This window comes from Nocardia sp. NPDC055002 (assembly GCF_053608825.1).
The window spans coordinates 57,672-114,481 of record NZ_JBSGWE010000002.1 but is presented as its reverse complement, the minus strand read 5'-3'; the positions used below and the strand labels follow the sequence as shown (position 1 = coordinate 114,481).

The window sequence follows — 56,810 nt, the reverse complement described above, 5'->3', positions numbered from 1 at the left end:
GCCTCCTTCGCCCAGCGTCGCCACCCCTGGGGCGCGTCTCCTGGACGCCCGACGATGCCCTGTGCCACAAGGAATCGGACGCCGTCGCGCTGCTGTTCGCTGAGACCGTCCGCACCGTCGGGTCCCAGCTCCCATTCGCGGTCCGATCCGTCCGCGCCGCTGCCGCAGTCGAGCCACGCCATGTCTTCGGTCAGCCGCCCGAGGCGGAACTGACCCAGGTAGTCCTCCATGAGTTGCCCAGGGTCCAGCCCCAATGTGCTGGGCAGCACGGCGCCCTCGGGCCAGACCAGCCCGTCACCGAACGCGTCATCGTTGATCTCGGCGTCCGCGGCGATGTTCATCCGCAGCCGCTCCCCCGGACCGGTCAGGTCGTGGGCGTGCGCGTAGCGGTCGCTGCGCGCGTGATGGTCTCGCAGCAGGTGCGAAACCTCGTGCACCAGGATCGAAGCCAGGTCTTCCACCGGTGTGCAGTCGACGAACCGTGGCGAGACGTAGCACCGCCAGTGTTTGTCCACGCCCATCGTCGGCACCCTTGGCGACTCGACGATGTGCAGCGCGTACAGCGCGGTCGCCAGATAAGGACGGGCCGAAACAGCGTGCAGCCGTGCGGCATACAGCTTGCCGAGATCCAGTCCGTTGGTATCCGCTGTCATCGGCCCGCCTTGACGGCAACGCGGGCCGCGGCGCGATCGGCACTCTGCGACACCGACACCACCCCGGCGAGTTGTTCGATCGCCGCGGGCACCTCCCAGTTCTCGCGGCGCAGCGTGGCCAGCGTTGTCGCGGGAACAACCACCAGGTCGGGTGCTCCGGTTTCCACGGCTTTCACCAGCAGCGACCAAGCCGCGTCCCATCGAGCCCGCTCCGGTCGTTTGCGCACCGCCGCCACCACACCGTCGAGAACGGCCTGGCGCAGGTCGCCCCGAGTCGGCAGTTCAGCGGCGACAGGATCGGCCAGCAGTGCTTCCGGATCGGGCAGATCCATCCGATCGATGCTGGTGAGCAGTTCGAAACCGGGCCCGTCACCGACGGTGCCGCGGATCAACTGCGACAGCACGTCACGGCTCGCGTCGGCCGCGGTGGCGAAGGCGATCAGCCGCACGGTCATCTCCCAACTCCGTGGTGACGCCCAGGCACCGCCCCGCCGGGTTTCGGTGGTGGGCATCTGGTGCACGAGCTTGGGCCGAGCCGCGAGCAAGGTGCATACCGCGCGACGGGCGAAGGCGACCGCCTCCGGCAGGCTTTCGGGAGCGAGCCGAGGCAAGGTCGCGTGTGGCCAGGTTCCGCCGAGGCCGCGGACGACGACGTCGTGCTCGTGAGTCCACTGCAGGTGCACGAATCGGTTCGCCAGCGGCGGGCTCAGCTCCCAGCCGTCGGCCGCCGACGAGCGTGGGTTGGCGGCCGCGACGATGCGCACACCCGGCGGCAGTTCCAGTGCGCCGACCCGCCGTTCGAGAACAACGCGCAGCAGCGCGGCCTGCACGGCGGGCGGTGCGGTGGACAGTTCGTCGAGGAACAGCAGACCGCGCCCGGCCCGTACGAGTCGAACCGCCCAGTCCGGCGGCGCCATCGGTACGCCCTGGGTCGCGGGGTCGTCGCCGATGATCGGCAGGCCGGAGAAGTCCGACGGCTCGTGCACACTCGCGATCACCGTGGTCAGCGGCAGGTCAAGGGACTGCGCGAGCTGGGTCAGGGCAGCGGTCTTGCCGATGCCCGGCTCACCCCACAGCAGCACCGGCAGATCGGCGGCCACGGCCAAGGTGAGCGCTTCCAGTTGCGTGTTGGTGCGCGGCTCCGTTTTCACCGTACCCAGCAGGGCGAGGAGTTCGCCCGCGACGTCGAGCTGGGAGTCGGTGGCGCGAATCGGGAGCGACGGGCAGAGGGTATGAACAGACATGTGTGAATCACCTTTGGGTTCAGAAGAATTCGATGGACGAGAGCAGGTGGAGCGAGCTCGACCGCAGGGTCGGACGAGACAGCACGAAGGTCAGCAGCGCGACAAGACGCGCCCTGATGGCCCGGACGGCAACTCAGTGCAAGGTCAGGTGCCTCGGGCGGGGGCGACGACCCTTGCGGTCGTACCGATCGGGAGGGATGTGGCCGCGACCGGGTGCGGGTAGGCCGGCCCGGAACAGGCCATAGGTGATCCGTTGCCGCACAGCAGCTTCGAGTGCGTCGCGAAGCGGTCCGTCGCGCAGCACCGCGTCGGCGCCGAGCTTGCCTTCGACGATGGTGAGGGCGCCGTCGATATCGCCATGGTCCAGGCGATCGCAGACGCCGGCGAGCCAATCCGGTTGGCGCAGTGATCGGTCGATGGCCTGAAGGCAGGCCATCGGTGTTCCGGTCAGGGCCGCCAGCAGTTCTTCACGCCGGATTTCGGCGGGGTCGTGATCCAGGGCGGCGAGCACGCCGTTCACCAACCCGATCCGGTGGCGTTCACCCCGGCACTCCACGATCCGATGACCGGCGGCGGTAGTCCCGGATGTCTCGGTCGGCGCGCCGTCACAGCCGAGCGCCGAGGCGACCAGCGGATGCAGTCGATCGGCGCCGATCACGCCCGCTCGCAGCAACTCCAGATCGGGGAGCACCCAGGTCGCCGCGTCGGGTAGCACCGGAAGGGCGGAGATTCCGCCGCGCGGGTGTTCTCGCGAAATCCGCACGGCGAGTGGGTCGTCCGCACGCACGTCCAGAACGACACGCTTCCGCGCACCACACCGCACCAGCACCAACCCGGATCGACGCTCACCGGCCCGCAACAGAATCCCCGCTTCCTCCGCCCACCGGTCGACGGCGCAACCCGGCGGCACCGTTGCGGGCACAGCATCCCCGAGATCGCCGTCGTCGCCTGTCGCGAGCCTCTGTGCGGCGAATTGTGCTGCCCCAGAACGGTGTCGCAACTCCCCTGCCCTGCGCGAATCCCACAGGTGCCGGTGCAGGTCGAGTCGGTAGCGACTGTTGGGTCGGGGATGTGGGTGCATGCGCGCGCTGGTCGTGGGGCACGTCATGTCCCACAGCGCGAGGCTGATCCGCTGTCCGGCAGCCGCCCAGGCCGGTGGCGTACGGACCACCAGATACACGGAATCCGCACCGTCACACTGCGTTACGTCACCGGCCGCGCTGTCGAGACCGGTGACGCTCCCGGATTCGTAGCGAGCCAGCACCATCGTCAACCCGGGTCGCAACAGACCGTCCGGCGCGATTCTGGGAAGATGCCAGCGCAACAGGTCCGGTGCCAGATACCGCAGGTCGGCCCGTACCCGAGCGGCGAGTCCTCGCCCGTGGGTCCGCGCCAGCGCCCGCAGATCCACATCGAGATCGACATGCGCAGCGGCGCAGGCCCCCGACCAGTCGCCGACGAGCCGCCGTGCGGTGGCGGCCTCGATCATGGCGGACGGCACAGCGAGTTCGCGCACACGCAGCCAGAGGTCGAGGCGCGCATCGTCATAGGACGTACGGGAAGACTGCGGATTTTCGGTGAATTCCCCGCGTTCACGCGGGAGAGAAGCCGGTTCGATGACCGGCGTGGGGCTCAACGGCCCGGGCGCAGAACGCCCTTTCGACTCGATGTCATGTCGCCAGTATGCACAACAACGCGCGACCCGACAAGCGGTGGTGGTCGCCTCGCATGCGCTGCCACCGAGTCGACGAGGCAGGCGGGCCCCGGTCACAGACCAGATGCCCGCCTTGCCGGAGGGTCGCTACCGCGCGTCGGTGAGCTCGCGCGTGTCGGACTGCGCACCCAGCTGCGGGTAGGTCGGGTATTCGATGCCCGAGATGTACTGCACGGTCCGCACCACCTGGCACGAGTAGCCGAATTCGTTGTCGTACCAGACGTAGAGGATGGCGGTGTCACCCTCGACGATGGTGGCGTTGGCGTCGATGATCGAGGCCGCGCGCGAGCCGATGAAGTCGCTCGAAACCGCGTCGGTGGCGGCGGTGTAGTCGAGGTTGCGGCTCAACGGGCCCGCCAGGGATACCTGACGCAGGTACGCGAGCACGTCTTCCTTGGTCGTGTCCTGCTTCAGCTGCAGGTTCAGGATCGCGACGGAGACGTCCGGGGTGGGCACGCGGATCGAGTTGCCGGTGATCTTGGCCTTGAAGTCCGGCATCGCCTTGGCCACCGCGGAGGCGGCGCCGGTCTCGGTGAGTACCAGGTTGAACGGCGCGGAGCGACCGCGACGATCGGCCTTGTGGTAGTTGTCCAGCAGGTTCTGGTCGTTGGTGAACGAGTGCACCGTCTCCACGTGCCCGCGCACGATGCCGAACTCGTCGTCCATGGCCTTGAGCGGCGGCACGATCGCGTTGGTCGTGCAGGAGGCGCAGGAGAAGATCTGCTGCGACAGGTCCAGGTCGCGGTGGTTGACGCCGTGCACGATGTTGGGCACGTCACCCTTGCCGGGCGCGGTGAGCACGACCTTCGCGATGCCGGGGCGCAGGTGCTGCTCCAGGCCGTCGCGGTCACGCCAGCGACCGGTGTTGTCGATCAGGATCGCGTTGTCGATGCCGTAGGCGGTGTAATCGATGGTCGTCGGGTCATCGCTGTAGATGAACTTGATGACGTTGCCGTTCGCGGTGATCGTGTCGTTGTCGGTGTCGACCTTGATCGTGCCGTTGAAGTGCCCGTGCACCGAGTCGCGACGCAGCAGCGACGCTCGCTTGGCCAGGTCGTCGTCACCGCCCTTGCGCACGACCACCGCGCGCAGGCTCAGACCGTTGCCCGACCCGGCCTTCTCGATCAGCAGCCGGGTGACCAGCCGCCCGATCCGCCCGAACCCGTAGAGCACCACATCACGCGGTCCCTGTGACACGGCCTTGTTGCCGTCGCTCACCTCGGCCAGCACCGAGGTGGTGAACTCCTCGACCGACAGGCCCCGCTCGTCGGCGTGAAATGCCATCACCAGCTGTCCCAGGTCGATCTTGCACGGTCCCAGATCCAGCCGGCTGATCACCTCGAGGAACGGCAGGGTCTCGTCCACCGACAGCTCTTCGCCGCCGATCTGCCGCGCGAACCGATGCGTCCGCAGGATGCTGATCACCGACTTGTTCACCAGCGACCGGCTGTGCAGCAGAATCGTCACACCCTTGCTGCGGTACAACGTCCCGATGATGGGAATCATCGCCTCCGCCGCAGCTTCCTGAGCGTTCCAGCGATCAAGTTGTTCGGTAGTCAACACACGTCCTCTGGGTTCATCGATATTTCCGCTGCATCGATGCTAGTGAGCGCGGAATTTTCACCGTGGGCCACTCCCCACCGGTGAGATCGTGCGCACTGTGCCGAGAGGAATGCCCGGGATCGGGCGACTGTGACCCGTGACACCGAACACGGTTCAGAACTTGCCGGTGTGGTGCTCGACGCGGTGGCCGAGTCGGGCGGTGAACTCGGCAATGAATTCGTCGGTCAGCGGTGGCCAGCCCCAGAAGTCGAAGGCAAGGGCGCCGAGGGCGAAGCCCCCCGGCCATTGCCAGTCGATGATCGCGCTGGTGGTACCGCACGCGGTGCATGCCACCGCACCGGTGCCCGTCTGTTCCCACGCTTCGATCGCGTCCGAAAACGGTTGCCACACTGCGGGATCAGGTTCCCAGGCCTGTGGGTAGTCGATGATCACCGTGGTTGCCCGGCAGCTCGGGCACGTGGCGTCGGCCGGTGCGATCTCGCCCTGACCGCCGTAGTGGGCGTGGCGGCCGACGACGACCGCTACCGGTGCGGGAATCCACTCGGCGCCCCAATCCTGGGCGATCGTCGCCCAGGCGGGCCCTGCCACATACCCTTCGTCGGCGTGGAGGCTGTACATCGCGTCCGCCGAGGTCTCCCGCAGCAGCCACCCCCGCGACACCATCCAGTCGATCGTCGCCCCGGCCGACGCCTCGGCATCCGCCACGGCCACATCGAGATCGACGATCCGTTCGAAGTAGTCACCCACCCTTCGCATCCTGCCACCGTGGTCCGACATCGTGCGGCGCCGGTCAGCGCCGCGGGTCGATGCCGTGGTCAGGTCGCGGCAGCCCAGCGGATCGTCGCGGGTTCCACCCTCGCGCACAACGGGTTTCCGGTCGCGTCCGTGAGGCCGAGACGAGCCTCGAGCACGCCCGATTCGACCGCGGCCGCCAGCGTCTCGGCGGGGACGTCGGCGAGCATCAGCTTGGCGCGCCGGAACATCGTGAGCGTTCCGGCATCATCGGCGCTGACCCAGCTGAGGTAGAGGAACCGCTCCCCCGGTCGGCCCTGGATGTGGGTACCTCGGACGTCGGTCTCGTGGACGGTGCCCTCCACCGTCCACGAGACCGATTCCGCGTCACCACGCTGTAGGTCGAGCAGCTCCTGCGGCCGATTCCTGCGCTGCACGCCGACATGAATGTTCGAGTACGCCGTCTCGATCCCGGGCGGTCGACAGGACGACCCCGGCAGCTGTGTCCCCACGATTCGGATGCGCATTCCGCGATTCTCCCGCATGCCATGCCACGTTCCGAACAACGTTCGGCGAGGCAGCGGAGTCCGTCGATTTCGCCCGCGGAGCTCAGTTCACCGCCACTGTCTCGGTCGACGCAGACTGCGCCGCTTCGGCTTTCGCGAGCGCTCCCGGCCACCACACCTTGTCGCCCAGCAGCGCGAACAGCGCGGGGACAACCAAGGTGCGCACCACGAACGTATCCAGCAGGATGCCGATCCCGACCACGATGCCCAACTGGGTCAGGGTGATCAACGGCAGCACACCGAGCACACAGAACACCGCTGCCAGCACCACGCCGGCGCTGGTGATCACGGCCCCGGTCGAGGCGACCGCGCGCACCATGCCCTGGGTGGTGCCGTGCGCGCCCGCTTCCTCGCGGGCCCTGGTGACCAGGAAGATCGTGTAGTCCACACCCAGCGCGACCAGGAACAGGAAACCGAACAGCGGCACGTTCGTGTCCAGTGCGGGGAAGCCGAAGATCGCGCCGCTGATCCAGCTGCCCGCACCGAGCGCCGCGAGCGCGCTGAGCACCGTGACGCCGACGAGCAGCACGGCGGCGGGCACCGCGCGCAGCAGTGCCAGCAACACCAGCAGCACGACGGCGAGGATCAGCGGAATGACCAGCGCCTGGTCACGGCGGGCGGCGTCGCGGATGTCGAGCGCTTCGGCGTCCGTACCGCCGACGAGGGCCTCGGCGCCGGGAACCGTGCCGACCGCCGTCCTGATCGCCTCGATGGTGGTGAACGCCTCCGCCGAGCCGGGCGGCGCGTCCAGCACGACCGACCACCGTGTCGCACCGTCGGCGGAGGTACCGGTAGCGGTGGCGCGCGAAATGCCCCGCACGCCATCGAGGGCCGACTGGATCGGGGTGGTGGTTTCGCTGCGCGCGATCACCACGGCGGGATCCGACGAACCGGACGGGAAGTGGTCGGCCATCGTTTCCAGCCCGTCGACGGACTCGGCCTCGACGCGGAACTGCTCGGTCTGCGAGAGCCCGATATCGGTGGTCACGAGCCCGGTCGCGAAGACGATCAGCACCGCCGACGCCGCCCCGGCCACGACGGCAGGGCGTCGCACCACCCGCTTCGCGACGGCCGCCCAGACGCCCTGCTCGGCCGCGTCGCGACCGTCGGCCTTCGGCACGAACGGCCAGAAGACCCGCCGGCCGCACAGTGCCAGCGCCGGCGGCAACGCGGCGAGCACGAAGATCAGCGCCACCACGAGTCCCGCGGCGGCGAACGCGCCGAGGCTGCGGGTGTTGGGGAGCAGCGCGAGTAACAGCGTGAGCAGAGCCAGGACAACGGTGACATTGCTGGCCACGATGGCGGGCGCGGCATGACGCACCGCGGCGCGCAACGCTGCTCGATGGTCGGTGTGGCGATGCAGTTCGTCGCGATACCGCGATACCAACAGCAGCGCGTAGTTCGTTCCCGCCCCGAAGACCAGCACGCTGGTGATGCCCGACGTCGAACCGTCGAAAGCGAGTCCGGTGAGCTCGGCCAGGAGCGTGCCGACACTGGTGGCGACGCGGTCGGCGAGCCCGACCACCGTCAGCGGCACCAGCCACAACACCGGCGAGCGATAGGTGACGATGAGCAGGGCCATCACCACGATCGCGGTGACGATCAGCAGCAGCGAGTTCGCACCGGAGAAGGAGTCGGCGATGTCGGCGCCGAAAGCCGGTCCGCCGGTGATCTGCACGCGCAGCGTATCGGGCAGATCGGTGGTGACGGCGGCGCGGAGTTCGCCGATCCGGTCGGTGAGCGCGAAGCCGTTGAGCTGTGCGGACACCGGAATCTGGGCGAGCGCGGCCCGCTCGTCGGGAGCGAGAATCACCCGGGGACCGTCGGTCGGCGGGCCACCCGCGCGGGTGAGCGCCGCGTCCAGTGCCGTGAGATCGGCCGGTGTCAGCGCTCCGCCGTCGACGCGGGTCGCCACCATGATCGCGGCGGCGGTTCCGGCATCGGGAAACCGTGCCGCCGCTTCGGCGGCCAGGGAAGATTCCGCCGATCGTGGCAACGACACCGGGGCCTGGCCCGCGCTGTCGTTGCTCCCTGCCAGCGCCATCACCGCCATCGCGGCCGCGACGACAGCGAGCAGTACCGCCCACGATCGCCGACCGGTGACCAGCCCGGCGAACCGGTCCCACCCGTTTCCGTCGCTCACTCGCATCACGCCGAAACTATTTCAGAAACTTAACTAATTGGCAATGCCGGTGGCTCCGACGGCTAAGCTCCCTGTCGGACAGAGAGGAGGCCGCGCGTGGATGACGACACCGCCGACACGAACCCGGCCGCCGACCGGGCAGAGCTGGAAACCGGTATCGCCCGGGATCTGCGTGCGCTGACCGCGATCTCCGAACAGATCGGTCACGTCTTCGCGCGATCGAACGACCTGCGCCCGAACGATTTCCGCGCCCTGATGCACGTGGCCACGGCTGACGCCGAGGGCGCACCCGTGAGCGCGGGCCAGTTGAGCAAGTTGATGGGCGTCTCCGCGCCCGCCGTCACCTACCTGGTCGAGCGCATGATCGAATCCGGGCACCTCGACCGCGTGCCCGACCCGGCGGACCGACGGCGGGTCAACCTGACCTATACCGACCACGGCATGTCGGTCGCCGCCGGATTCTTCGGACCGCTCGGTTCCCGCACCCGCGAGGCACTGTCCGCCCTGCCCGACAGCGACCTGACGGCCGCCCACCGCGTGCTCGTCAGCGTCACGGCCGCGCTGCGCGAGTTCTACGCCGAGCTGCCGGAGCCAGGGCAGACCGCCGCCGAATAGGCACGTCCGGAACCGGCCATTCGCAGCCACTCAGCGCGCCACGACGCCACGTCTATAGGGCCGCTCGATCTGCGCTCGGATACGCGTGTCGTCCCCTCTTCCGGTAGCCCTCTCGGAATAGCCTGTGCTGGTCAGCAGCATGTCCGGCCCTTGTCGCCGCCGAATCGGTGTCCACGGTCGGCCGAGTTCTTCTCCGCCTCGAACACCACAAGCGAGGGAGTTGGCTGTGTCGGATTTCGTTCTCACCGCAGGCACCGTGATCACCATGGACGAGGACCGCCCTCGCGCTGACGCCGTCGCGGTCTCGGGTTCGCGCATCGTCGCGGTCGGGTCGCTGGCCGAGTGCGTGTCGGCGGTGGCCCCGGATGCCGAGGTCATCGATACCGGCGCCCGAGCGTTGCTGCCGGGGTTCGTCGAACCGCACGGGCATCCGTTCCTGGGCGGGGTCCTCACCCAACCACCCATCGCGCAGATCACCCCGTGGGTAGCCCCGACCTGGGACGATGTGGTGGCCGTGTTCACAGCAGCCATCGCCGCGACCGATCCGTCGACGCCGCTGGTGTTCAACGGGTTCGACGCACTGCTCCAGGAACACGCGGCACCGACAGCATCGGACCTGGACGCGATCTTCGGTGATCGGGTGGCCGTGGTCCTGGACAACTCCGCGCACGGCATCTACTTCGACACCGCGCTCATCGAGCGGTACGGCTGGTCCGGCAACCCGCCACCGGACCCCGACGGCGGTCACTACGGTCGCAATCCGGACGGCTCGCTCGACGGTCAGGGATTCGAAGTGCCGGTGCTCACCGCGGTCATGACTCCGTTGATCGCCGAGATGCCCAGCCCGCTGCTCAGCGGCGCCGGGTTCTTCGCGGCGATGTCGCGCGCCGGGTACACCACGACCTCGGACATGGCCTACGACCCGCAGACCAAACACGACTACGAGACACTGGCCGCCACCACATCGTGCCCGCTGCGGGTCAACCTGTGGGAGATGTCGACCACCGATACCTACACCGAGCCCGAGACCTTCGCCGCCGGCGACGAGATGCTGCGCAAAGCCGGCGTCAAGCTCTGGACCGACGGTGCGGTCTGGGTGGGCAGTGCGGCGACGTCGTTTCCCTACCTCGATACCGAGGCGACTCGGCGCGCCGGTATCGACCCGGCGACCGCGGGCGGCACCGGTTCGCTGAACTACACCCGATCGCAGCTGGACGAGATTCTGGACGACGCCGCGCCCGCCGGCTGGCAGATGTCGTTCCATTCCAACGGCGATCTCGCCGTCGAGCTGGCCTTGGACGCCTACGAGGCGGCGTTGCAGCGCCACGGCCTGACCGGCACCGATCACCGGTGGCGGATCGAACACCTGGGCGGAGCGACGCGCGCGCAGATGGATCGTGCGGCCAGGCTGGGCGTGCACGTGTCGATGTCACCGTTCCAGTACTACTTCTGGGGCGATCTGCTCGACGGCGCGATCTTCGACCACGAACACGGCAGCCGGTGGCAGCCCACCGCCGACGCGCTGGCCTCGGGGGCGTGTGTGTCCGTGCACAACGACGGGCCGGTCTCGCCGCCGTCGCCGCTGGTCAACATCCAGACCGTCGCCTCCCGACGCACCCGCGCCGGCACCGTCCGCGGCGCCGATCAGGCGATTCCGCTCGACGACGCGATCCGCGCGCAGACGATCAACGCCGCCCGCACCCTGCGCCGCGATCACCTGATCGGGTCCATCACGGTCGGCAAGCTGGCCGACTTCGTCGAGTTGTCCGGTGACCCCTACGAGGTCGACCCGGCCACGTTGGGCGAGACCGTCCGGGTCAACGGCACGTGGGTGGGTGGGCGCCGGGTCGACCTCGACGCGTTCCTGGCCGCAGTGCCGAACAGCGACGCGACCCCGCGCCCGAGCGCGCACCTCGGACCGTGCTGCTGAGCCTGCGCCCCCTCGACCGAGGGGAATCCCTGAGCTGAAGCTCCGGGTCGGGACCTGATGTGCCCGGCCCGTCCCGACGGGAGCATCGAAGGATGGAAACCGTTGGCAATCAGGATATTTCAGGAACCGTTCGACGGCGTCGCGGTGTAGCCGCGCTGGCATCGGCTGTCACGGTAGCGGGCCTGCTCGGGCTCTCGACGGGAACCGCGTCCGCGGACACCGCCGTCAGCTGTTTGTGGGCGGGCACCCCGTACTCACAGGGAGCCACCGTCGTCGCCGGTGGCTGGACCTTTACCTGCGACCGATCGCGGACCGGGGACGCACGCTGGGATCGCGGAGCATCGACGCATCGGACGAGCACGGTCGTCAATCCGGGCGCCGCCGCCGAGCCCACCGGCCGCTTCAGCGCGGGGGCGGTCCAGCCGGGCACCGGATACCACGACTATTGCGTGGGTGAGCAGCTGGTCAGCGGTCGGGAAGCTGTCTACGAAGCCGTGCCGGACGGGCGCGGCCTGCGCTGGCGGCCGGCGGGCCCGATCGCACAGTGGCGGTTCGATCAGGGCGACGGCACCGCCCCGACGGGCCGGTCCGCGAGCGAGTGCCGGGTGGATCCTGCGTTCTGAGCCCGTCCATGGCGACCGGAGCGATATCGACGGCGATGGTGTGATCCGGCGTCGGCGCGGACACGCTTCGACAACGCCGAGGACACGACCCTGGTTCTGCGGGCGAAGGGGAGAAATGATCGAACATAACCGGCACTCCCCGGCCATCGGCACAACGTGGAGGTTCGAGCGATGTGGAACGCGATTGTTCAGATCTGTGGATTCTTGATCATCGGCGCCGTGGTCGGCGTGCTCGCCAGAGTGCTCAAGCCGGGTAAAGAGAACATGAGCATGGGCATGACCCTGGTGCTCGGCATGGCTGCGGCGCTGATCGCGGGCGTGATCGCCAGCCTCATCGGCGTCGGCTCCATCACCGAGCTCAACTTCTGGGGCTTCGTCCTCGCGGTCATCGCGGCGGTGGTGCTGCTGTTCGCGGCCGAGTCGATGGGCGCCCGCAAACACCCGCCGGTGGCCTGAGCCGAACGAACGGTGCCGCTGCTCGGCGGGCCCCGGCCGAACAGTGCCGAGGTCCCGCCGTAGCGCGGTCAGGTGATCTGCTCCGCGACCTCTCGATCGGCGTCGCGTGCTCCGGTGGTCGCGGCTACCTTCGCGAACGACTCGGCTGGATCGCTGCCGACGATCTCGTGCTCGAACTCGCTGACGGTTCCTGGCCAGGCATTGGTGATCGTGCCGTCCGCGCGCTTCCACCATGCCGTCGCCGCACCATCACACCAGATCGTCTGGGCGAGAGCATGATCCAGACGGTCGAGGTAGCGCGCCATTGCCCGCTCGGTCACCTCCACCGGTGCACCCCGGTCCGCGCTGAGGGCCAGACAGCGCGTGATGTAGCGGGCCTGGTGTTGCTTGACCGAGGGGTTGCTGTTCGACGGAGTGAACGAGTGCGGCCCGGCGATCATGTAGAGATTCGGAAAGCCGGGCACCGCGAGTCCGTAGAAGGCGGTCGGTCGTCCTCGGCGCCGCCACCGGTCGTGCAGGTCCACTCCGCCACGGCCACGGATTCGCACCCCGGCGAGGAAGTCCGGCGCACGGAATCCGGTAGCCCACACGATGACATCGGCGCGGCGCTCGGTGCCGTCGACAGTGCGTATCCCGTCCGGGCCGAGCCGGTCGATGCGGTCGGTGACCAGTTCGACGTGTGGCTGGGTCAGCGCCGGATAATATCCGCTGTCGAGCAGGATCCGTTTCTCCCCGATCCGGTAGTTCGGTGTGAGCTTCGCGCGCAGTTCACGATCGCGCACCTGCCACCGAAGGTGGGCCCGCGCAACGAGTTCGGCCGGTCCTGCCGACCACCCCGCGCGCATGATCGGCGCGAGAACCAGATCAGCGGCGTAGTAGATCCCGGCCCGATACAGGTCGTGCAGACCGGGCACATGCGTCAGCGCCCACCGCGACAGCGGACCGAACGACGCGGCGGGCTTGGGCAGCACCCAGGACGGGGAACGCTGATACACGGTGACACCGGCCGCGACGCGGGCCAGCTCGGGAATCATCTGCGCCGCCGAGGAACCGGTGCCGACGACGGCGATCTGCCCGCGCAGATCCGCGGTGTGATCCCACCGTGCGGAGTGGAACGCACGGCCACCGAAGGTGCGCGCTCCCCGCAACCGAGGAATCGCGGGTCGATGCAGTTGGCCGAGCGCCCACACGACCGCGTCGGTGCGGATCCGCTCCCCGGTGGTCGTGGTCAGGGTCCAGGTGCGGTCGGAGTCGCTGTAGTCGGCGGCCGTCACGGCGGTATCGCAGCGCAGATGCGCACGCAAACCGTTGCGGTCGGTGACCTCCCGCATGTAGGTCAAGATCGCCTGCTGATCCGGGTAGCGCACGCGAACGTCTCGATAAGGGTCGAAGGCGAAGCAGTACAGGTGCGCGGGCACATCGCAGGAACAGCCCGGATAGGTGTTCTCCCGCCACACCCCGCCGACCTCGGGTCCTTCTTCGAGGATCAGGAAGTCGCGCACCCCGGCCTGCCGCAGCTGCGCGGCCATGGTGAGCCCACCGAAGCCCGCCCCGACGACAACTACTTCGTGGGTGATCGTGGGCCCGGTCATCGGCGGGCGCCATAGGGGCGCGCGAGAATGACGAGTACATCTAGTGTGGTCATCGCAGAGTTCTCCAAGTGTCTGCATCTGCTCTGTGGGCGGTGGCGACCGCCGTGCAGAGCTGTTTTCGGGTGTCTCCCCGTGCTCGCGGGGAGGCACCCGATCCGGTATCCGAGGAAGATGCGCGCTGAATGCGGCGACGCGACCCCGGGTGAATTCGCGAGCAGAGCGGTCGACAACGACCCTTTCTGCCTTCACCACCGCGGCGGTCCACGTCCGAGTCCCGGGTGCGCCGAAGACGACGCTGTTGTCCGCGGAATCACCACCCGGACAATCGAATTGGGACAGGTCATACCGTGAACTCCTCCAATGCTCGGGAAACGGCCGCACATGATTCGCTTGCTTCCGGGCTCGGGAGTTCTCTCCGACCGGCGCGCACGCGACTTGTCCCCGCCCCACCAGCAACGGCAATCATCCGGCAATCGAGCCGTTCGGCAGGCGGTCTCGGTCGAGCCGGGGTGTCGTCGCGCTTCGGGCCGACATGAGCCGCCGATCCGGCGGCCCACCGCGCCCACGAGTGGCCACCACGCCGTTCAGCCGGGGTTCGCGAAAGGCCGCGAGCGCGGATTGCGAACCTGAAACATCGCCGCATCGAGAGGAGAGTCTCCGGTAAACTCGCTGCGTGTCGAGCTAGACGGATCGTGGGCGATCGAACTCCGATCGCGAGCACCACCCTTCAGTCGGCGCTGCGCACAGGCGTGCCGCGCAATCCGCCGTCCCTACCGAAGTACGCGATTGCCTGTCATTGCGACCTGCAGGAGTCCCGGAGATCTGCGATGGCGGAATTTCGCCGCAGTAAGGGGCTTGTCATGACCGAGCGCAATCCTTCCGCAAATCGTCCCGTTCCCGAAGAAGAGCCTTTCGCGCGGCAAGCCGCCGCCGAGGGAATCTCCGTACTGGCGGCGATCATGCTGTTCATCGCCGCGGCGGCCTCCATCCTCGAGGGCATCTCCGCGATCGCCGAGGACGAGTTCTATGTCGCCGGCTTCAGCTACGTCTACGAATTCGACGCGACCACCTGGGGCTGGGTCCATGTCGTCCTCGGTGTGATCGCCATCGTCTGCTCGATCGGCTTGATGTCGGGCACCGCGTGGGCGCGATACGCGGCGGTGGGCATCGCGGCACTGGTGATCATCGCGAACTTCTTGTCCCTGCCCTACTATCCCGCGTGGTCCATCGTGATCATCGCGATCAGCGTGGTGGTCATCTGGGCCGTCACCGCGTGGCAGCCCGCTCGCCACGACCGGGCATGATGCCGAAAACGCGAAGCGCCGAAACCGCGCGCCGGGTTCGACCACGACACCGTGCGGCCCCCGGCATCTAATCTGAAATGAAACTGTGTCTGAAAACCTCGGCGAAACCGACTGCGAGTGGCGAGAATTGGCCCCGACGGACGGTTCGGCGCAACTCAGCACCTGTCGTACGTCACGAATTCCCTTCGGCAACAGAGGAATTGGACGATGGACAGGTTGTCGAGATCCACCGCGGCGATGCTGGTTGCCGCCGTCGTCGCGGCCGGGACTGCGGCGGCCGGCGTCGCGCGGGCGGAAACGCCCAGCGCGCAGCCCTGCACCCCGTACACGGCAATCTTCGCGCCGGGGACCTGGGAGACCACGCCGGGAGCCGATCCCAGGGTGCCCGTCGGGATGCTCCAGCCCGTCGGCGATGGCCTGCAACGGCAATTCGGTCGTGACATCACCGTGCTCTACGTCCCCTATGCCGCGAGCGCTTTCGACCTGGGCCTGAGCTACGCGGAGTCCCTGGGCACGCTGGAATCCCGCCTGCACCAGATGATGCGCGGCCTGTGTAGCTCGACGCAGGTCGTCCTCGCCGGCTACAGCCAGGGCGCGGACGGCATCGGCGATCTCGCCACCGAGATCGGCAATGGCGACGGTCCCCTCGATGCCGATCGAGTGGTCGGTGTCGGACTACTGGCCGATCCGCATCGCGATCCGAATACCACGCTCTCCCTCGGCAATCCGCAGCCCGGCCTCGGCATAGCCGGAACGCGAAGCCGGGATTTCGGTGCGTTGACCGAGCGGGTTCGCACCCTGTGTACCGACGGCGACCTGTACTGCTCTCTCGATGCCACCGCCTCCCCGTTCCTCGCCGCGTTGGGCCGGGTCCTGAGCGGTGATCCCGAACCGATCGCGAATGTTATCCCCGCCACGGTCGATCCCAGCAGCCTGATCGCTCAGGCTGTGACCATGGGCGCCGGCTGGACCGCCACCGCGGCGAACCTGCCCACCATTCTCGACGACCTCACCCACCTCTCGGAGTTCATCGCGGCGGGTGACATTCGCGGTGCGCACCGGACCGCGAATGCCCTGAATGTTGCGCTGTCCCCGTTGGTCCAGGCCGCCGCGGGTATAGATCGAGCCCTGGTCGCCCAGGTCATCCGCGCGGCCGCCGCCGTCGACCCCTCGGGTTGGACCGCAGCCGTCAGCCTCATCGCCGACGCCCTCGTGCCCATCGATTTTCTGAGCATCGCCGACGGGGTGGGCCGAATTCAGGAAATCCTGTGGCGTGCGGTCGAATCCCTCGATCGCAACGACCCCCTCGCCGCCGCCACCGACCTGGCGACCCTGGTCGCCACCGGCGCCGACCTCACCGGTTCCGTGCTCGGCCCCATCGCCGCCGGCATCCGGGCAGACCTCCGCACAACCGCCCGAACCCTGCTCGACATCGCCGACCCCGCCACCATCGACGAGCTCGTCCAGCTGGCCCGCCAAGGCGTGGACATGGCCAACTTCTACGCCTCCGAGGCTCACGTCGACTACGGCGACGACGTCCTGATCCTCCTGAACTACCTGAGCTCCCAGGTCGTTTCGTAGCCGGGAAAACATTCGCTGGTGTGTCAGCTCGACCTGCATCGAGCTGACACACCAGCATTCAGATCAGATCAGCACGTCACGGCATCTCCGACCGAGTTGTCGAGACGCACCCCCAGAACTCTCGACAACTCGCCGACACTGTCGGCACTGGGTGTCACCACATCGCGCTCCCACCGGCTGATCTGGTTTCCGTCCGCGATTCCGATCCAGTCGGCCAACTCCGCCTGGGTGAACCCGGAGGCCATCCTTGCCGCCCGAATCGCTTTGCCGATCGTGGACATGGTCTCCCCTTTCTCTCGATGCCCTCAGCACGGACCGCATCGGCGCGGGTGCCCGTCGGCGAACCCTCGTCCTCCTGATGCGGTCTCGCGCAGCCACATTCGAAAGGTATCGGCGAATCGGCCCGCGAAGGAGGCTGTGACTGCACGACGACTGACTGTGCACGCACAAACGTGCGTGCATCCGGGCCCGGAGCCCCGGCTACTTCGGTGGGTTGCCCACATCGGTGGCGCTGCGGCGCCAGTCACGGGGCGTCATCCCGAATGCCTCGCGGAATCGCCGGGCGAAGTGGGCGGCGTCGCGGAAACCCACGGCACCGGCCACGGACGCGATGGACCGGTGCGCGTAGCCTCTGTCGATCAGCATGTCACGGGCCCGGACCAGGCGTTGTTCGATGATCCACTGCTCGAGGCTGATACCCGACTGCGCGCAGACTTTGTACAGGTGCCGCACGGAGATGTTGTTGCCTGCGGCGATATCGGGGATCTTCAAGTCCGAATCGGACAGGTGGGTCCGCACATACCCGAGGATCTGCTCGATCAGCAGCTGCTCCGGGATGGCGGCGCCGTCACCCGGCCCGCGGCCGGCCGCCGAGATCAGTAGCGCCCGAACCATTTCCAGGCACGACTCACCCACGGAGGCAGCGGCCGGATCCGCTTCGAGCTGGTCGGCGATCCCGACGAGATGCTGAATCTGCGCCGTGACCATCGGGTACAGCGGCGACGCCGCCAGCCGCCCGTGCGCCGCGACGACCGTCTCCGCGGAAATGCCGAGGCGCTCCCTGGACAGCTGCAGGCACAGCGTTCCGCCGAGACCGTGCCAGCCGGAGGCGAACGTCGTGGCCAGGTCGATCACTTCGCAGGCGCCGGGCTCGATCAGCGTTTGCGCACCGAACTGTTCGTGCCTGCGAACCTGCCCGTTCTGCACGGTCACCGTCAGGGTGTCGCTGGGCGTGGTTCGCTCGTGCCGACTGGTTCGGCAGACCTGGTGACCGGATACCTCGGAGCGAGTGAGCGCGATCGGGCCCAGCATCCAGGCCTGGTGACGGCTGACCACTTCGGCAGGCGAATCCCACATCTGCAGGGTGGCCCCGATATCGGCTTCCTGCAGGATTGCGGTGACCGCCTCCCGCCGGTCCGCCGGCGTGAAGTAGTCGGAGTCGATCAGCACTGCCATTTGTGATCTCTACTTCGGATTCTCGTCGGCGGCGGAGTCCCTCCCATCGCCGACCGCTGCGCGTATTCGGGTGGTGGCGATTCGGGGGCCTGTAGTCGGCGATGCTATCGCGCCGTGGCGCGCCCGGAGCCCGATTCGGCAGGGTTGCCGCACCGACTTCACCGACCCACGGTGGCGTGTTCCCTTGCCGTGGTGGGCCGTAACGCCAGGATTCGACGTTCGGCAGGCGTCGCCGTCGCAGCCCATTCCGGCCGCAGAGCCGCATAGATGCACACGTCGCGCCACCGACCCTGGGTTCGGTACAGCTGGCGCAGCCGCGCCTCCGGCGTCAAGCCCACTCCCGACATCACCGTGTCCATCACCGGATGATCGTGGCGGTGCCCCGCCCATACCCGGTGAATCCCGAGCGGCCCGAAGGCGAATGCCGCCATCAGCCGCCCCGCCTCGATCCCACCGGCGCGCAGCGCCCCTTCCGGAACCACGACCAGACCGCCGATCATCGCGTTGCTGCCGAAATCCTCCACCAGCAGGCCGATGGTGCCGACCATGGTGTCCTCACCCGGTGCCGTGATCGCCAATGTGTACTTGCGCCGCGGTGTCTCGCCGCGGGAGCACAGGGCGGCCTCGAACGACGTCGCGGCCGCCCGGACGCCCATGCTGTCGGTGCCCATGTATCGGGTCAGGTGCGGGTCGGTGAAGATCCGCTGATACACGCCCAGATCACCGGCACGGAGATCACGCAACCGCAGCCGCGGGCCGACCAGTTCCACATTGCGCAGGTCGATCGTCAACGGACTTCCTCCATCGCCCGCACGAACGCCGGAGCGATCTGTGGGCCCACCGCGGGGATGAGCTCGTCGAGGTCGATATAGGTTCGCCCCGACGGGATCGCCTCGCCGAGCAGGATCCGGCGAGCCGTGTCCGCCACCAGGGCGCCGCCGAGCATTACCCCGGAAGCGAGCTGCGGCCAGCTGCACAGGCTTCGGCCGATCTCACCGACCGCGTCGCGCATCGCCGGGCTCAGCCGCGGCTCATCGACCACTGTCAGCAGAAACGCCAGCAGCTCACCCCGGTTCATCCCCGCGACATCGGACGAGGTCGACCCACCGGTGCGACCGTGGAACAGCGGGCGATGGGGTTCGCGATCGAAACGCTCCACATCCAGCAAGCCGCGATCGTTGGCGTCCATCAGTACCGGGATCTCGCGGCGCCGCGCGTACTCACGGGCAGCGACTTTCGCCCATACCGTGTCGCATTCCTCCACCAGCAGATCCAGCGGACGGGTGCCCTCCGCTCCGTCGAAGAACGGCCCGATCGATTCCTCGGTCAACCCGTCCGTGAACACCTCGATATCGAGATAGGGGTCGATCTCGAACATCTGACGCGCCGCCAGCACAGCCTTGGAGACCCCGAGATCGAATACCCCGGCCCGCAGCCGGTTCAGATTCGACAGCCCGACGGTGTCGAAGTCGGCCAATCGGAACGATCCGCCGACCCCTTCCATCGCCAGCGTCACAGCCGCACTGTTGCCCACCGACAGCCCGATCACACCGATCCGCCGCTCGCGCAGGACTCGCTGCTGCACTCGGTCGATCTTGTTGCGATTCCGATCTGTCCGCACCCGCTGGAAAACCTCGCGCGGCAGCACATGTACCAACCGGCCGTTCCACGGATAGAACACCCACGTCCCCCACTGCCACAACGGAGTCCCGTCACAGATCCGGCGACGGGACGCCACCAGCGAGCCGGTCGACTGTGCGACCGCAGGGTCCTCGCAGCGGATCAGTTCGTCGAGCTGATCTTCGATCGTGTCGTGCACCGCGCTGACAGAACCCGACGCTGCCAGCGCTTCGAGGTCACGCAGCCCTTCCGGGCTCGATGGATCGAGCAGCTCGGGACGGAAATGCGATGTTGCAGCGCCGGGCGTGAGTACCGCCGGACGCGGAACCGAGCGATGCCAAACCATGTGTGCACAAACCTCCGACCCTCATGAGGCGAACGGCCACCCGCTCGTCTCTGTCGACCAGGACGCGCAAAGGATACACACAGCACACTTCCAGCTAACCGACCTTCGGTCCACCGGCATGGCGCTGGCAAACCTCGGCCAAACTGGGCCTACAACCACGGGATTCGGTGTGACAGGCGACCCGTACCGTCACTCATACGCAGTCTCGCAATAATCCCGCAAGCATCGATTCCAGGGCCACCGGTGCCCGGAAACCCGGAGTCAGCCGTCGGCTCGGGTGTCGAGTTCGCGCTGAAGGTCGGCGTTGATGCGCTGAGCCTCGGCGAGCTGATCTTCGAGGATCACGATCCGGCACGACGACTCGAGTGCGTTGCCCGCATCGACGAGTTCACGCACGCGCGCGGCGATGCGCAGCTGGTAGCGCGAGTAGCGGCGATGCCCGCCCGCCGAGCGCTGCGGGGTCAGTAGTCGCGCGGCGTCGAGGCCACGCAAGAACGCCTGGGTGACGCCGAGGATCTCCGCGGCACGCCCCATGCTGTAGGCGGGGTAGGTGTCGTCATCGAGCTTGTCCGCGGCGCTGGCGCCGTCGGCGGGATGGGTGTTCGGGTGCTGCACGAGGCCTCTCGGATTCAACGCCGGAAGGCCCCGGCGCGCTGGGCGCCGGGGCCGTGATTTACGACTGAGGGATTGATTTCACTTGCCTTCACCGGCCGCAGGGGCCGATCTCAGACACCGCATCCGACAACTCCCGGGATGCGGGACATCTAAATGGCTGATCAGTGGCCACCACCTCCTGAATCGTCGGTTCTACCTGCGGTACTTCACTTGCCTTGCTTCTTCGTCCCCTCGGCGGTCCAGCCGACTGCACCGGATTCTCTTCTCCGCCTGAGGGGACGGCCGAACTTGCCATCCCGGGCAGTTCACCTGCCCGGCCATCTGATTTCTTAACAGGAACGAGAGCGACTATATACCCTCGAAACCGAGAATGTCTACACCCGACACGACAGATTTTTTCCACCGATGGGATCCGTTGCCGAATGATGGAGGTAGCGTCGCGAGCCGAGGCGAGCCGGCGCCAACGGCCGAGGACTCACGATCCAAGAAGAGGAAGCCACAGAAGCCAGTGAGCTAGGCAGCCCTTCTGCACGTGGCACAAAAAAAATGGCCGGCCGACATGAAAACATGCCTGACCAGCCATTATGCGTGGTCCCAGCTGGTTTCGAACCAGCGACCTTCCGCGTGTGAGGCGGACGCTCTCCCGCTGAGCTATGGGACCGAACACTGTGTCGGGCGGGTTTGGAGCCGCTCGAACGAGATGGAACATTAGCACGGGGGGCCGGGATGACACCAAATCGCCTTGTGAAGCGGGGTTTCGGCGAAGGAACTTCGCCGGGCCGGCGCTCGCGTTCGCGCGCGTGTGCGCGCGAACGGGCGATCGATGGTCCCCACATTCGCCCCTCGGGCGATATCATGGCTAGATGCGCATATCTATGTTTCACGATGTGGAGACGAGGGGTCACTGGGCGGCGCGGAGACCCGGGTCGACGTGGGCGACATGCGTGTAATTCATATTTAGGGCGGTTTACCAGGCGATTTGTAGTCTGCGTCGAACGTCGGCTAATGTTCTCATCGCACCGCAGAGAGCAGCAAAGCCGCCAGGCCGAGCCGCTCCCCTAAGTGTGAAGTAAATGCGGATGTGGCGCAGTGGTAGCGCATCACCTTGCCAAGGTGAGGGTCGCGAGTTCGAATCTCGTCATCCGCTCGAGAGGTAGGTAAGGCACTAGCCCCATCCTCCTTTGTACGGTGGAGTGGCCGAGTGGTGAGGCAACGGCCTGCAAAGCCGTGCACACGGGTTCGATTCCCGTCTCCACCTCGCGCGATTAGCTCAGCGGGAGAGCGCTTCCCTGACACGGAAGAGGTCACTGGTTCAATCCCAGTATCGCGCACCACCGTACCGAGTCAGGCCCCCTTTCGAGGGGGCCTGACTTGTTTGCGTTACCGGTCGAGCGAGACGAGCCTGTAACCCAGATCACTCTCGGCGCGGTTTTCCGGTGAGCTCCCCTAGTATCGGCACACGGCATCGCCGGGCGGGTCCGGTGTGGGACCGGCGGCATGGAGGGGCAATCGAGTGAGGCAGATCCTGTTATCGGCGGGGATCGCTCTTGTCGTCACCATCACGCTCACGCCGGGGCTGATCCGGGTCTTCGCACGACGAGGGTTCGGGCAGGAGATCCGGATCGACGGGCCTGCCAGCCATCAGGCCAAACGCGGAACGCCCACGATGGGCGGGCTGGCGATCGGGGCAGGAGTGTGGGCCGGGTATCTCGGGTCGCATCTGATCGGGTTGCTGTGGGACGCGCCGGGGCCGAGCGCGTCGGGGGTGCTGGTACTGCTGCTGGCGTCGGCGCTGGGTGTGGTGGGTTTCCTCGACGACTCCATCAAGCTGCGCAAGCACCGCAATCTCGGATTGACCGCGGCGGGCAAATACATCGGGCAGATCGGTGCCGCGGTGGTGTTCGCTGTGCTCGTGCTGCGGTTTCCCGGCGCTACGGGGCTCACGCCCGCCGGTCGCAACCTGTCCTATGTCCGCGACATCAACACCATCACCTTCGCGTCGCTGTTCTTCGTGGCATTCATCGTGTTGCTGGTGGTCGCGTGGTCGAACGCGGTGAACATCACCGACGGTCTCGACGGACTCGCGGCCGGGTCGATGAGCCTCACGCTCGGCGCGTACGTGGTGATCACGCTGTGGCAGTACGACAACTCGTGCGAGATCAGTCCCGGACGCGCCTGCTACACGGTGCGCGATCCGCTCGACCTGGCGATGGTCAGTGCGGCGGGCGCGGCGGCGTGCATCGGTTTCCTGTGGTGGAACGCGGCGCCGGCCAAGATCTTCATGGGCGATACCGGGTCGCTCGGCCTCGGCGGGCTGCTGGCCGGGCTGTCGATCACCAGCCGCACCGAACTGCTGGCCGTGGTGATCGGGGCGCTGTTCGTCGCCGAGATCATGTCGGTGGTGTTGCAGATCGTGGTGTTCCGCACGACGCATACCCGGCTGTTCCGGATGGCGCCGTTCCATCATCACTTCGAGCTCAACAACTGGCCCGAGACCGCGGTGATCATCCGGTTCTGGGTGCTGGCCGGGATCGCGTCGGCGACGGGGCTGTGCCTGTTCTACAGCGAGTACCTGACCTCGCTCTAGTTGTCGGGGCCTGCGGCTACGCTGACTCGATCGAGCGAGGGAGGTCGCCGCTGTGAGTGCCGAGATCGTCAGGCCACCGGGTCACGATATCGCCGGAGACGTCTCGTTCGAGCTCGAGGAGCTCGACGATCTGGTCGGCGAACTCCTCACCGAGCATGCCGAGCGCGCCGCCCGCGACGCGCGGATCGTCGCGTTGCGCCTCGGGATCGGGGGGCAGCGCCCGGAGACCCTCACCCGGATCGGCGCACGCTACGACCTGGCCCGTGACAGGGTCCGCCAGCTGTACGCCAAAGCGGTCGGGCGGATCGTGCGCGACGCCGCCCGCGCCGGACACCGGTCGGCGCAGGTGTTCGCGCACCGCTATCCGGTCGAGGCGGGCGATCTGCGTCTGGTGCGCATGCTGCTGGCCGAGACCTACGCGACCGATACCGACCTGGTCGCCATGGAATGGTCCTACCTCAAGCTCCGGCTGGCCGGACACGAACCGGGCGACGCCAAGCGGGTGGCCGGCTATGTGATGCAGCGAATCCTGGGCTGGCAGAAGAAGACTGCCAGCATCTTGGCCAAGCTCCAGGTGCCGACGGACGGCGCCGACGATCTGCGGGCGCTGCTGGCCGAGGTCGAGTGGGCGACCGGGTCGCCCGCCCCACTGCCCACGGAGTCGGCGCGCGTGGCCGACGGTGACGACGACGGCCGCGGCCGGTTCTACCTGGCGAAGGCGGGCCGCGACGTCGCCTACGACTCGGCCATGGCGGCCCGGCTACTGCGAACCCTCGACGCCGACCCGGCGGTGGCGGCGTTCCAGGAAGAACCGACCGCACTGACCTACCGCTTCGCCGACGAAGACCAGGTGCACTATCCGGCCGTGGCCGCACAGCTCACCGACGGCCGCACGGTGCTCATCGACGTGGTACCGCTGGGCCGCACAGCTTTCCACCGCAACCGGATCCAGAGCGAACTCGGCCGCGCCTACGCACGCGAGCACGGCTGGGGCTGGCTCGTCTGGACCGGGAGCGCGATCGGTACATCCCAGCTCGAAGCCCGCCCGGTCGACGCCTCGATCGAGCAACGCCTGGCCACAGACCTGGAGCAGGGTCCCTACGATCGGCAGGCGCTGGCCACGGTCAGCACGGAAACCGGCCTCGACCTCCTCGACCTCGCTGGTCTCGTACTCCGCTACGACTGGCAGTGGGACCGGTTGCCGATGCGGCTCAGCGCATCACCATCGCGCCGACCATCACGGTGAGGACGAGCAGCATCGCGCAGCAGGTGAGCCACTGCCACTGATTCAGGGTGCGATCCATCCGCCCGATGCTCGCGCGCAGGCCCGCCGCGACCCGCTGCTGGGCGAGGAGCTCGCTGCGCAGTCCGGCCATGGTGATGGCTTCGGCGTCGGCGTTCACCCCGGCCCGATCGATCCGGTTGTGCAGACGGCCCACCAGTCGCTGCTTGTCGCGCACGGCCTGGCGCGAGACCGCCAGCTCCACCCGCTGATCGCGCAACTCGGTGCGCTGGTGCTCGATCATCGCGGCCTGCGCCGCGGTGTGCCGTTCCCAGGTGCCCACGTCGGACCACCCTCCTGTCGTGAGATCCGCGTGCCCCCAGTGCATTTCGCCGGACACCCAGTCTTGGAGAAAATCACGCAACTCGGTACTGCCGCCGGCCGGCGCGGCGAAACCGGTCTTGCCCGCGGCGAGCATGCCCTGGTCGATGCGGTAATCGGCGGCCGCGGGCGCGAAATCGGCGATGCCGACCGCGGGGACCAGCGGCACCCAGAAACCCTGCGGGCACACCCACAGCACATCGTCGATTCCGGCCGCCTGCAGGCGTTTCCGGTGCGCGCGGGCCGCGGTGATGTCGAGGGGGCCACTGCGCACCTCGACCACGCAGCGCCGGTCGCCGCGGCGCCAGTAGATATCGACGGGGATGTCGCCGATCTGTGCGTCGACCTCGGCCTCGTCGGCGCCCGCCGCCGTGAGCCTGCCGCAGATCCAGTGCTCGAGACGCTGCGTATTCCATTGGGTTGCCGCACATTCGGGGCAACCACAGCCATATCCGGTGCGTTCGGTCACGGCGCGGCGGCTGCCCTCGGAAATCCCCAGTTCGTCGAGCAGCGCTCGACGTCCACACGCCACCTGGGTCTCGCTCAGCCGCTTCGTCCTCACACCATCACTCCCTCACCAAGGGACCCGTCGTAGGCTCACGCGCACGTCCTGGACATCAGGTTCCCGCAGCCATCGAAAAGGCGCCAGCCCCCTTGACCCGCGTTCGGGTGCGTCATCGCCCGGTGATTGAGATCACAAACGCGACTCTGCCTGTATATCAAGCCATTTCATTGTGCCAACGTCGCACGAAGACGCCCAATTCTTGATCATTTCGATACACAGACCCGGCCTGTTGCATGTCCGTTTCATCCTGATTGCGAATCAGTTCGGCGCGTCGCGTAAGCGGTCACGACAACGCGTGCTGTTGCTCCGGTGGATATGATCGCTGCGGCCGAGGCGGGCACGCTCGGGCGACCACGGGAAGTAGGGTGTGCATGAACCACGCTGAGCACGACGAGTCCATCGGGTCGATGCTGGCGAGTATCGCCACGGCGCTGCGCGAAGTCAGCGACAAGCTCGATATCGTCGCCGCGCGGGTCCAGCTCGATGTGCCCACCTTCCCGGTCGACGAGGATCTGCCCGACCACACCCGGATCAGGCGGCTGGAATCCTGGGCATTTCGTGCGTCACAGGACATTTCACGCCTGAGTTCCCGGCTCGACGCCCTCGACAACGACGGTGAGCCCGATTCCGGCCGTCCGGCGCGGAGCACGCCCAGCCGCCGCGAAATTCGCGAAGCCGCGGAGGCCGCCGAACGCGCGGCCGACGGGCTCGACGACCACCAAGCGGCCCCCGAGTCCTTACCGCCGCACCGGGACCGCGATATCGACAGGTCCCGGCCACCGCTCGAACGCCGCAACTCCCCTGTCCGGCCGACCACCGATCACCTCGGCGATCCCACCGCGCTGGCCGCGACACCGATCCCGCGCACGGCGGAGGCGGCGGCCGCGCCCCTGGGGCAACCGGCGTCGTTCGACACCGATTCGGCAGTCACGGTCGGCGGCAATGCCGCCGGTAGCGAACCGCCGAGCCGTCGACCCGCGCCCGTGCGGCTCAGCAGTACCGGCGAGCGGGTCTCGGCCGGCAATCCGACGTCGACGAACGGGACCAACGGCACCGCGAAGGGTGTCGCCGGTGACATCGCGTCCACACGAAACGGCACACCGGTGCCCGCGGTGATCGGCACCGTGCTGACGGCACCTGTTGTCGACCCCGCGCCGGGAACGAGTGCGTCGACAGCCACGAAGCCCACCGCGACGGTGCTCTCCGAGGATCGCCCGGCCACGTCAGGTGTCAACGACAACAGCACGGCCTCATCCGCTACCGACGGACCACTGCCGGGGAGCGCGGAGGTGAGCGCTGTCGTGCGCGAGAGCGGTCCCAACGGCTTCGGGCTCGGTTCCGGTGCGAGGAAGCATGATCCGAGCTCACCGGCCGAAGCCCAGTCGGCGCGCCCGGCGCCCGGAGATCCGCTGACGGCGGAAATCAGCCCCGATGCTGTGATCGAGCGCGCTCGCCCGGTCAAGAAGCCGACGGAGAGCTCGGTGACAGGAGACGGCCGACTGCGCGTTCCGTCGCCGGAGGAGCTGTCCCCCAACGGGAACGGTGTCGCACGGCCCGCGCCGACGGAACCCGTCCATGCCGCCGACGACCACTCGCCGTCGGGATTCACCGGTGAGCGATCCGCGACGCCCCCGAATGGCAAGCCGGTCAACGGATTCGACTCCCATTCCCCGCTGGCGGGTGAAATCCGCCCGGACACGTCGGTGGATGCGCAGCCCGTAGGCAATACCGCCAACGGCATCCACTGGTCTTTCACCGATGATCCGGCACCCACGTCGCCGGCCCCGGACCGAAACGGGCACGCACGCAACGGCTTCACCACCGACTCCGCGCGCCGCGCCGAATCCCTCTTCGACGATTTCACCCCGCGTGACCGCATGACCACCGGTGAATCACCCGAGCCGCCGGCCGCCTCCGGGCCGCCCCCACGCCTCACTCCCCCGGCAGAACTCACCACGCAGCCGAACCAGACGCCGGCGGAACCGGCGCGCACCCCCGGTTCATCGCACGTCAACGGTGTCGGCGACAGCACCGCGTTCCCGAGCACCGATCGACCGGCGAACACCGGCGCCCTGCCCGACCAGGCACCACGCAACAACCACGCGACGCTCACCGACCACGACCACCCGTCCGCGGACTTCGATCCACCGACTCTCGGCCTGCCGACCGGGCGCGATGGATCGGCGAGCAATCCCGATCCCCTCGCACGCGCTGCCTCCGACCCGGTTCCGCCCACCGCCACCGACTCGGCCGGCATCACCGTCACCGGCACCTACCGTGCCTTCGACATCGAACGCGCCCATGTCGACAAGCTGCAGGCCATGCTCGACGAGCTGAAACGATCGGCCGGTCTCCCGCCGGGCCGCCGCGACGTGTTCGGCCCACCGACCCCGGACGTGGGTTAGGCGCAGCGAGAAACGTCGCGACCGCGAACGCTGTGCACATCAGTCCGTGCGTCCACCTCGTACCGGTCATGCGCGAGAGGCTGACAGGTCGCCCGTCAGGCAGGCTTCGCCAGCGGGACCAGACCCGGATCGGCCTCCGGCTTCGGAGGTTCGTGCAGGACGGTGCCGATGAGGTCACGTAGAGCGCGGTGACCGGCGTCGGCGGTGTTGCGTGGATGCCACGCCATCGCGACCACGGGGGCGGGCAGCGGCAGCGGGATCTCGAACATCGCCAAGCCGAGCGCGGTGCGTGCGGCGCGGGACAGGAGTTCCGGTGCCGGGCAGATCAATTCGGTCGACGCGAGGGTGAGCAGCGCGGTGGGCAGGTCGGCGACGGTGGCGACCACGCGGCGGGTGCGGCCGTGCAGGGCGAGGCGGTCGTCGATCGCGCCGCGCGTGCGACCGGTGGGCGAAACCTCCAGATGGCGGGCCGAGGCGTAGGCGGCGACGGTGGGGCGGTCGACAGCGAACGGGTGGTCGGGCGCGGCGACGCCGATCCAGCGGTCGGTGAACAGGCGCTTGACCACCGTCTCCGGGTCGGTCTGCCCGATCATGCCGACTTCGACGTCGACCCGGCCGTCGCGCAGCGCCACCGCACCGTCGGCGGCGTCGGCGGCGAGCAGCCGCACGGTCACCCCTGGCAGCTCTGCGTGGACCGCCGCCAGTAGCGGACCGGACAGGCTCGCGCCGACCGAATCACCCACGCGGACAACGAAATCACGATGTCTGCCCGGCCCGTTCCCGTCGCGGGCGGTGAGCAGCGACCGACCCTGATCGACCAGGCTCGCCACATCGTGGCGCAATTCGAGCGCCCGCGGCGTGGGCACCATCTGTCTGCCCGAGCGAACGAGCAGCGGATCGCCGAGAACCTCGCGCAGCCGGGTGAGGGTGCGACTCATCGCCGAGGTCGAGGTGTGCAGTCGCCTGGCCGCCTCGGTCACGCTGTTGGTGTCGAGCAGCGCGTCGAGAGCGAGCAGCAGGTTCAGATCCAGCGCGTCCACGCGAGGATTATCACCAACGCACCGATCGCCGTCGGCGTTGCCGACGGCGATCCGGCGTGTCGGCTACCGCTCCGCTACGGGCGCCGGTGCGGGCGCCACCGGGGCCGCCACCGCGCGATTGCGCAGCACCCCGCGGTAGGACGACGGCCGCACGGGTCGCACCCACTGCGCCAGCCGCGACATCAACGGCAGCGGTGTGCCGAGATCGTCGAGCATCTCGTCGATATTGGCCAGCGAGAACGGGACCACCGAGGCACCGTGCGCGTGGTTGCCCTCGCTGCGTTCACGCGACCACTCCAGGCGCGCATCGATCTCGTTGTTCATCAGCTCGGCCATCGGCGGCACGAACCGGCCCGTGAGCAGCCCGGCGATCCAGTGCGCGCCCACCTCGGCGCTGAGGGCGCTCACATTCGAGCTGTTGTAACCGGCGAAGCTCAGATTGGGGATCTCCACCGGCAGGATGTGGCGGTAGAGCCGGAAATCGCTCACGTCGTCGGTGAGGGCGCGCCGCACGAACGGGGTGAGGAACGGCACCTCCTGCCGGTATCCGGTGGCGCAGAGGACGATCTCGGCCAGTTTCAGGCTGCCGTCGGCCAGACGCACCGCGGGTCCGTGCGGTCCACCGATCAGTTCGGTGATCTCGGTGTCGCGGTGCACGCTGATCCGGCCCGCCTCGACCTGCTCGGCGAAGCCTTCGGTGGCCAGGCTCGCGCTGCTGGTGCCGATCTCGGAGATCGGGCTCGTCGGTACCAGATCGAGCTCACGCAGCCGCAGCTTGCGCGTCACCCGCTCCTGCAGCAGGTCCATGTTCGACTGGCGCAGCGCGAGACGGTCGAGCAGCCGTTCGACGCGGTGCGGGAAGCGGGACGGGAAGTGCGCCTCCCCCGCGCGGGTCAGCAGCAGACGCTCGTAGTCGGCGCCGAAACCGAGCTTGCGCGGCATCTTCCAGGTGAGTCTGCGCGCCACCACGGTGGTCTCGTCGGCGATGTGGCTGACGGACTCGGCCACATCGCACGCGGACTTGCCGTAGCCCAGCACGACCACCGAACGATCACGCGCCTGTTCGACATCGTGGAATTCCGAGACATGGCACAGTCGCCCACCCGCGGCACGGAACGCCGCGGCACCGGCCAGGGCCGGCATCACCGGGTCGCTGTAAACGCCGTTGGCGACGATCAGGTGATCGCAGGTGGTGCGGTGCACACCCATGTGGTCGCGGATCTCGAGCAGCCAGCCGCTGTCGACCGGGTCGGCCGCCACCACCTCGGTGCCGAGGCGCAGGTGCGGGCCGAGGCCGAACTCCTGCACGTATCCGGCCAGGTAGGCCTGCATCTGCTGGCCGTCCGGCCAGCGGGGGAAATCCTCGGGCATCGGGTGATCGCTGAACGCGTACGTGGATTTGCTGTTCTGCGCGCGAAGTCCTGGATACCGGCGGGTGGCACTCCACACACCGCCGACGTCGGGGGCCCGGTCGAAGACTTCGACCGGGAACCCCGCCTGACTCAATACCTTCGCGCAGGCCAAACCCGCCACTCCCGCACCGACGATCCCGATGCGGCTACCGCTCGTCATGCGCAGGAGACTACTCGGACCAGTAGGTGAGGTGCCACCGCGCTGGACAGCCCACAGTCTGTGCGACAGTGCCCGACCCAGCCGTTGTGCCGCCGCGCTGTCGCGATCCACAGTCGCGCCGCGGCCGGGGTGACCCGTGCTGTACTGGAAGGATGACCAACAGTTCCGTCATCGTCGACCGAGCCGGACTCTGGGACGCCGAGGCGCTCAGCGATGTGGCCGCCGCGACATTTCCGCTCGCCTGCCCGCCCGAGGCCACCGCGAGCGATATCGAGATCTTCCTCGACCAGATGCTGTCGGGCGAACGCTTCGGCGAATACCTGTCCGACCCGGCCAGGACCGTGCTCAAGGCCGTCGAAGGCGACGAGATCGTCGGCTACGCCATGCTCATCGCGGGCAGGCCGAGCGACCCCGACGTCGCCGCGCAGGTGAGCGCGGGCGAGGTGGTGGAACTGAGCAAGATGTATGTCCTGCCCGGACACCACGGCAGCGGCGTCGCCGCGGCATTGATGGACGCCGTGGTCGACACCGCGCGCGACTCGGGCGGCGAGACGGTGTGGCTAGGAGTCAACCAGGCCAACGAGCGCGCGCAGAAGTTCTACGCCAAGCACGGCTTTCGGCAGGTGGGCACCAAGACGTTCACGGTCGGCAACCAGCTGCACTCCGATTTCGTCTTCGAACGCGCGCTCTGACCCGCCGCGGGGGTCAGGCGGCCGCGGCCTCGAAGCGCGAGAGCGCGAGCAGACGCGAGATCGCGCGCAGGTACTTCTTGCGGTAGCCGCCGTCGAGCATCTCCTTCGAGAAGATCTCGTCGAGCTTGACGCCCGAAACCGTCACCGGGATGCTCGCGTCGTAGAGGCGGTCGGCCAGCACGACCACGCGCAGCGCGACGGCCTGATCGGTCACGGTGTGCACGTCGGAGATGAACACCGAGGCCACGCCCTGGATCAGCGCGCCGAACTTGGACGGGTGCAGCGTGCTCAGATGCTTCAGCAGCACGTCGAATTCGTCGAGGGTGGAGCCCGGAGTGGTCGCCGCACGCTCGACGAGCAGGTCGTTCGAGGTGGGTTCCGGGGCGGGCGGCAGGTCGCGGTGCCGGTAGTCGGGCCCGTCGACGCGGACCGGGTCGAAGATCGAGCCGAGCTTCTTGATCTCGCGCAGGAAGTCCGAAGCCGCGAAACGCCCTTCGCCCAGCTGGCCGGGCAGCGTGTTCGACGTCGCCACGATGGAGACACCGCGGGCCGACAGCTCGGTGAGCAGCCGCGAGACCAGCATCGTGTCGCCCGGATCGTCGAGTTCGAACTCGTCGATGCACAGCACGCTGTTGGCCGAGAGCCGCTCGACGGCGTTGCTGAAGCCCAGTGCGCCGACCAGGTTGGTGACCTCACCGAAGGTGCCGAACGACTTGGGCGCCGGGGAGCTGTGGAAGATCGAGGCGAGCAGGTGGGTCTTGCCGACACCGAAGCCGCCGTCGAGATACAGGCCCGCGCCCGAGACGGCCTTCTTCTTGCCGAAGAGGCTCTTCTTCGAGGCGGCCTTGTGGATCTTCGCCACCTGACCTGCGAATTGCTCGGCCTTGGCGACCGCGGCCGCTTGGCTCGGTTCGTTGGGGTCGGGGATGTAGGAGGCGAAGCTGACCTCGTCGAACATGGGCGGAGGCACCATCTGCGCGACGAGTTGGTCGGCCGGGACCTCCGGATGGCGATCGACAAGGCGTTCTTGCATGGACAAATCGTACGGACGTGGTTGCATCGATCCCTATGCAGCGTATCCACAATGTGACCCAGCTCGCAGACCTCGACGCCGACGCACTGGCCAGGTGCTATGCCTACCCACGGCATCTGGACGGTCCGTGGGTGCGGGCGAACTTCGTCAGCAGCATCGACGGCGCGTTCACCATCGACGGTGTTTCCGGAGGCTTGGGCACCGAGGCGGACAAGACAGTGTTCACGGTCCTGCGTGAACTGGCCGACGTGATCGTGATCGGCGCGGGCACCCTGCGCGCGGAGAACTACGGCGGCGCGCATCCCGACCCGCAACGGCGCATCGCGCACCATCGGCACGGAATCGGTGGTCACCCCGACGGCACCCCGCCACCGATCGCGGTGGTCACCGCGACCGCCAAGCTCGATCCGGAGTCGAAGTTCTTCACCGACGCCGAGGTGCCGCCGCTGATCATCACCACCAGCCACGCGGACCCGAAGCAGATCAGTGCGCTCGAGGACGCGGGCGCGCAGATAGTGGTCGCCGGTGAGGCCGCGATCATGCCCGCCGCGCTGGTCCGGGTGTTCGCCGAGCGCGGCCTGCACCGGGTGCTGTGTGAAGGCGGACCGCATCTTTTCGGGCAGCTGGCCGAGGCGGGCCTGATCGACGAGCTCTGCCTGACCACCGCCCCGATGCTGGTCGGGGGCGCGGGCGGGCGAATCTCGCTGTCGGCGAGCACTTTCGACCTGCCGATGACGCGCAAGCAGCTGGTGCTCGCCGAGGACGGCACCGTCGCGGCCCGTTGGGCCCGTCGATGAAACCTGGCGCCGAACCTGGCAGTGTGTAGCGCATGCGTTGGACTCGGGCCGCGGCAACGGCCGCGACACTGTCGATCATGCTCGCGGGCTGTGGGGCCGGACCGTCGGATCGACCCGTCGTCGCCGTCGAGCGTCCCGGGGCAGGCGGCGCGCAGACCGAAGCGCCCGCACCGCAGGACCTGGCCAAGGCCGAGGTGCCCAAAACCGATCTGGCCTGGCGTGATTGCACCGCGGCCACGTTGAGCTCGCTCGACTTCGGCGCCGCTCCGGCGGGCCTGGTCCTCGACTGCGCCGAATTCTCGACCCCGATCGATACCGCGGGCACCGTACTCGGCACGTTCCGGGCCGGCGCCCTGCGCGCTCGCCTGCCGCAGACGCCCACCGACGCGGCCCCGTTGGTGCTCACCTCCGGTTCGGACCGTTCGTCGGCCTCGACGTTGGCCGGTCTGGCGATCGGACCCAACAGCGCCTTGCTGGCCGCGCAGCCGATCGTCGCGGTGGATCGACGCGGCATCGGCGCCTCCCAGCCGATCGACTGCATTCCGGCGCAGCTGCGCGCGGTGATGACCGACCTCGGCCAGACCGGGGTGGGCAACGCCGATCAGGTCGGCGCCGTCGCGGGCTTCAGCCAGGACGCCACCATCGCCTGCCGCGATTTCCTGCAGCCCTACGAGGGCACGTTCGACGCGCCGCACGCCGCCGACGACATCGAACAGCTGCGCAAGCAATGGCAGGTCGAGAAGATCAACGTGCTCGGCGCGGGCAACGGCGCCAAGGTGGCCCTGAGCTACGCCCGCCGCTACGGCGATCACCTGGCCCGCCTCGTGCTCGACGCCCCCGAACCCGTCGGCGCGGATGCCACCACCATGGCCGAGGCACGCGTCACCGGCGCCGAAGCTGCCCTCACCGCGTTCGCGCAGCGCTGCAAGGCCGCCAACTGCGCACTCGGCGCCGATCCGCGGGCGGCGGTCGTGGCGCTGATGAACAAGGCGAACAGCGGCGGGCTCGGCGATATCTCGGCCGCTGACCTGTCGACCGCGCTCACCGGTTTCCTGTCCAGCCCCCGCGGCGACCAGGCGAATCGGGTCACCGCCATGGCCGACATCCTCGCCGCCGCCGACCGTGGCGATCGCGGACCGCTGTCGGCGATGGTCGTGCGTGAAGCCGCCGCGATCACCTCCGACGGCGAATTCGTCAACCGGTGCACCGACAGCCAGCAGCCCCCGACCGCGGACAAGGCCCGTGAACTCAGCGAGACGTGGGCGAGCAAATATCCGGTATTCGGGCGCAATGCCGCCATCGGGCTGATGGTCTGCTCGGCCTGGCCGGTCTCCACGGCGGCGCCGCTGCCCACAAAACTCGACTTGCCGGTACTGGTGTTCGCCGGTGCCGCCGATCCGATCGTCGGCGGGGCCGCCGCCTCGGTGACCGGTGCGCTCGGCTCGGCGGGCGCTCGGCATGCCACGATGACCTGGCAGGGCTGGGGCCATCCGGTCGTCACCCACTCCGGGTGCGCGCAGAAGGCCGTCAACGACTACCTCGCCGAGGGGAAACTGCCCGCCGACGGCGGTGCCTGCCCGGCCTGATCCGGTCGGGGCAACCACCCGGTTCCGGCGCGTCATACGGGTCCGGCGACACCATCGCAACCCGATTCGGTGTACCGTGCCCCAGTGTTGTTCCGACAGCTCGAGCCCCGTACCGCTCGCACCTCCGCCGAGGTGATCAAGTTCGCACTCTGGCCCTTCGCGGTCATGATGGTGCTGAACCGCGTCTTCATCAAGGCGATCAACGGTTTCGTCACCGACGACTACCGGCCTGTGTACAACGCCTCGTTCGAGTTCCTGAACGGCAGGCCGCTGTACACCGCCGACTTCTCGTCGGTCGACCCGCACTATCTCTACTATCCGAGTGGAACGCTGCTGATCGCACCGGTCGCGATCATCGACTACGAGCTGTCACGCTGGCTGTTCATCGGGCTCAACGCCGTGGCGATTCTGCTGGCCTGGTATCTGCTGCTGCGCCTGTTCAAGTTCGGTCTGGGCTCCATCGCCGCGCCCGCGCTGCTGCTGGCGATGTTCGCTTCCGAGACGGTGACCAATACGTTGGTCTTCACCAACGTCAACGGCTGCCTGCTGCTGGCCGAGTTGGTGTTCATCACGCTCCTGCTGGCGCGCCGGGACCTCTGGGCAGGCGTGGCGCTGGGATTGAGCATCGCGGTGAAACCGACGCTGGCGCCGTTACTGCTGGTCGCAGCCGTTCGCGGCCAGTGGAAGGTGTTCATCACGGCGCTCGGTGTGCCGGTGGCGCTCACTGCGATCGCCTGGCCGCTGTCGGCGGACCCCGAGAAGTTCTTCACGCACGTGATGCCCTATCTGGCTGAGACCCGCGACTACTTCAACAGTTCGGTGGGCGGCAACGGGCTCTACTACGGATTGCCCGAATGGCTGATCCTGCTGGTCAAGGTCTTGATGGCCGGTGTGGTCGCGGTATCGCTGTGGCTGCTGTGGCGCTACTACCGTCACGACGAGCTGTTCTTCGTCACCACGTTCTCCGGGGTGTTGCTCACCGCGTGGTTCCTGCTGCCCTCGCTGGGCCAGATGTACTACTCCATGATGGTGTTCCCGTTCCTGATGACCGTGGTGCTGCGCAATTCCGTGTTGCGTAACTGGCCCGCGTGGCTGGCGATCTTCGGGTTCATGACCTACGACAAGTGGCTCTCCGATCGCTGGCAGGGCGTCGGCCGCAATCTCGAATACCTGCGGGTGACCTTCGGCTGGGGCCTGCTGCTCATCGTCGTGTTCTGTGTACTCGGCGACCGGTATCTGGCGGCACGTCGTGAGGGCAGGCTGCAGTTCGGGATCGACCCGACGTGGATCGCGAACGCGCCCGATTCGCGGGACGGCACCGATGAGCCCGCGCCCGTCGCGCCGGTCGAGGACACTGCGCCTCCTCGCGAGGATCCGGTGGCTCCGGTCGAGGATCGCGAGCCCGCGCTCAAGTAGTTATCGGCCGGTGACGCACCGCTCACGGCGCGCACCGGCCGAAACCATTAGCGTGGAGCCATGAGTTCCGATACTTCGTTGCCCACGCCGCGCATCCAGCTGACGCCGCAGCAATGGCGGGCGAAACTGGATCCCGAGGAATACGCGGTCCTGCGCGAGGCCGCCACCGAGCGCCCGTTCATCGGCGAATACACCGACACCAAGACCGAGGGCGTCTACACCTGTCGCGCCTGCGACGCCGAATTGTTCCGCAGCACAGAGAAATTCGACTCGCACTGCGGGTGGCCGTCGTTCTTCGATCCCGCCGATTCCGACGCGGTGATCCTCAAGCCCGACGACACCCTGGGGATGCGCCGGGTCGAGGTGGTCTGCGCGAACTGCCACAGCCACCTCGGGCACGTCTTCGAAGGCGAGGGCTACCCGACGCCCACCGACCAGCGGTACTGCATCAACTCGATCTCGTTGCGCCTGAAGCCCGCCGCCGAATAACGGTCACACGAGACCGCGCACGTCCCAGGCCGAGAAGAAAGGCCCTCTCCACGAGAGGGCCTTCGGTGTTTGCGCCGCTTACGGCAGTGCGGTGAGCAACTGTTCGACCTCGACGCGCGGACCGGTGAAGAACGGCACCTCTTCGCGCACGTGCAACCGCGCCTCGGTGGCCCGCAGATCACGCATCAGGTCCACGATCCGGTGCAGTTCGGGGGCCTCGAAGGCGAGGATCCACTCGTAATCGCCCAGCGCCATCGAGCTCACGGTGTTGGCCCGCACGTCCGGGTACCCGCGCGCGGCCTTGCCGTGATCGGCGAGCATCTTGCGCCGCTCCTCGTCGGGGAGCAGGTACCACTCGTAGGACCGCACGAACGGGTAGACGCAGATGTAGTTCCCCGCGTCCTCGCCTGCCAGGAACGCCGGAATGTGGCTCTTGTTGAACTCCGCGGGCCGGTGCACCGCCACATTGCTCCAGACCGGAGCGCTCGCGCGGCCGAGTTCGGTCGTGCGGCGGAAATCCGCGTAGGCGGCTTGCAGGTCCTCGACCCGCTCGGCATGGGTCCACAGCATGAAATCGGCGTCGGCCCGCAGCCCCGCCACGTCGTAGATCCCGCGCAGCACCACGCCCTTGTCGGCGAGTCCGTCGAAGAACTCCTGCGCCTCCTTGATCGCCCCGGCCCGGTCCTCACCGAGCACGCCCGGCTGAACCTGGAACACCGAGAACATCAGGTAGCGAATGGTGGAGTTGAGAGCCTGGTAGTCGAGTCGCGCCATGGATCTATGGTGCCACTGCGGCGTTTTCGCCCGCTGTCGGGGCTCAGTCTCCTACCGGTCTGCTCGCCCGCCACGGCGACGACTCGTCACTGCCGAACACCGAGGTCACTGTCGTCGCCTCACCGTCGTGAAGTTCGACCGGCCCGAGATCGGGATCGAGGATCAGGCTTCGCTCGTTGCGCTGCTCACCGGCAATGGTCACAGCGGGCGATCATGCAGTACCGCTATCGCCGATGCCCGCTGACACGCCGCTGGTCAGCCGGAGAAGCTGTCAAGTCCGGTGAGCTCACTGGACAGAGTCCAGAGACGGGCGGCGGCAGCGGGGTCGACGGCCCACGGCTTCACGCCGCCGGCGAGCATGTCGTCGTCGGTGGCGACTTCGGCGACATCGCAATCCTGGCAATACGCACCGCCATGCCCCGCGAGCGGTGCGGCGGTCGCCGCCCAGACTGCGGTCGCCGCCCCCTGCGCCGGGGTTTTGAAGCCCTCGGCCTGATTGCCGTCACTGCCGATCCAGCCCTGCGAGATCTGTTCCGCACGGGCGATATGGCGTTGCAGTGGCGTGAGGATGCTGCCCGGGTGCACGGAGTACGCGTTGATCCCCGCTGCCGCGCCGATCGCGTCGAGGTGGGTGGCGAACAGCGCGTTGGCGGTTTTGGACTGACCGTAGGCTCGCCAGGTGTCGTAGTCGCGGCTGAAATGTAGGTCGTTCCAGCGGATATCGGACAGGAAGTGGCCCGACGATGCCACCGCCACCACACGAGCCCCGCTCCGGGTCAACGCCGGACGCAAACGGTTGACCAGTGCGAAGTGCCCGAGATGATTGATCGCGAAGTGCGCTTCCCAGCCCGGCCCGACCTGCCGGCGCGGGTAGGCCATGACCCCGGCGTTCGCGATGACGACGTCGATGGTCCGGCCGGTATCGAGAAAGCGTTCACTGAACACCCGCACGCTGTCGAGATCGGCCAGGTCGAGTTCAGCGACCTTCGCGTTATCGATGTCGCACAGCGCTTTTCGCGCCGCTTCGACCCGGCGGGCAGGCACGAGCACCTGCGCCCCGGCACGCGCCAACGCCACGGTGGCCTCCTTGCCGAGACCTGAATAACCACCGGTGACCAGGACCGTCTTTCCCGACAGGTCGACGCCGGCGACGACCTCGTCGACCGTGCTGCGCGGTCCGAACCCGCTACCGATTCTGTGCTGCTCTGCGATCGCCATGAGCTGACGGTAGAAGCTAGAGTGCGATCTAGGTCAAGCTGTGAGGACGCACGAGATGAACGGGCTGTCTATCGGTGACGTCGGGCGAGCCACCGGCCTCGGGGTGCACGCCTTGCGATACTTCGAACGGGAAGAACTTCTGTTGCGCCCGATCCCCCGGTCTCCCGGTGGACAGCGCGTCTACGCGCAGGCCGATGTCGAATGGCTCCTGCTCTGCAACCGCCTACGCGAGTCCGGCATGCCCATCGCCACCTTGCGGACCTTCGCGGGGCTCGTTCGCTCAGGTCCAGGAAACGAGCGAGAAAGGCTGGCCCTGCTCGAGGCTCACGAACAGTCCGTTCGCGACCGGCTGGCCGAACTGACGGCCGATCTCGACGTCATCCACAACAAGGTCGTTACGTATCGCAAGCATGTCGACGAGGGAACCGCGGTCGGAGTCTGGTCCCCCGAGCCGACCTGAGGGCGAGTTTCAGGCCTTCGCGCCGAGTACCGCCAGATCGTCGATCCCGCGGTAGTGGATGCCGACCATGCCGAGCGATTGTGCCGCAGCCACGTTCTCCGGCCGGTCGTCGATGAACACACAGCGGTCCGGCGCGACACCGGCCGCTTCGGCGGCGATCTCGTAGATGCGCAGGTCCGGTTTCGCGACACCGACGGCGGCGCTGCTGATCACGGTGTCGGCGAAATCGGTGAGGCGCATCCGGCTCAGGTGGACGTCGAGGTTGTCCATCGCGTTGGTGACCAAGACCAGCGGCACCCGCGTGCGGACCTCTGTCAGCAGATCCCTGACCTTTTCGTCGACCCAGAAGTCGACGGCGGCGAAGGCGTCGACCGCCCGGGCCGCGTCGGGGTGACCGCCGAGCGCCGCGGTGATCGAGGCCAGCCACTGTTCGGCGGTGGCCTGTCCGAGGATGGCCGGGCGGATCTGTTCCGGGGCGAAGGCGGTGGCCAGCACGGGCAGCCCGTAGCGCTCCTCGATCTCGCGCTGACGGTCGTGGTCGAATTGACGGAGCACGCCGTCGAGATCACACAGCACCGCTTCGAATCTCCGCATCGTCCCAGTCTGCCTGTGCCGCTGGGTGACTCACAGCGATCACGCGGCACAGGTAGCGCCGAGGACCCGGCGCGAAGCCAGGCCGGATCGAGGTACCGGAACGGATCGGCGCACACGCCCGGTTGTCGCCGGAATCGGGATCAGCGCTGCGTGCTCGCGATGTACGCGGTAGCCACTCGTGCTGCGGCGGCGGTTCCCGAGGCGACGCAGGCGGGAACACCGACGCCGTGCAGGTAGGCGCCCGCTACCGCGATGCCGTCGAGGGCGGCGACAGCCGACTCGAGAGCCGCGATCCGCTCGGTATGGCCGGGGGCGTACTGCGGAAGGCCACCGGGCCAGCGTTGGACGACCGCTTCGATCGGGGTGATCGGGATGCCGGTGACGGTGGACAGGTCGGCGACAGCCGCCGCGATGAGGTCGTCGTCGGTCCAGGAGAGCGGCTTGTCGTCGCCGAGGCGGCCGAAGGAGGCGCGGACCAGCGCGACGTCACGCTCGGCCAGATGCGGCCATTTGCGGCTGGACAGGGTGAACGCCTTGGCGCGCAAAGGTTCTCCGGTGGCGACGAGGATGCCGGAGTTGTCCGGTAGTGCGGTGTCGCGTGGCAGGGCCATCGCGACCAGCGCCGACGAGGACAGCTCGATGCCCGCGGCGAGGCGGGCGGCCTCGGGCGCCACGTAGTGCAGCAGGCGGGCGGTCACCGGGGCGGGCGTCGCGATGACGACACCCTCGACGGCGCCGACCGGGTCGACCACCCAGCCATGGGGTCCGCGCGCGATTCGGGTCGCGGCCGTGGTCGTGACGAAACGTGCGCCCGAAGCCTGGGCCAGTGCGGCCAGCAGGGCGCCGTAGCCGTCGCGCAGCCCACCGAACACCGGGGCCGAGCTGGGCGCGGGCATCGCCGCACCCACAGCCTCCGTGAGACTCGCCGCGCCGTCGTCGAGTGCTGCGGCAAGAGTGGGTAACGCGGCGCGGACACCGATGGAGGCACTGATCCCCGCATACACCCCGCCCAGCAGCGGATCGACACTGCGCTCGACGACCTGCCTGCCGAAACGGTCACCCACCAGGGTCTGCACGTCGACGTCAGAGCCCGGCTCCCAGTGCAGCGGACGCTGCGCCTCGGTGGCGACCCGATCCAGCGTCGCATCGTCGACCAGCCCGCGCAGCGACTCGGCATCAGACGGAATCCCCATCAGGGTGCGCCCCGGCAGCGGATGCGCCGACCCCTGCGCCCAGATCAGCGGCCGCTTCCCGGCCGGTCGCACCAACTGGTCCGCCAAGCCGAGTTCGCCCATCAACTCGATCACCTCGGGCCTGCGCCCCACGAACGCCTCGGCGCCGAGATCGACCGGCTCCCCGGCCAATTCACGGGTGTGCAGCACCCCGCCGACTCGTCCGCTCTGCTCGAGCACGACGATATCGACGCTGTCCCCCAGCCGCTGCCGCAACCGATAGGCCGCGACGAGCCCGCTGATTCCGCCACCGACGACCGCGATCCTCATGCCACGACCGTAGCGGGGCGGTTTTACAGCGAGTGCACCAACTCGACCAGCTCCGTCAGCACGCCGGGATCGGTGTCGGGCAGCACGCCGTGGCCCAGGTTGAAGATGTGCCCGGTCGCGCCGAGCGTGATCGCCTCGTCGGCTTCGCGCACGATCCGCCGCGTCTCGGCCTCGACGGCGTCGAACCCGGCGAACAGGATCGCGGGATCCAGATTGCCCTGCAAGCCTTTTCCGGCACCGACCCGGCGCACCGCATCGGTGAGCGGCACCCGCCAGTCGACACCGACCACATCGGCACCGGCCTCACCCATGGCACCCAGCAGTTCGCCCGTGCCGACGCCGAAGTGAATGCGCGGCACCCCGGCCGAGGCCACCTCGGCGAACACCCGCTCCGAATGCGGCAGCACGTACTCGCGGTAGTCGGCCAGCGAGAGGGCGCCCGCCCAGGAATCGAACAGCTGCACCGCGTCGACCCCGGCCGACAACTGGGCCTGCAGGAACGCGATGGTGATGTCGGTGAGGGCGCCGAGCAGAGCGTGCCAGGTCTTCGGGTCGGCGTGCATCATCGCCTTGGTGCGCTCGTGCTGCTTGCTCGGCCCGCCTTCCACCAGGTAGGAGGCGAGGGTGAACGGGGCGCCCGCGAAACCGATGAGCGGGGTGTCGCCGAGCGCGCCGGTGAGCAGTCGGACGCCTTCGGTGACCGCGCCGACCTCTTCGGGCCGCAGCCGCGGCAGCGCGCGCACGTCGGCTTCGGTGCGTACCGGGGAGGCGATGACCGGGCCGACACCGGGCACGATGTCGAGGTCGATGCCCGCGGCCTTGAGCGGAACGACGATGTCGGAGAACAGGATTGCCGCGTCGACGCCGTGGCGGCGGATCGGCTGCATGGTGATCTCACACACCAGCTCCGGGTCGAAGCACGACTCGAGCATGCCGATGCCCTTGCGCAGTTCGCGGTACTCCGGCAGTGACCGGCCGGCCTGACGCATGAACCACACCGGGCGCCTGCTGGGCGTCGCGCCGGTGGCGGCGGCCAGGAAAGGGGCATCGGTCAACCGGCGGCGGGTGTAAGTGCTCATCGCCGTTCATCCTAAGCGTCGGGTCCGCGGGAACCTCACGCCCAGGCGGGTGTGGGACCGACCACACGTTCAACCGGTCGAGTCACCGATACCCGCCGACCCCGTTCACGTCGCACATCGTGCATCGCGCCGACGCCGAGAATGCACCCTCCGCAACGCGACCCGTACGCAACGCGCACGGCGGCGCGCCTCCGACGGCGCCGGGCACCCACGGTCTACCGTTCCTCCTCGTGACACCGCTCGACATCCGCGACGGCGCCGCACCGACCGGGGGAACGCCCCGCGAGCCTGCTTCTTTTCGGGCGGCGGTCGATGCGATGGGCACCGCAACAGTGCACCCCCGAATCGAGCTGGCGCCGATCCGTCCCCCGCAACGGTTGGCGCCGTTCTCCTATGCGCTCGGGGCGGAGGTCATCCACCCCGACAGTCCGATGGTGCCCACCGACTCCGAGGGCGACGCGTTCGGCAGGCTGATCCTGCTCCACGACCCCGACGGTGACGAGGCCTGGAACGGTGTGTTCCGGCTCGTCGCCTACATCCAGGCCGACATCGACGCCGCATTGGCCGCCGATCCCCTCTTACCCGAGGTGGCGTGGAGCTGGCTGGTCGACTCCCTCGAATCGCGCGGCGAACCGTTCACCGCCCTCGGCGGCACGGTCACCGCGACCAGTTCGGTCCGCTACGGCGATATCGCGGGCCCACCCCGCGCGCACCAGCTCGAACTGCGCGCATCGTGGACGGCCACGACCACCGAGATGCGCCGACACGTCGAAGCGTTCTGCGAAGTGCTCGCCTTCGCCGCCGGGTTACCCCCCGCCGGGGTCACTCATTTACGACCGGAGTCCTATACCCGCACCGATCGCCCTTGATCGCCACGTAGAGTTCACGTTTATGTCGGTCGCCGAGGAACCCACCGCAGCAGAGCCCCTGCTCGCCCCCGCCGAGGGGGTTCCACCTGTGCTGGCGACCGCCGACGAGGTCGCCGCGGCCGCCAAAACCCTCGCCGCGGGCACCGGCCCCCTGGCTGTCGACGCCGAACGCGCGTCCGGTTTCCGCTATTCGGCACGGGCGTACCTGATCCAGCTCCGCCGTGAGGGTGCGGGCTCGTTCCTCATCGACCCGATCCCCGTCACCGACGCGCTGACCCCGCTGGCCGAAGCGATCAACGACCTCGAATGGGTCCTGCACTCCGCCGACCAGGACCTGCCCGGCCTCGCCGAACTGGGTTTGCGCCCCGCCCGGCTGTTCGACACCGAACTCGGCGGCCGCATCGCCGGCTACGAACGCGTCGGCCTGGCCGCGATGGTCGAAAACCTCCTCGGCCGCTCCCTGCGCAAGGGCCACGGCGCCGCCGACTGGTCGAGCCGCCCACTGCCCGACGAATGGCTCAACTACGCCGCCCTCGACGTCGAACTACTCCTCGAACTCCGCGACACCGTCGCCGCCGACCTCAACGCCCAGGGCAAACTCGACTGGGCCGCAGAGGAATTCGAGCACGTCCGCACCATGGACCCGCCCACTCCGAAAGCCGACCGCTGGCGCCGCACCTCCGGCATCCACACCCTGCGCCGCACCCGCCAACTGGCGATCGTGCGCGAACTGTGGACCACGCGCGACGAACTCGCCCGCGCCCGCGACGTCGCCCCCGCCCGCATCCTGCCCGACTCGGCCATCGTCACCGCCGCCACCAGCGAACCCCGCTCGATCGCCCAACTGCGCACCCTCCCCGTCTTCGGTGGCCCCCGCCAACGCCGCTACTCCCGCGACTGGCTGGCCGCCGTCGAACGAGGCCGCACCCTCCCCGACAAGCAACTCCCCCCACTCACCCTCCCCTTCGACGGCCCACCACCGGTCAACCGCTGGGAACGCCGCGACCCCATCGCCGCCGCCCGCCTCACCACCGCCCGCGGCGCCATGGGCGAACTCTCCACCGAACACTCCATCCCGGTAGAGAACCTCCTGTCCCCCGAGTTGGTCCGCCGTCTCTGCTGGGACGGACTCCCCGATTACAAGAATGTCGGCACTCCCGAAGAGTTGTCCGCGAAGATCGAGGCCTTCCTCCTCGCCGGCGGTGCGCGGCCATGGCAACGCACCCTCGCGGTCCCTGCCCTAGCCAAGGCCCTGACGCCGGCGGCCACCTGACGCCGACCTACGACGAGTTCACTTCCGCCAAGATGGTGCGGACGGATTCGACGAGTTCTTCGTCGGTAGGTCGCCCACTTCCCCGACGAGCTGAACCCGCTCGTCTGTCACCCTGCTTCCCGCGAGCTACCTGGCATAACCTGCACAATCAGTTCGAGAACATCGGTGCGCCACCGCTTCTCGCAGACCGGACAGCACTCCACATACTTGTGGTCACGAGACCGCGTTTCCCTGTGTTCGACAATCGATACTGCGATCTCCACTACAATTCCTATAAATCGCGCCCCACAGTTGAAGCATTTAACTGGAACGTCGGTGCCGAATAGCGCACCGTCGAAGTCGACGTAGTGCGGAAGACCATCGACAATCTTCCGATCGAGGGCATCGAGATCCGTTCCGTCGCTCCAGTGCACAAACAATGGTAGGACAGCGCCATATCCCGTCTTTACGTCCACTCTACGCACAGTCGAACTATCGTGTAGGAATGTGGCCAAGGCGATATTCCGACTATTACATGGACGGTCTTCGCCTACCTCATCGCTCCATCTTGGATAGAATTCTGCCGAGTATAGGCCAATAACGAACTTCTTCTTCATCAACAAACTCGAAATCTCGGCATAACGTCATCTCCAGCGAGTCGGTACATGCGGCGTTCATGGAGAATCGTCCGTGTAGGCCGACATCTTCGAAACGCTGACCGACCCGGCCACCACATCCAAGTGGGTTGCGGAATTCTCGGAGGTCCGCGCATGCACGACTCTCTTTCCATCGCGGACACAAGTCGATAGATTGAGATCAATCACGGATTCGGTGCCCAGGTTCGATATTTCGACACTATAGACGCCGTAGAGGTTCAGCTCTATCTGCACTGTATTGTAACCGAAATTTGCCCATTTCCTCGGTGGATCAACAGGGAACTCACGAAGGTCGAAACGGAGGTACACGCTTGGCCCGTCTCGGCGTAGGCGAACCTCATGGAGCACAACGCCTTCCAATGACGGAGTGGCTGCTCCGAATACTGCTCGTACACAACGCGAGTCCACCAGGGCTTCGAACCACTTCACCTTCCGCCCCCTGCCATTTAAAGTTGCCGTCAAGTTCTGTCATATATCGAGTGACCCGCATCGGGATCTTCGTGTCAGCCGAGGATGTCGCAGAACCGTCGAATATTGTCGAAGGTCCGGACCAGAGATCCCCCTAGCCCTAGAACATCTTCAATCCCGTCGTAACCACCGATGGACGGCAGTCGCAACAATAGGAGTAACCGATTCTGCGAGGCTAGCAACATTTCGCCTGCCTATCGGATCACGAAATCGCACAGAACTAAATGGGGAGTAGAAAGTACCATCCTCCCAGGGAGTAACCGCACCCCCCACTGCCTCATAAAGAGAGGCCAACCTCTCCGAAAACTGCGAGTCCAAAAGATCATTTGAAAGATAGAGGTCGAGAGGTAACGGAATAGAGCCCAGCGCAGATGGCGTCGGAACTGCCTGCTCTATGTCTATAGAACCGTACAGCACACCAGCAATGCCGGACATGCGACGAAGAAGCTTCCTCGCAAATTCCTGTCGCTTATTCGCGAGCGCGATCTGTTTCTTGTCGAGGTACTCGATTGGCATGCCGAGCTCCTCAGCTGACATGTTGACTGCGATAGGATACCTATCACGGTCCGACCATCGACGCGCGTACTCGCAATACGCAGGTCCCATTCGTGGAATCTGGAATAGCTCACCAACAATTCTGGAGTCCGCTACCGATTCAACGGTCCCGCCACTACTATTAGACACATCTAATAGTTCCCCGATCGAACCATCCTCAATCGAAACCGCTGAAACAATACCGGTAGAAGACCCAATTCTGCCAAGGATCCCCTTTGTAGCGTCAAACGCGCCTCGTCCGAATTCGGTCGAGTAAATTGTTACCGTGACAAACGGCGCAGAGGGCTGTTTTCTCGAAATTGTCACATCAACTCCAACCCATCAGTCTTCCCATAGCTGCCACCTGACCAGAACTTGGACGAAATGCCGTCACCAGCTCTCCATTCGCTCGGTTGAATTGCGCCACGAAATATTTTCCGTCAATCTTTGTAAGATATCCATGAGTATCAGTGTTTCCGGTACTCCACTCGAACGGGCTCTTGTTTCGCATTGCCTGCTCGATCATAGACCGCCACTCGTCGTAACGCTCCGTGTCCGTAGGGTTCATATGATCCTCACGACCGAACCATTCATGAGCATGCCTGGTGAACGAGTGTTTGAGTCCTCCATCTGTAATCTTGGGGCAAGGTACCAAACCTAGCGGGTCGGTCCACGTAGTCGGATTATGAGGATAGGTGTTCGGATTCTGGGCAGGGGCCAATCCCAGCGGATCCTGTGTGGTAAAACGACCCGTGTCCGGATCATAAATCCGAAAAAGGTTGTAATGGACTCCAGTTTCAAGGTCGTATTGTTGACCTTGGAATCGGTGGGGTGTGTCAGCGCCTGTCCATCTGGTGTTCCCCCAGAGAGTAGTGACGGCCGTTGAGGCAATTTCGCCAGTGGCGGGGTCAACAAGATGGGTCGGGCTGCCTTCCAGGTTGGTGACGATCGCCCAGAATTGGTCATCGGTCGATTGCGTGAGTGGGATATGGCTGGTGGGGTGGTAGGTCCAGGTGTAGGTACTGGTGCCGGAGGGGGAGGTTGTGGATTGCTCGGTGAGATGAACGCCGTCCCAGGTGAAATCGGTGCGGGTTCCGCTTGCGAGGTGTTGTTTGCTGGTACGACGGCCGAAGGCGTCGTAACTGTACGACCAGGTATCGCCGTCCGGGGTAGTGACTTCGACGAGTTGATCGAATGCGTTATAGCGGTAGTGCCAGATCGAGGGTTTGCGGGAGATCCGAGTCCGCTCTTTGCGGATGAGGCGCCCGGCAGTGTCGTAGTGGTAGCGGGTGCGACCGGCGCGAATGAGGAGGTTCTTGCGGTACTCGAAGCGCGGATCGATCGCGGGTTCAGGTGGGTTGGGATCGGTCCTGATCGGATCAGTTGGCGCCGACAATGCGGGGACGTCGGCGCTGATCAGATTCGAGAGCGCGTCATAGGTGTACTGCTCGGCTACACCGACGCTCGGTGTAGTGATCTTGGTAATTCGACCTATGAGATCGAGGGTGTAGTCGCGACGGCGGCTCGTGCTGGTTGTTGTGGTGGAATGACTGGTGATGTAACCGTCTGGACGCCACGCATACTCGTCGCGTTCGAGCAGTTGGATCGGTGCGCTGGTGCGTGGATCGAGCTGTACAAGTTCGCGGCGCAGGGTGTGGCCGGTGGAGCTGAAAGAGTTGTGCTGCCCGACACCGCTACTGTGCCAGCTGTTTTGGCGTCCGACCCGGTCGTAGGTGAAGTCGAAGCGGTGGCCGTTAGCGGTGAGGGCGGTGATCTGTCCTGTCGGAGTGCGTTCGTAGCTGGTGACAGCGCCACCGGGACCCGATTGCCCGATGCGACCGCCGTGACGGTCGTAGTCGTAGGCGCTGATGCGCCCATCGACGTGCTGGGTCAGCGTCCGGCCGGCAGGGGTGTGGGCGAACGCAACCGAATGGATGATGTTGGCGTAGTGGCCATTTCGGGCTGTCGCTAGTTGCCCGGTCGGGGTATAGGTGTTGCTGATCCATTCGCCGGTGTCGGTGCTGACACCGATGAATCGACCAAGGACGTCGTAGGTGAGGCGACGTTGGACACCGGTGGGTGTGGTGATGGTGGTAGGCCGGTTGAGCAGGTCGTAGTCGGTGTGGGTGACCGAGCCGTTGTAATCGGTTTCGGTGCAGACGTTGCCGATGGCGTCGTATTCGTAGGTCCAGGTGTCACCGAGTGGATTAGTTATCGAGGTGAGACGGCGTTCAGTGTCGTGGGTATACACGGTCATCGCGCCATCGGCGGTTTCGCGGGTGTTGATTGAGTCGAAGGTGCCGTACGTATAGCGGGTGAGTGCACCGATCTGGTTCGTGTGGGTGAGCAGGTTTGCTTCGCCGTCGTACGTCCAGGACTGAGTCGCGCCGTCGGTATCGATGAGGGCGAGCAGCTTTCCCTCAACCGAGTAGTGATGGGTGCTGGTGTTGCCGAAAGGGTCGGTGATCTGGATGGGTCGGCCGAATGTATCGCGCTCGACGATGGTTATCGCGTTGGTGGGTTCGACGATCCGGATCGGTAGCCCGGCGGCATCGACATCAATGCCAGTAGTGGCGCCCGTCGAGAGCGTGATCGAAGCCGGCGCACCACACGAATGGTGTGTGTAGGCCGTGCTGACACCGTCGGCATCGGTGATGCTGGTGAGGTTGCCGTGCTCGTCGTATGTGCGAGTGTTGGTAGTGCCATCGACATCGACGATCGCGGCCGGGCGGTGGGGCGCGGCGTAGGTGATGGTGATGGTCTGTTGATCGGGGCGTCGGAGTAGGACCAGGTCGCCATCGGGGTTGTAGAGGTAAGTGGTGGTGTTCGCGTAGGCGTCCACGTGGCGGACGGGCTGGCGATACTCGTTGTAGTCGGTGATCGATGTCGCACCGCGCGGGTCGATCAGGTTGCGCAAGCAGAGGTCTTCGTCGAACTCGAAGGTGGTGGTGTCCCCGAGGGAGTTCGTGTGATGGGTGCGCGACCGCCGGAAGTCTGGAAGGGGTTCATAGGTGAAAGTCGCGGACAGGATGCCGTCGGTGCCGACCTGTTTGATGACCCGCCCGGATCTGTCGTAGGTGTTGTGCATTTCTGTGCCGCGGGAGTCGCGCCACGACAGCATGCGGTGTTGATCGTCGTAGCGGAAGGTCGTGGTCGCGGCGACACCATTGGTGACAGACGCGAGATCACCTGCTGTGTAGCCGAATTCACGAACAGTGGTTTCGAGCACTTCGCCGGTGGGGGTGGTACCGAGCACTGTCAAGGCGGTGACGCGGTCGTCGGCGGTGTCGATCCGGACGCGATACCCACCGGAGTGAGTCACTTCGACCGGATGGCCGGTGTTGCTGTAGTGGAAAGTAATTCGGTTGTGGTGGCGGTCGGTGATCTGGGTGATCGGATAGTTGCCGAGCGGGTTTTCCGACACGGCTGACGCGGCGTTGGGCTGGAAGCTCCAGGTGAGTTCGCGTTCTGGGTCGTGGACTGAGTATCCGCCTGATTCGGTGCGGGTCATGGTTGCGCGGATGCCCTGGTGGACCGGGTGAACGGGAACGTCGGGGGCGGTGTGGGGGAACTGCCACAGCTCACCGTCGGGTCCGACGAAGCGGACTCCGACCTGGTCGACTTCGACGCGCATGTCCAGTGTCGCGGCCCAGGAAGGTCCGAACCATCGGCCGAAGCGATACGACGAGCGGTGCCGTCGGGTCAACACCAGTGCCAGGACGCCGGAGAGTTCGATATCGGTTGCGGGGAGCAGGAATTCGCCGGTCGCGACGTCGACCGGGTCACCGCAGTCGGTGGTTTGTTTCGCGGTCTTGTTGAGGTCGGGTTTCTGCGAATCGGTCTGGTCGGGAAGCTTGCTGGTATCGCTCGGAGTGTTCGCGGGTTTCGTGCTACCCGGGGTGTCGGGACTGTCGGTCGTTTTGGACGGTGTGTCGGGTGTGCTGGCCGGATTCGTGGGCGTGTCAGGCTGTTTCGTAGTCGCCGGTGTTGTCGAGGTATCGGTGTTCTTCGCGGCCGCGGGACTGGTAGTGGTGGTGTCGGCGTTCTTCGAGGTCTTCGACGGGGTCTTCTTGAACGCCTTCGCGATATCACCGAACGCCGACTTCAACTGCTTGAGCAACGGCTTCAGCTTCGACATCGTCTTGGCCAACTTCGAAAACAACTTCGAAATCGTCGCGACAGTCTTCGCAATGTACGCGGTGGCCTGGACCGCGACCAACGGAGTCGCCAAACCGACCGAGAACACCAACTCCGCCGCCCACACCGCAAGGCGACCGACGGTTTGGGCGACCAGGTCACGCACGGTCTCGCGGACCGCGGCGACGATCCCCCCGGCCATGCGAATCGCCGAAGCTGCCGCGGTCGCGGCGGTGTTGGCCGCGGTCAGCAGGTTCGTGGTGTTCGACGCCGCGGATTTGTAGGCGGTGGCGGTTTGACCGGTCCAGTCCGCGACATCGGCAGTGACCGCAGCGTTCTGGGCAGTGGCCACTTCGCTGATGCGGGCGGCGACGTTGTCCCAGGTTTTGGCGTAGGCCTCGATCTGCGCGGGGTCACCGGCGATCCAATCCAGGGCGTCTTGCAATGGCTGGCAGTGTTCGATGAGCCAGCCGACGCCGTAACCGGCCAACGTCCCGAGGGGGTCGACGACGAGGGAGACTGCCTCGGCACCGAGACCGACGACACCGAGACCCACCTCGATCCAGGAACCACCCGAGATCGCATCGGACAGATCGGTGACCGAGCTGACCAGGCTGATGCCGGTGGACCAGTCGGTGGTGTCTTCCTTCGCAGCGATGAGCGGGTTGGCGGCCATTACAGACCGGACTCTTGGGTCTTGAGTGCTGCGGCGTTGGTGGTGTCGCGGGTCGTGAACGCGTCCGCGACCGCGGTCAGGTTCGAGCTGGTGTCACCGAAGGCATCGATCGCGGCCTGGATCGCCTCGATGCCATCGGTCTCGACCGAATCGACGAACAGGGGGCCGAGGAAGGCACACAGCTTGCCGAACGCGTCCGAGGGGGCCGAGACCGCTTGGGCTGCTTCGAGCGCTTCAGTCAACCCCGAACCAGCCGAGGTCACGTTGGTGGCGTGGGTTTTGATCTTGTCCGGGGAGATGCTGAGTTCCCCGCCTGCACTGGTCATATTTAGTGCCCCGCCCCTCGTGTGATGCCACCCCAGGTCGGCGGGCACACCCTGCCCGCGACCTGCGGTGTCGAACCTGATCGAACAGGTCACAACCACCGGAAGTACCGGTATGTCAGACCTGCGGCACGCAGTGCCAATCGCCGAGCGTAGCGGATACGAGAGGGTTGGTACGTGCGGTGAAATCGATGGAACCGGAAGGGGCTTCGGTGCGTCTAAGGGTGTGAAGGAGTGCCATCTCAGTGGCCGATTGAGTGTTGATGCGGTGGGGCGGTGAGGATCAGTGTTCGACCTCGTGACTCGCCACCGTCGGGCGTCGCCGTGGGTTGTTGTCAAAGGTTGGCAGCACTCTCGCGCGGCGGAACTCGGTGGAGTTGCGGAGGTTTCATGGGCGGGGGCGGTGAGGTCAATCGGGTGGGGTGGTGTCGTAGGCTGTGCGGAACGACGGGGTGGCCGGGTGCGGGGAGCATGCGGGCGGCCGTGGGTTGGTGCGGGCTCGGCCGGACGGTGTGGCTCGGTGATCGGGGAAGACGGAGGATGCTCGTGCGGCGACGGTCTGTGTTGGTGAGCGCGGTGCTGTGTGGGGTGCTTGCGGTGGCGGGGTGTTCTTCCACTGAGAGTGGGAACGCGCAACCGAGTGCGACCACGGATCAAGCTGCGGCTACCGCTGCATTGTGGGATCCGTGCACGCAGATCCCCGACTCGATACTTACGAGCCTTGGGTTGGATGTGGCATCCGAGCGGTCGGGGATTCTCGGGGCAGAAGAACCAGGGTGGAAGATCTGCGGGTGGGAAGATGCCGACTTCCCTCCGAATTACGGCATCCATGTGTATTCGACGATCCACACTGTCAAAGAAGTGCGAGAAAAGCCTACAAATATCGCATTTACTGATGTCGTCGTCGCGGGACGCAGCGGCGTGCAGTACCGGCAAACCCATAACGACGCGAACGAGGAATGCTCCATCGCATTCCCGACCGAAACCGGGCTCGCACAAATCGACCTGCTGAATATCAGTACGAAGTCGAAGTCGATGCCGCCCTGCGAGCGTCTCGATCCCATTGCCGAAGCGATTGTTCCACTGTTCCCGAAGTGAACCATCTAGAAGAATAGGGGGTGCGATGGCTCCAACTGATGAGAAGTCCCGCTGGCAATACCTGAACGAGGAGGCAAAAGCTGGTCGCCTCTACCTGGATCCCTCGGTTGCGACAAGCTGCCGCGATGCGAGCAACAATCAGATAGCGCTGTTCATCCGGCTCAAGAGCGACCTGCAACCGCTATCGACGGTCACCGGCCTCGGACGGTTCACTGCCGCCGACGAACTCGCCAAGATGCTCGGCATGAAAGCCATTGGTGGAGAACGAGATTTCAACACCGCCTTCGAGGAACATATCGCGGTTCTCGAGCTCATCCGCGACACCATCGAGATCTCGGTGAACAAGTACCAAGACCAGCAAGTAGCCCAAGCGCAAGCGCTGACTACACAGGGCGCCAACCTTCCCAATGGTGGTCAATAATGTCATTCTTGGACAATGTGGTCGGCAGGGCGGTCGTCAACTCCATTCCGGGAGGTAGCACATACCTCTCGTTGAAGGACTACGCCGACGGCAGCAAGCCGACCCGTTCGACGGACGAGAGCCCCGATGCGCATATCGCACGGAATCGGTTGGCGGAGTTGAAAAACGAATTCGACGGCGCCTACCAGAAACCGCAGGTCGTCTCGTATGACGAACCGAGTCAGATGTCGGATCTGTACGAGCGGGTCTCCGCGATGTCGATGACCGATGTCAACACGCTGCACACCCGCTGGGAGACCCTGCGTAACAAGCTCGAACAGGGTTTCAAGACCTACGACGCCGAAATCGGGAAAGCGATCGGGGAGAAGTGGACCGGTAACGCGGGAGCCAGCGCCGGTGCGGGCATCAAGGACTACGTCGAGAAGTCGGGAAACCTGCTGGCGTCGGCGCAGATGATGGCTGAGAAGGTGAAGGTGGTCGAGTCGGCGATGCAGATCGCCAAGGATCGGGTTCAGCCGCACGAAGGCTCCACGCTCAGCGGGATCGCGAGCTACATCCCCGGACCCACCTGGAAGATGGACAGCCATAACGCCGATACCGCGAAATCCGAAGGGGCGGAGGTGGTCAAGGGAATCTATTACGAGGCGATCAAGATCGCGGACACCGACGTTCCACTCGTCCCCCAGCCGTACAACCCCTTGGACACCGGCTCGAAGCCTGGCGACGACGACGGCAGCAAGGGCGACACCGAGGGCACGAAGCCGACCACGCAACAGCCCACCACACAACAACCCACCACCGAACAGCCCACGACCGAACAGCCGACCACCGAGACGCCGACGACGGAGGACCCGTCCGACGACGACACCGGGGACGACACCACACCGTCGAGCACGGAGCCTGCGGCGACGACACCGCAGTCCACCGTGCCGACCACGCCGACAGGCACCACCCCCGCGTCGACGACACCGATGGGGACCGGTGGCTCTCCGGGTGGCGGTTCGCCCGGTGCTGGGACACCGGGTTCCGGCGTTCCGGGAGCGGCCGTTCCGGGCACACCGGGTGGCGCCGCTGCGGGAAAGGGCGGTGCCGGTGCGGGAGGCGCGGGTTCCGCCGGTTCGGGCCGCGGGATGTCGGGCATGGGCGGTATGGGTGCCGGTGGCGGGAAGGGCGGGAAGGGCGATGACGAGAAGGAATCCGGGACGAAGGACTATCTGATCAATCAGGAGAACGGTGAAGAACTCACGGGGCTCAGTGAGGATCAGCGGGCCAAGACGGTGCCGCCGGTGATCGGCGCATGAGCCGGGGACAGTGGCAGTTCAGTGCGCTCGGATTCACGGTGCTGTGGCGTGCGGCGGATCGCGATGTGCTCCCCTATCCGCTGCAGACGCAGGCGGACGCGGTGACCGTGGACGACTACGACCGGCTGTGGCAGGACGAGGCCCAGCGGATTCTGCCGATGTTCGACCACTCGCTGAACGCGGCGCTGCAAATTCTGCTCGAGCCGGAAGCGCGATTCGAGCTCGCAGGGTACGGCGACGGGGAGAAGTTGCGGTCGTTCGCGGCGGTGCGAGGGCAGCAGGCGGTGCTGGTGGAACAGCAGCGGGTGCCGCTCGACCACGAGGGCGGTGACATCCGGATGAGCATGCTCGAGCTCGAACAGCTGCCCGACAAGCTCCTTGCCCGGCTGCCGAAGACGGGGGCGGCAGGCGGGGACGTGTTCTCGATGAACAGCAACGACTTCGACGAGGAAGCGCCCTACGATCCGTGGGCGGCCGACCGGCGCACGCCGCAGCAGAAGGCGGATGATTTCTTCGGGCGGCCCCGGTCGACGCTGGTATACGTGGCGGGCTATCCGGGCGCCGCGACGGACAACCGGCCACAACCCGGACAGGGCTTCCATGTGATGGATTTCCCGGATGGGCGCTACCTGGTCACCGAACGAGGCTCGGTGATCGAGGCGCGACCGGGTGATACCGGCGATGCACGAGGGTCGTTGGTGCGGTTGATGAAATCGGCCATCGCGATCTATCGCGAAGACAACGAGCCCGCCTACCGATAGACACGCATCGACCCCTGCCATGAGTCGCGGCAGGGGTCGATGGTGCTACTGGGCCGGAGTTCGGTGCGCTTGTTCGACGAATTGGTTGGTGTAGGTGGCTTCGAGGTCGATGCGGTCCCGGACGGGGGCCACGTTGCGGGAGTATCGGCCCAGGATGCGGAGGACGTTCTGGGCGCCTTCGGATTTCATCAGGCCGTCGCCGTTGAACATACCGATCGAGTCGCGAATGGATTTCGCGTAGAGGGCCGGGTCGCTGCCCGCGTATTGGGACGGCATCTTCGCGGCGATCTCATCGGGGTTGTGGGTGTCGATCCATCGCAGGGTCTGAACGAAGGCGTTGGCCAGTTTCTGGACGATCTCCGGGTGGGCGGAGACGGTGTCGCACTTCATGTACAGCGAGGAGGCGGGATACAGGCCGCCGAGTGCGGCGCGGGTGCCTTCCTCGTTGCGCATGTCGGTGAGGATCTTCGCGTCACCGGACTGGACCATTTTCGCCACGGTGGGGTCGGTGGTCATGCCCGCGTCGATGCCGTCGTGGTTCATGCCCGCGATGAAGGTCTGTCCCGCACCGACTTTCACCCTTGTGTAGTCGGAGGTGCTCAGGCCCTCCTGGCCGGCCAGCGCCTGGGTGAGGAAGTCGGTCGACGAGCCGAGCGAGGTGACGCCGAGGTTGCGGCCGCGGAAGTCGGCGGGCGAGCGGATGGTGTCGGCGTCGGCGGTGGAGACCAGTTCGACTTCGCCTGGCACGTCGGCGAATTGGACCACTGTCTGTAGGCACTGGTCCTTGGCCTGGAGGTCGATGGTGTGGTCGTAGAAGCCGACCACGGCCTGGACGTCACCGGTGAGCAACGCGGTTTCTGCGCTGGCCCCGGACTGTTCGCCGAGCAGCTTCACGTCGATGTCGTTGGCCTCGAACGCGCCGAGCTGCTGGGCGAGCATCGCGGGCAGGTAGATCACCTTCTCCAGACCGCCGACCATGATGGTGATCTGGGGTCTGCCGTCGGCCATCGGGATGGACCGCGAATCGCGGCATCCGGTGGCCAGCAGCAGCGAACTGATCGCGAGCAGAGCCAGGGCGAAGGGCTTGCGGTATCTCATCGTCTACACCCCGTGACCCGACTGCGCCTGCGAGGGACGCCATTTCAGCAGGCGCCCTTCCGCGAAGCCGATGAGCGATTCCGCGATCAGGGCGACCACGGTGATGATGATCATGCCCGCGTAGATACCTGCCGCGTCGAAGGTGCCCTGGGCGTTGGAGATCAGCAGGCCCAAACCTTTACTGGCACCGGCATATTCACCGACAACCGCGCCGATCAGCGCGAACCCGAAGGCGGTGTGCAGGCTGGACAGGATCCAGGTCGTGGCGCTGGGCAGCACGATGGAGCCGAGGATCTGCCGCTTACTCGCACCCAGGATGTGGGCATTGTTGATGACATTGCCGTCGACTTCCCTCGCGCCGGTGAAGGCGTTGAAGAACACGGCGAAGAACACCAGCACCACCACGGTCGCGACCTTGGAACTCAGACCCAAGCCGAACCAGATGATGAACAGCGAGGCCAGCACGATGCGGGGCACGGCGTTGAGCGCCTTGATGAACGGGGCGAGCACGTCGGCCCAGTAGCGGCTGCGACCGAGCAGGGTGCCCAGCACGACGCCGGCGACGGTGCCGATCACGAAACCGAGCACGGCTTCCTGCACAGTCGTGAAGATCTGCAGCCAGATCGACCCGAACTGCGTTCCCTCGGTGAACCATTCGACCAGCCGATCCCAGATCAAGGAGGGCTTGGAGTAGAAGAACGGGTCGATCCAGACGCTGGCGACCAGCTCCCACGAACCCAGCCACAGCACGATCAGCGCGGCCCGCAGGCCCCACACCCGCAGCTTCGACTTGCGATTCTTCGCCTTGACCCTGGTGAGGATCTGTTCCTCGGATTCGGCTTCGACCTCCGGCGCGGTGGCCGCTGTCTTGGTCATCGTCTCAAGCGACACGGGTCGCTCCCTTCGTGCGAGCCGCCTCGACCTGATCGCGCAGCGTTTCCCAGATTTCCCTGTAGAGGTCGCGGAACTCCTCGGTGAGGCGCACCTCTTCGACATTGCGCGGACGTTCGAGGGTGACGCGGAAGTCACCGCAGACGGTCGCGGGGCTCGCG

The 56,810-nt window shown here is 66.7% G+C and carries 51 protein-coding genes and 4 tRNA genes (2 of these 55 cut by a window edge); 24 read left to right on the top strand and 31 right to left on the bottom strand.

Annotated features, from left to right (window positions below; all coding sequences use genetic code 11):
- From ACWF99_RS07740 to ACWF99_RS07710, 7 genes are all read right to left on the bottom strand, one after another.
- Positions 1–653, bottom strand: partial view of a vWA domain-containing protein gene (locus tag ACWF99_RS07740; protein WP_452535404.1) — the 5' portion only. It extends 571 nt beyond the left edge of the window; 653 of the gene's 1,224 nt are visible here — the first part of the coding sequence; the start codon lies at positions 651–653; its stop codon lies beyond the left edge, outside the window.
- Positions 650–1,897, bottom strand: coding sequence for an AAA family ATPase (locus tag ACWF99_RS07735; protein WP_452535402.1), 1,248 nt, complete (start codon positions 1,895–1,897; stop codon positions 650–652). The genes ACWF99_RS07740 and ACWF99_RS07735 overlap by 4 nt, the downstream gene beginning before the upstream one ends.
- Before the next feature lie 133 nt (positions 1,898–2,030).
- Positions 2,031–3,533: a hypothetical protein gene (locus ACWF99_RS07730; RefSeq protein ID WP_452535400.1), complete on the bottom strand. Its 1,503-nt coding sequence runs from the start codon at positions 3,531–3,533 to the stop codon at positions 2,031–2,033.
- A gap of 165 nt (positions 3,534–3,698) precedes the next feature.
- Positions 3,699–5,117: a glyceraldehyde-3-phosphate dehydrogenase gene (locus tag ACWF99_RS07725; RefSeq protein ID WP_378628298.1), complete on the bottom strand. Its 1,419-nt coding sequence runs from the start codon at positions 5,115–5,117 to the stop codon at positions 3,699–3,701.
- 210 nt (positions 5,118–5,327) lie between these two features.
- Positions 5,328–5,930, bottom strand: coding sequence for a hypothetical protein (locus ACWF99_RS07720; RefSeq protein WP_452535398.1), 603 nt, complete (start codon positions 5,928–5,930; stop codon positions 5,328–5,330).
- Between the two features lie 59 nt (positions 5,931–5,989).
- Positions 5,990–6,433: a DUF5990 family protein gene (locus ACWF99_RS07715; protein WP_452535396.1), complete on the bottom strand. Its 444-nt coding sequence runs from the start codon at positions 6,431–6,433 to the stop codon at positions 5,990–5,992.
- 82 nt (positions 6,434–6,515) lie between these two features.
- Positions 6,516–8,621 (bottom strand): MMPL family transporter, encoded by a 2,106-nt coding sequence (locus ACWF99_RS07710; protein ID WP_452535954.1) that lies wholly within the window; start codon positions 8,619–8,621, stop codon positions 6,516–6,518.
- A gap of 90 nt (positions 8,622–8,711) precedes the next feature.
- Here ACWF99_RS07710 and ACWF99_RS07705 point away from each other — a divergent pair, with 90 nt between their 5' ends.
- The 4 genes from ACWF99_RS07705 (at position 8,712) to ACWF99_RS07690 (ending at position 12,239) form a co-directional block, all read left to right on the top strand.
- On the top strand, positions 8,712–9,230 hold the full coding sequence (locus ACWF99_RS07705) for a MarR family winged helix-turn-helix transcriptional regulator (protein WP_378626804.1): 519 nt from the start codon (positions 8,712–8,714) through the stop codon (positions 9,228–9,230).
- Positions 9,231–9,456: 226 nt separating this feature from the next.
- The gene (locus ACWF99_RS07700; protein ID WP_452535394.1) at positions 9,457–11,160 is read left to right on the top strand and encodes an amidohydrolase; all 1,704 of its coding nucleotides are present in this window, start codon (positions 9,457–9,459) and stop codon (positions 11,158–11,160) included.
- Between the two features lie 92 nt (positions 11,161–11,252).
- Entirely contained in the window at positions 11,253–11,783 is a 531-nt protein-coding gene (locus ACWF99_RS07695; protein WP_452535392.1) for a hypothetical protein, read from the top strand.
- Positions 11,784–11,954: 171 nt separating this feature from the next.
- The gene (locus ACWF99_RS07690; protein ID WP_378626799.1) at positions 11,955–12,239 is read left to right on the top strand and encodes a GlsB/YeaQ/YmgE family stress response membrane protein; all 285 of its coding nucleotides are present in this window, start codon (positions 11,955–11,957) and stop codon (positions 12,237–12,239) included.
- Positions 12,240–12,307: 68 nt separating this feature from the next.
- On the opposite strand, the gene ACWF99_RS07685 is transcribed toward ACWF99_RS07690, so the two are convergent.
- Entirely contained in the window at positions 12,308–13,831 is a 1,524-nt protein-coding gene (locus tag ACWF99_RS07685) for a flavin-containing monooxygenase (RefSeq protein WP_452535390.1), read from the bottom strand.
- 860 nt (positions 13,832–14,691) lie between these two features.
- Here ACWF99_RS07685 and ACWF99_RS07680 point away from each other — a divergent pair.
- Positions 14,692–15,135: a DUF7144 family membrane protein gene (locus tag ACWF99_RS07680; RefSeq protein WP_378626797.1), complete on the top strand. Its 444-nt coding sequence runs from the start codon at positions 14,692–14,694 to the stop codon at positions 15,133–15,135.
- A gap of 207 nt (positions 15,136–15,342) precedes the next feature.
- On the top strand, positions 15,343–16,716 hold the full coding sequence (locus ACWF99_RS07675; RefSeq protein ID WP_452535389.1) for a cutinase family protein: 1,374 nt from the start codon (positions 15,343–15,345) through the stop codon (positions 16,714–16,716).
- A gap of 68 nt (positions 16,717–16,784) precedes the next feature.
- Here ACWF99_RS07675 and ACWF99_RS07670 read toward each other — a convergent pair whose 3' ends face one another.
- The 6 genes from ACWF99_RS07670 to ACWF99_RS07645 all read right to left on the bottom strand — a co-directional run bounded on the left by ACWF99_RS07670 (position 16,785) and on the right by ACWF99_RS07645 (position 21,413).
- On the bottom strand, positions 16,785–16,997 hold the full coding sequence (locus ACWF99_RS07670; protein WP_378626795.1) for a helix-turn-helix domain-containing protein: 213 nt from the start codon (positions 16,995–16,997) through the stop codon (positions 16,785–16,787).
- A 199-nt stretch (positions 16,998–17,196) separates the two neighbouring features.
- On the bottom strand, positions 17,197–18,171 hold the full coding sequence (locus ACWF99_RS07665) for a helix-turn-helix domain-containing protein (protein ID WP_378626794.1): 975 nt from the start codon (positions 18,169–18,171) through the stop codon (positions 17,197–17,199).
- A gap of 158 nt (positions 18,172–18,329) precedes the next feature.
- Positions 18,330–18,962, bottom strand: coding sequence for a GNAT family N-acetyltransferase (locus ACWF99_RS07660; RefSeq protein ID WP_378626793.1), 633 nt, complete (start codon positions 18,960–18,962; stop codon positions 18,330–18,332).
- Positions 18,959–20,137 (bottom strand): ThiF family adenylyltransferase, encoded by a 1,179-nt coding sequence (locus tag ACWF99_RS07655; RefSeq protein WP_452535387.1) that lies wholly within the window; start codon positions 20,135–20,137, stop codon positions 18,959–18,961. The genes ACWF99_RS07660 and ACWF99_RS07655 overlap by 4 nt, the downstream gene beginning before the upstream one ends.
- 261 nt (positions 20,138–20,398) lie before the next feature.
- On the bottom strand, positions 20,399–20,752 hold the full coding sequence (locus ACWF99_RS07650; RefSeq protein WP_452535386.1) for a MerR family transcriptional regulator: 354 nt from the start codon (positions 20,750–20,752) through the stop codon (positions 20,399–20,401).
- A 589-nt stretch (positions 20,753–21,341) separates the two neighbouring features.
- Positions 21,342–21,413: transfer RNA gene (locus ACWF99_RS07645), tRNA-Val, on the bottom strand.
- 414 nt (positions 21,414–21,827) lie between these two features.
- On the opposite strand from ACWF99_RS07645, the gene ACWF99_RS07640 reads away from it, so the two are divergent.
- From ACWF99_RS07640 to ACWF99_RS07620, 5 genes are all read left to right on the top strand, one after another.
- Positions 21,828–21,899 (top strand) — tRNA-Gly (locus ACWF99_RS07640).
- A gap of 40 nt (positions 21,900–21,939) precedes the next feature.
- Positions 21,940–22,010: transfer RNA gene (locus ACWF99_RS07635), tRNA-Cys, on the top strand.
- A gap of 1 nt (position 22,011) precedes the next feature.
- Positions 22,012–22,086: transfer RNA gene (locus ACWF99_RS07630), tRNA-Val, on the top strand.
- Between the two features lie 179 nt (positions 22,087–22,265).
- The gene (mraY, locus tag ACWF99_RS07625) at positions 22,266–23,339 is read left to right on the top strand and encodes a phospho-N-acetylmuramoyl-pentapeptide-transferase (RefSeq protein ID WP_378658313.1); all 1,074 of its coding nucleotides are present in this window, start codon (positions 22,266–22,268) and stop codon (positions 23,337–23,339) included.
- A 52-nt stretch (positions 23,340–23,391) separates the two neighbouring features.
- A complete protein-coding gene (locus ACWF99_RS07620; RefSeq protein WP_452535385.1) occupies positions 23,392–24,585 on the top strand; it encodes a hypothetical protein in 1,194 nt (397 codons plus the stop codon).
- Here the strand turns inward: ACWF99_RS07620 and ACWF99_RS07615 are convergent.
- Positions 24,551–25,504: a hypothetical protein gene (locus tag ACWF99_RS07615; protein WP_452535384.1), complete on the bottom strand. Its 954-nt coding sequence runs from the start codon at positions 25,502–25,504 to the stop codon at positions 24,551–24,553. The two genes, ACWF99_RS07620 and ACWF99_RS07615, sit on opposite strands and share 35 nt — an antisense overlap.
- Before the next feature lie 374 nt (positions 25,505–25,878).
- Here ACWF99_RS07615 and ACWF99_RS07610 point away from each other — a divergent pair, with 374 nt between their 5' ends.
- Positions 25,879–27,912 (top strand): hypothetical protein, encoded by a 2,034-nt coding sequence (locus tag ACWF99_RS07610; RefSeq protein WP_452535383.1) that lies wholly within the window; start codon positions 25,879–25,881, stop codon positions 27,910–27,912.
- A 95-nt stretch (positions 27,913–28,007) separates the two neighbouring features.
- On the opposite strand, the gene ACWF99_RS07605 is transcribed toward ACWF99_RS07610, so the two are convergent.
- Positions 28,008–28,952: a LysR family transcriptional regulator gene (locus ACWF99_RS07605; protein WP_452535381.1), complete on the bottom strand. Its 945-nt coding sequence runs from the start codon at positions 28,950–28,952 to the stop codon at positions 28,008–28,010.
- A gap of 63 nt (positions 28,953–29,015) precedes the next feature.
- On the bottom strand, positions 29,016–30,524 hold the full coding sequence (locus tag ACWF99_RS07600; protein ID WP_452535379.1) for a flavin-containing monooxygenase: 1,509 nt from the start codon (positions 30,522–30,524) through the stop codon (positions 29,016–29,018).
- Positions 30,525–30,676: 152 nt separating this feature from the next.
- On the opposite strand from ACWF99_RS07600, the gene ACWF99_RS07595 reads away from it, so the two are divergent.
- Positions 30,677–31,216 carry a GNAT family N-acetyltransferase gene (locus ACWF99_RS07595; RefSeq protein ID WP_378626740.1) on the top strand — a complete coding sequence of 180 codons (540 nt, stop codon included), beginning with the start codon at positions 30,677–30,679 and terminating at the stop codon, positions 31,214–31,216.
- A 13-nt stretch (positions 31,217–31,229) separates the two neighbouring features.
- On the opposite strand, the gene zapE is transcribed toward ACWF99_RS07595, so the two are convergent.
- Positions 31,230–32,249 (bottom strand): cell division protein ZapE, encoded by a 1,020-nt coding sequence (gene zapE / locus ACWF99_RS07590; protein ID WP_452535378.1) that lies wholly within the window; start codon positions 32,247–32,249, stop codon positions 31,230–31,232.
- Positions 32,250–32,284: 35 nt separating this feature from the next.
- On the opposite strand from zapE, the gene ACWF99_RS07585 reads away from it, so the two are divergent.
- The 4 genes from ACWF99_RS07585 to msrB all read left to right on the top strand — a co-directional run bounded on the left by ACWF99_RS07585 (position 32,285) and on the right by msrB (position 36,537).
- Complete coding sequence (locus ACWF99_RS07585) at positions 32,285–33,046, top strand: pyrimidine reductase family protein (RefSeq protein ID WP_452535377.1); 762 nt, start codon at positions 32,285–32,287, stop codon at positions 33,044–33,046.
- Positions 33,047–33,078: 32 nt separating this feature from the next.
- A complete protein-coding gene (locus ACWF99_RS07580; protein WP_378626735.1) occupies positions 33,079–34,632 on the top strand; it encodes an alpha/beta hydrolase in 1,554 nt (517 codons plus the stop codon).
- An 84-nt stretch (positions 34,633–34,716) separates the two neighbouring features.
- On the top strand, positions 34,717–36,048 hold the full coding sequence (locus tag ACWF99_RS07575) for a glycosyltransferase family 87 protein (protein WP_378626733.1): 1,332 nt from the start codon (positions 34,717–34,719) through the stop codon (positions 36,046–36,048).
- Between the two features lie 60 nt (positions 36,049–36,108).
- Positions 36,109–36,537: a peptide-methionine (R)-S-oxide reductase MsrB gene (gene msrB, locus ACWF99_RS07570; protein WP_378626732.1), complete on the top strand. Its 429-nt coding sequence runs from the start codon at positions 36,109–36,111 to the stop codon at positions 36,535–36,537.
- A 78-nt stretch (positions 36,538–36,615) separates the two neighbouring features.
- Here msrB and hemQ read toward each other — a convergent pair whose 3' ends face one another.
- Genes hemQ through ACWF99_RS07555 form a run of 3 tightly spaced genes read right to left on the bottom strand, consistent with a single transcriptional unit; the run spans position 36,616 to position 38,529 of the window.
- Positions 36,616–37,311, bottom strand: a complete 696-nt coding sequence (gene hemQ, locus ACWF99_RS07565; protein ID WP_452535376.1) for a hydrogen peroxide-dependent heme synthase — start codon at positions 37,309–37,311, stop codon at positions 36,616–36,618.
- Between the two features lie 43 nt (positions 37,312–37,354).
- Entirely contained in the window at positions 37,355–37,513 is a 159-nt protein-coding gene (locus tag ACWF99_RS07560) for a hypothetical protein (RefSeq protein WP_378626730.1), read from the bottom strand.
- A gap of 53 nt (positions 37,514–37,566) precedes the next feature.
- A complete protein-coding gene (locus ACWF99_RS07555) occupies positions 37,567–38,529 on the bottom strand; it encodes an oxidoreductase (protein ID WP_452535375.1) in 963 nt (320 codons plus the stop codon).
- A 55-nt stretch (positions 38,530–38,584) separates the two neighbouring features.
- Here ACWF99_RS07555 and ACWF99_RS07550 point away from each other — a divergent pair, with 55 nt between their 5' ends.
- The gene (locus ACWF99_RS07550) at positions 38,585–38,989 is read left to right on the top strand and encodes a MerR family transcriptional regulator (protein WP_378626727.1); all 405 of its coding nucleotides are present in this window, start codon (positions 38,585–38,587) and stop codon (positions 38,987–38,989) included.
- 9 nt (positions 38,990–38,998) lie between these two features.
- On the opposite strand, the gene ACWF99_RS07545 is transcribed toward ACWF99_RS07550, so the two are convergent.
- The 3 genes from ACWF99_RS07545 to hemE form a co-directional block, all read right to left on the bottom strand.
- Positions 38,999–39,583 (bottom strand): HAD family hydrolase, encoded by a 585-nt coding sequence (locus ACWF99_RS07545; RefSeq protein WP_452535374.1) that lies wholly within the window; start codon positions 39,581–39,583, stop codon positions 38,999–39,001.
- 140 nt (positions 39,584–39,723) lie between these two features.
- Positions 39,724–41,085 (bottom strand): protoporphyrinogen oxidase, encoded by a 1,362-nt coding sequence (locus tag ACWF99_RS07540; RefSeq protein WP_452535373.1) that lies wholly within the window; start codon positions 41,083–41,085, stop codon positions 39,724–39,726.
- A 23-nt stretch (positions 41,086–41,108) separates the two neighbouring features.
- Positions 41,109–42,164: a uroporphyrinogen decarboxylase gene (gene hemE, locus ACWF99_RS07535; RefSeq protein WP_378626723.1), complete on the bottom strand. Its 1,056-nt coding sequence runs from the start codon at positions 42,162–42,164 to the stop codon at positions 41,109–41,111.
- A gap of 317 nt (positions 42,165–42,481) precedes the next feature.
- Between hemE and ACWF99_RS07530 the strand changes: the two genes are divergently transcribed.
- Both ACWF99_RS07530 and ACWF99_RS07525 read left to right on the top strand, forming a co-directional pair.
- Positions 42,482–43,033, top strand: coding sequence for a DUF3000 domain-containing protein (locus ACWF99_RS07530; RefSeq protein WP_378628285.1), 552 nt, complete (start codon positions 42,482–42,484; stop codon positions 43,031–43,033).
- A 22-nt stretch (positions 43,034–43,055) separates the two neighbouring features.
- Complete coding sequence (locus ACWF99_RS07525; protein WP_452535372.1) at positions 43,056–44,306, top strand: HRDC domain-containing protein; 1,251 nt, start codon at positions 43,056–43,058, stop codon at positions 44,304–44,306.
- A 107-nt stretch (positions 44,307–44,413) separates the two neighbouring features.
- On the opposite strand, the gene ACWF99_RS07520 is transcribed toward ACWF99_RS07525, so the two are convergent.
- The 4 genes from ACWF99_RS07520 to ACWF99_RS07505 form a co-directional block, all read right to left on the bottom strand.
- The gene (locus tag ACWF99_RS07520) at positions 44,414–44,902 is read right to left on the bottom strand and encodes a hypothetical protein (protein WP_452535371.1); all 489 of its coding nucleotides are present in this window, start codon (positions 44,900–44,902) and stop codon (positions 44,414–44,416) included.
- 57 nt (positions 44,903–44,959) lie between these two features.
- Entirely contained in the window at positions 44,960–45,349 is a 390-nt protein-coding gene (locus ACWF99_RS07515; RefSeq protein ID WP_452535953.1) for an Imm50 family immunity protein, read from the bottom strand.
- 922 nt (positions 45,350–46,271) lie between these two features.
- Complete coding sequence (locus ACWF99_RS07510; RefSeq protein WP_452535370.1) at positions 46,272–50,756, bottom strand: RHS repeat-associated core domain-containing protein; 4,485 nt, start codon at positions 50,754–50,756, stop codon at positions 46,272–46,274.
- Entirely contained in the window at positions 50,756–51,082 is a 327-nt protein-coding gene (locus ACWF99_RS07505) for a type VII secretion target (protein ID WP_452535368.1), read from the bottom strand. Before ACWF99_RS07505 ends, ACWF99_RS07510 begins: the two co-directional genes overlap by 1 nt.
- Before the next feature lie 564 nt (positions 51,083–51,646).
- Here ACWF99_RS07505 and ACWF99_RS07500 point away from each other — a divergent pair.
- From ACWF99_RS07500 to ACWF99_RS07485, 4 genes are read left to right on the top strand one after another with little or no spacing between them, the layout of a single operon-like run.
- Positions 51,647–52,177, top strand: a complete 531-nt coding sequence (locus tag ACWF99_RS07500) for a DUF3558 domain-containing protein (RefSeq protein ID WP_452535367.1) — start codon at positions 51,647–51,649, stop codon at positions 52,175–52,177.
- Between the two features lie 25 nt (positions 52,178–52,202).
- The gene (locus ACWF99_RS07495; RefSeq protein ID WP_452535366.1) at positions 52,203–52,598 is read left to right on the top strand and encodes a hypothetical protein; all 396 of its coding nucleotides are present in this window, start codon (positions 52,203–52,205) and stop codon (positions 52,596–52,598) included.
- Positions 52,598–53,899 carry a hypothetical protein gene (locus ACWF99_RS07490; protein ID WP_452535365.1) on the top strand — a complete coding sequence of 434 codons (1,302 nt, stop codon included), beginning with the start codon at positions 52,598–52,600 and terminating at the stop codon, positions 53,897–53,899. Before ACWF99_RS07495 ends, ACWF99_RS07490 begins: the two co-directional genes overlap by 1 nt.
- A complete protein-coding gene (locus tag ACWF99_RS07485; protein ID WP_452535363.1) occupies positions 53,896–54,660 on the top strand; it encodes an ESX secretion-associated protein EspG in 765 nt (254 codons plus the stop codon). The genes ACWF99_RS07490 and ACWF99_RS07485 overlap by 4 nt, the downstream gene beginning before the upstream one ends.
- 45 nt (positions 54,661–54,705) lie before the next feature.
- Here the strand turns inward: ACWF99_RS07485 and ACWF99_RS07480 are convergent, their stop codons facing one another.
- The 3 genes in view from ACWF99_RS07480 to ACWF99_RS07470 are tightly spaced (at most 3 nt apart) and all read right to left on the bottom strand, a layout consistent with a single transcriptional unit that may run on beyond the window.
- Positions 54,706–55,758 carry an ABC transporter substrate-binding protein gene (locus ACWF99_RS07480; protein ID WP_452535361.1) on the bottom strand — a complete coding sequence of 351 codons (1,053 nt, stop codon included), beginning with the start codon at positions 55,756–55,758 and terminating at the stop codon, positions 54,706–54,708.
- 3 nt (positions 55,759–55,761) lie between these two features.
- Entirely contained in the window at positions 55,762–56,649 is an 888-nt protein-coding gene (locus tag ACWF99_RS07475) for an ABC transporter permease (RefSeq protein WP_452535360.1), read from the bottom strand.
- A protein-coding gene (locus ACWF99_RS07470; RefSeq protein WP_378658260.1) for an ABC transporter ATP-binding protein crosses the window boundary here: on the bottom strand, positions 56,639–56,810 show its 3' end. 635 nt of this gene lie beyond the right edge of the window; the window shows 172 of its 807 coding nt (coding positions 636–807); its start codon lies off the right edge, out of view; the stop codon is at positions 56,639–56,641. The genes ACWF99_RS07475 and ACWF99_RS07470 overlap by 11 nt, the downstream gene beginning before the upstream one ends.

What these genes read in the sequence shown, in the direction of transcription:
- ACWF99_RS07720 (WP_452535398.1), bottom strand. Translation starts at nt 5,930, where the DNA reads ATGCGAAGGGTGGGTGACTACTTCGAACGGATCGTCGATCTCGATGTG.
- ACWF99_RS07540 (WP_452535373.1), bottom strand. Translation starts at nt 41,085, where the DNA reads ATGAGGATCGCGGTCGTCGGTGGCGGAATCAGCGGGCTCGTCGCGGCC.
- hemE (WP_378626723.1), bottom strand. Translation starts at nt 42,164, where the DNA reads ATGAGCACTTACACCCGCCGCCGGTTGACCGATGCCCCTTTCCTGGCC.
- ACWF99_RS07680 (WP_378626797.1), top strand. Translation starts at nt 14,692, where the DNA reads ATGACCGAGCGCAATCCTTCCGCAAATCGTCCCGTTCCCGAAGAAGAG.
- ACWF99_RS07495 (WP_452535366.1), top strand. Translation starts at nt 52,203, where the DNA reads ATGGCTCCAACTGATGAGAAGTCCCGCTGGCAATACCTGAACGAGGAG.
- ACWF99_RS07505 (WP_452535368.1), bottom strand. Translation starts at nt 51,082, where the DNA reads ATGACCAGTGCAGGCGGGGAACTCAGCATCTCCCCGGACAAGATCAAA.
- ACWF99_RS07610 (WP_452535383.1), top strand. Translation starts at nt 25,879, where the DNA reads ATGAACCACGCTGAGCACGACGAGTCCATCGGGTCGATGCTGGCGAGT.
- ACWF99_RS07600 (WP_452535379.1), bottom strand. Translation starts at nt 30,524, where the DNA reads ATGACGAGCGGTAGCCGCATCGGGATCGTCGGTGCGGGAGTGGCGGGT.
- ACWF99_RS07530 (WP_378628285.1), top strand. Translation starts at nt 42,482, where the DNA reads ATGGGCACCGCAACAGTGCACCCCCGAATCGAGCTGGCGCCGATCCGT.
- ACWF99_RS07655 (WP_452535387.1), bottom strand. Translation starts at nt 20,137, where the DNA reads ATGGTTTGGCATCGCTCGGTTCCGCGTCCGGCGGTACTCACGCCCGGC.
- msrB (WP_378626732.1), top strand. Translation starts at nt 36,109, where the DNA reads ATGAGTTCCGATACTTCGTTGCCCACGCCGCGCATCCAGCTGACGCCG.
- ACWF99_RS07585 (WP_452535377.1), top strand. Translation starts at nt 32,285, where the DNA reads ATGCAGCGTATCCACAATGTGACCCAGCTCGCAGACCTCGACGCCGAC.
- ACWF99_RS07690 (WP_378626799.1), top strand. Translation starts at nt 11,955, where the DNA reads ATGTGGAACGCGATTGTTCAGATCTGTGGATTCTTGATCATCGGCGCC.
- ACWF99_RS07710 (WP_452535954.1), bottom strand. Translation starts at nt 8,621, where the DNA reads ATGCGAGTGAGCGACGGAAACGGGTGGGACCGGTTCGCCGGGCTGGTC.
- ACWF99_RS07490 (WP_452535365.1), top strand. Translation starts at nt 52,598, where the DNA reads ATGTCATTCTTGGACAATGTGGTCGGCAGGGCGGTCGTCAACTCCATT.
- ACWF99_RS07715 (WP_452535396.1), bottom strand. Translation starts at nt 6,433, where the DNA reads ATGCGCATCCGAATCGTGGGGACACAGCTGCCGGGGTCGTCCTGTCGA.
- ACWF99_RS07580 (WP_378626735.1), top strand. Translation starts at nt 33,079, where the DNA reads ATGCGTTGGACTCGGGCCGCGGCAACGGCCGCGACACTGTCGATCATG.
- ACWF99_RS07725 (WP_378628298.1), bottom strand. Translation starts at nt 5,117, where the DNA reads ATGATTCCCATCATCGGGACGTTGTACCGCAGCAAGGGTGTGACGATT.
- ACWF99_RS07485 (WP_452535363.1), top strand. Translation starts at nt 53,896, where the DNA reads ATGAGCCGGGGACAGTGGCAGTTCAGTGCGCTCGGATTCACGGTGCTG.
- ACWF99_RS07480 (WP_452535361.1), bottom strand. Translation starts at nt 55,758, where the DNA reads ATGAGATACCGCAAGCCCTTCGCCCTGGCTCTGCTCGCGATCAGTTCG.
- ACWF99_RS07555 (WP_452535375.1), bottom strand. Translation starts at nt 38,529, where the DNA reads ATGGCGATCGCAGAGCAGCACAGAATCGGTAGCGGGTTCGGACCGCGC.
- ACWF99_RS07595 (WP_378626740.1), top strand. Translation starts at nt 30,677, where the DNA reads ATGACCAACAGTTCCGTCATCGTCGACCGAGCCGGACTCTGGGACGCC.
- ACWF99_RS07665 (WP_378626794.1), bottom strand. Translation starts at nt 18,171, where the DNA reads ATGGCAGTGCTGATCGACTCCGACTACTTCACGCCGGCGGACCGGCGG.
- zapE (WP_452535378.1), bottom strand. Translation starts at nt 32,249, where the DNA reads ATGCAAGAACGCCTTGTCGATCGCCATCCGGAGGTCCCGGCCGACCAA.
- ACWF99_RS07670 (WP_378626795.1), bottom strand. Translation starts at nt 16,997, where the DNA reads ATGTCCACGATCGGCAAAGCGATTCGGGCGGCAAGGATGGCCTCCGGG.
- ACWF99_RS07735 (WP_452535402.1), bottom strand. Translation starts at nt 1,897, where the DNA reads ATGTCTGTTCATACCCTCTGCCCGTCGCTCCCGATTCGCGCCACCGAC.
- ACWF99_RS07525 (WP_452535372.1), top strand. Translation starts at nt 43,056, where the DNA reads ATGTCGGTCGCCGAGGAACCCACCGCAGCAGAGCCCCTGCTCGCCCCC.
- hemQ (WP_452535376.1), bottom strand. Translation starts at nt 37,311, where the DNA reads ATGGCGCGACTCGACTACCAGGCTCTCAACTCCACCATTCGCTACCTG.
- ACWF99_RS07685 (WP_452535390.1), bottom strand. Translation starts at nt 13,831, where the DNA reads ATGACCGGGCCCACGATCACCCACGAAGTAGTTGTCGTCGGGGCGGGC.
- ACWF99_RS07510 (WP_452535370.1), bottom strand. Translation starts at nt 50,756, where the DNA reads ATGGCCGCCAACCCGCTCATCGCTGCGAAGGAAGACACCACCGACTGG.
- ACWF99_RS07675 (WP_452535389.1), top strand. Translation starts at nt 15,343, where the DNA reads ATGGACAGGTTGTCGAGATCCACCGCGGCGATGCTGGTTGCCGCCGTC.
- ACWF99_RS07550 (WP_378626727.1), top strand. Translation starts at nt 38,585, where the DNA reads ATGAACGGGCTGTCTATCGGTGACGTCGGGCGAGCCACCGGCCTCGGG.
- ACWF99_RS07695 (WP_452535392.1), top strand. Translation starts at nt 11,253, where the DNA reads ATGGAAACCGTTGGCAATCAGGATATTTCAGGAACCGTTCGACGGCGT.
- ACWF99_RS07545 (WP_452535374.1), bottom strand. Translation starts at nt 39,583, where the DNA reads ATGCGGAGATTCGAAGCGGTGCTGTGTGATCTCGACGGCGTGCTCCGT.
- ACWF99_RS07520 (WP_452535371.1), bottom strand. Translation starts at nt 44,902, where the DNA reads ATGAAGAAGAAGTTCGTTATTGGCCTATACTCGGCAGAATTCTATCCA.